This is a genomic window from Citrobacter sp. Cpo126 (assembly GCF_030332445.1).
GTDB classification, from domain to species: Bacteria; Pseudomonadota; Gammaproteobacteria; order Enterobacterales; family Enterobacteriaceae; genus Citrobacter; species Citrobacter portucalensis.
Genome location: NZ_JAOWHT010000032.1, coordinates 1 through 55,875 on the forward strand (window position 1 = coordinate 1; position 55,875 = coordinate 55,875).

General features: G+C 47.2%; 67 protein-coding genes and 2 pseudogenes (1 of these 69 only partly in view). 51 read left to right on the forward strand and 18 right to left on the reverse strand.

Features of this window, described 5'->3' with window-relative positions; all coding sequences use genetic code 11:
- Positions 1 to 139: 139 nt before the first annotated feature.
- From OGY17_RS09215 to OGY17_RS09250, 8 genes and pseudogenes are all read right to left on the reverse strand, one after another.
- Positions 140 to 1,150 carry a tyrosine-type recombinase/integrase gene (locus OGY17_RS09215; RefSeq protein ID WP_113621812.1) on the reverse strand — a complete coding sequence of 337 codons (1,011 nt, stop codon included), beginning with the start codon at positions 1,148 to 1,150 and terminating at the stop codon, positions 140 to 142.
- Entirely contained in the window at positions 1,150 to 1,377 is a 228-nt protein-coding gene (locus tag OGY17_RS09220) for a DUF4224 domain-containing protein (RefSeq protein ID WP_065944714.1), read from the reverse strand. Before OGY17_RS09220 ends, OGY17_RS09215 begins: the two co-directional genes overlap by 1 nt.
- A gap of 314 nt (positions 1,378 to 1,691) precedes the next feature.
- Complete coding sequence (locus OGY17_RS09225) at positions 1,692 to 2,081, reverse strand: chromosome partitioning protein ParB (RefSeq protein WP_208488094.1); 390 nt, start codon at positions 2,079 to 2,081, stop codon at positions 1,692 to 1,694.
- A pseudogene (locus OGY17_RS09230) lies at positions 2,078 to 2,479 on the reverse strand (DUF551 domain-containing protein); the annotation flags it as partial. The gene OGY17_RS09225 and the pseudogene OGY17_RS09230, both read right to left, overlap by 4 nt.
- Positions 2,480 to 3,363: 884 nt before the next feature.
- Positions 3,364 to 4,011 carry a hypothetical protein gene (locus OGY17_RS09235; RefSeq protein WP_286606996.1) on the reverse strand — a complete coding sequence of 216 codons (648 nt, stop codon included), beginning with the start codon at positions 4,009 to 4,011 and terminating at the stop codon, positions 3,364 to 3,366.
- Positions 3,995 to 5,032: a ParB-like helix-turn-helix domain-containing protein gene (locus tag OGY17_RS09240; RefSeq protein WP_286606998.1), complete on the reverse strand. Its 1,038-nt coding sequence runs from the start codon at positions 5,030 to 5,032 to the stop codon at positions 3,995 to 3,997. Before OGY17_RS09240 ends, OGY17_RS09235 begins: the two co-directional genes overlap by 17 nt.
- A complete protein-coding gene (locus OGY17_RS09245) occupies positions 5,025 to 5,546 on the reverse strand; it encodes a hypothetical protein (RefSeq protein WP_286607000.1) in 522 nt (173 codons plus the stop codon). The genes OGY17_RS09240 and OGY17_RS09245 overlap by 8 nt, the downstream gene beginning before the upstream one ends.
- A 1,099-nt stretch (positions 5,547 to 6,645) precedes the next feature.
- Positions 6,646 to 7,302 carry a LexA family protein gene (locus OGY17_RS09250; protein ID WP_286607003.1) on the reverse strand — a complete coding sequence of 219 codons (657 nt, stop codon included), beginning with the start codon at positions 7,300 to 7,302 and terminating at the stop codon, positions 6,646 to 6,648.
- A gap of 99 nt (positions 7,303 to 7,401) precedes the next feature.
- Here OGY17_RS09250 and OGY17_RS09255 point away from each other — a divergent pair, with 99 nt between their 5' ends.
- Together OGY17_RS09255 and OGY17_RS09260 are read left to right on the forward strand one after the other, a co-directional pair.
- On the forward strand, positions 7,402 to 7,605 hold the full coding sequence (locus tag OGY17_RS09255; protein ID WP_003833999.1) for a Cro/CI family transcriptional regulator: 204 nt from the start codon (positions 7,402 to 7,404) through the stop codon (positions 7,603 to 7,605).
- Positions 7,606 to 7,624: 19 nt separating this feature from the next.
- Entirely contained in the window at positions 7,625 to 8,089 is a 465-nt protein-coding gene (locus OGY17_RS09260) for a YmfL family putative regulatory protein (protein ID WP_143114272.1), read from the forward strand.
- 183 nt (positions 8,090 to 8,272) lie between these two features.
- On the opposite strand, the gene OGY17_RS09265 is transcribed toward OGY17_RS09260, so the two are convergent.
- The gene (locus OGY17_RS09265; protein WP_286607472.1) at positions 8,273 to 8,440 is read right to left on the reverse strand and encodes a hypothetical protein; all 168 of its coding nucleotides are present in this window, start codon (positions 8,438 to 8,440) and stop codon (positions 8,273 to 8,275) included.
- On the opposite strand from OGY17_RS09265, the gene OGY17_RS09270 reads away from it, so the two are divergent.
- The 40 genes from OGY17_RS09270 to OGY17_RS09465 all read left to right on the forward strand — a co-directional run bounded on the left by OGY17_RS09270 (position 8,384) and on the right by OGY17_RS09465 (position 39,662).
- Positions 8,384 to 8,542, forward strand: a complete 159-nt coding sequence (locus tag OGY17_RS09270; protein ID WP_286607454.1) for a DUF4222 domain-containing protein — start codon at positions 8,384 to 8,386, stop codon at positions 8,540 to 8,542. The genes OGY17_RS09265 and OGY17_RS09270 overlap by 57 nt on opposite strands.
- Positions 8,499 to 9,419, forward strand: a complete 921-nt coding sequence (locus OGY17_RS09275) for a conserved phage C-terminal domain-containing protein (protein WP_286607006.1) — start codon at positions 8,499 to 8,501, stop codon at positions 9,417 to 9,419. Before OGY17_RS09270 ends, OGY17_RS09275 begins: the two co-directional genes overlap by 44 nt.
- Before the next feature lie 2 nt (positions 9,420 to 9,421).
- Positions 9,422 to 9,865 (forward strand): hypothetical protein, encoded by a 444-nt coding sequence (locus tag OGY17_RS09280; protein WP_286607008.1) that lies wholly within the window; start codon positions 9,422 to 9,424, stop codon positions 9,863 to 9,865.
- Positions 9,865 to 10,533, forward strand: a complete 669-nt coding sequence (locus OGY17_RS09285) for an MT-A70 family methyltransferase (protein ID WP_265279729.1) — start codon at positions 9,865 to 9,867, stop codon at positions 10,531 to 10,533. The genes OGY17_RS09280 and OGY17_RS09285 overlap by 1 nt, the downstream gene beginning before the upstream one ends.
- Entirely contained in the window at positions 10,520 to 10,738 is a 219-nt protein-coding gene (locus OGY17_RS09290) for a hypothetical protein (RefSeq protein ID WP_003833987.1), read from the forward strand. Before OGY17_RS09285 ends, OGY17_RS09290 begins: the two co-directional genes overlap by 14 nt.
- A gap of 1 nt (position 10,739) precedes the next feature.
- The gene (locus OGY17_RS09295) at positions 10,740 to 11,060 is read left to right on the forward strand and encodes a LexA family protein (protein ID WP_286607012.1); all 321 of its coding nucleotides are present in this window, start codon (positions 10,740 to 10,742) and stop codon (positions 11,058 to 11,060) included.
- The gene (locus OGY17_RS09300; protein ID WP_151237309.1) at positions 11,057 to 11,446 is read left to right on the forward strand and encodes a RusA family crossover junction endodeoxyribonuclease; all 390 of its coding nucleotides are present in this window, start codon (positions 11,057 to 11,059) and stop codon (positions 11,444 to 11,446) included. The genes OGY17_RS09295 and OGY17_RS09300 overlap by 4 nt, the downstream gene beginning before the upstream one ends.
- A 25-nt stretch (positions 11,447 to 11,471) precedes the next feature.
- Positions 11,472 to 12,188, forward strand: a complete 717-nt coding sequence (locus OGY17_RS09305; protein WP_048216418.1) for a phage antirepressor KilAC domain-containing protein — start codon at positions 11,472 to 11,474, stop codon at positions 12,186 to 12,188.
- Positions 12,185 to 13,174: a DUF968 domain-containing protein gene (locus OGY17_RS09310; protein ID WP_286607015.1), complete on the forward strand. Its 990-nt coding sequence runs from the start codon at positions 12,185 to 12,187 to the stop codon at positions 13,172 to 13,174. Before OGY17_RS09305 ends, OGY17_RS09310 begins: the two co-directional genes overlap by 4 nt.
- Positions 13,175 to 13,188: 14 nt before the next feature.
- Positions 13,189 to 13,767, forward strand: a complete 579-nt coding sequence (locus OGY17_RS09315) for a DUF1133 family protein (RefSeq protein ID WP_286607016.1) — start codon at positions 13,189 to 13,191, stop codon at positions 13,765 to 13,767.
- 137 nt (positions 13,768 to 13,904) lie between these two features.
- A complete protein-coding gene (locus OGY17_RS09320) occupies positions 13,905 to 14,564 on the forward strand; it encodes a hypothetical protein (RefSeq protein WP_286607017.1) in 660 nt (219 codons plus the stop codon).
- Between the two features lie 178 nt (positions 14,565 to 14,742).
- Positions 14,743 to 14,958, forward strand: a complete 216-nt coding sequence (locus OGY17_RS09325; protein ID WP_058657550.1) for a class II holin family protein — start codon at positions 14,743 to 14,745, stop codon at positions 14,956 to 14,958.
- A complete protein-coding gene (locus tag OGY17_RS09330) occupies positions 14,958 to 15,494 on the forward strand; it encodes a lysozyme (RefSeq protein ID WP_286607018.1) in 537 nt (178 codons plus the stop codon). The genes OGY17_RS09325 and OGY17_RS09330 overlap by 1 nt, the downstream gene beginning before the upstream one ends.
- Positions 15,491 to 15,952 carry a lysis protein gene (locus tag OGY17_RS09335; protein WP_286607020.1) on the forward strand — a complete coding sequence of 154 codons (462 nt, stop codon included), beginning with the start codon at positions 15,491 to 15,493 and terminating at the stop codon, positions 15,950 to 15,952. Before OGY17_RS09330 ends, OGY17_RS09335 begins: the two co-directional genes overlap by 4 nt.
- 275 nt (positions 15,953 to 16,227) lie before the next feature.
- On the forward strand, positions 16,228 to 16,782 hold the full coding sequence (locus tag OGY17_RS09340) for a Rha family transcriptional regulator (protein WP_286607021.1): 555 nt from the start codon (positions 16,228 to 16,230) through the stop codon (positions 16,780 to 16,782).
- A 134-nt stretch (positions 16,783 to 16,916) separates the two neighbouring features.
- Positions 16,917 to 17,291, forward strand: a complete 375-nt coding sequence (locus OGY17_RS09345; protein WP_286607022.1) for a hypothetical protein — start codon at positions 16,917 to 16,919, stop codon at positions 17,289 to 17,291.
- A 135-nt stretch (positions 17,292 to 17,426) separates the two neighbouring features.
- Positions 17,427 to 18,296, forward strand: a complete 870-nt coding sequence (locus OGY17_RS09350) for a DUF6236 family protein (RefSeq protein ID WP_286607024.1) — start codon at positions 17,427 to 17,429, stop codon at positions 18,294 to 18,296.
- 183 nt (positions 18,297 to 18,479) lie between these two features.
- Positions 18,480 to 18,713, forward strand: coding sequence for a hypothetical protein (locus OGY17_RS09355; protein ID WP_096878848.1), 234 nt, complete (start codon positions 18,480 to 18,482; stop codon positions 18,711 to 18,713).
- 10 nt (positions 18,714 to 18,723) lie between these two features.
- Positions 18,724 to 20,181 (forward strand): glycosyltransferase family 2 protein, encoded by a 1,458-nt coding sequence (locus OGY17_RS09360; RefSeq protein ID WP_286607025.1) that lies wholly within the window; start codon positions 18,724 to 18,726, stop codon positions 20,179 to 20,181.
- Positions 20,163 to 20,756, forward strand: a complete 594-nt coding sequence (locus tag OGY17_RS09365; RefSeq protein ID WP_286607026.1) for a hypothetical protein — start codon at positions 20,163 to 20,165, stop codon at positions 20,754 to 20,756. Before OGY17_RS09360 ends, OGY17_RS09365 begins: the two co-directional genes overlap by 19 nt.
- A complete protein-coding gene (locus tag OGY17_RS09370; RefSeq protein WP_286607027.1) occupies positions 20,749 to 21,117 on the forward strand; it encodes an HNH endonuclease in 369 nt (122 codons plus the stop codon). The genes OGY17_RS09365 and OGY17_RS09370 overlap by 8 nt, the downstream gene beginning before the upstream one ends.
- A 134-nt stretch (positions 21,118 to 21,251) precedes the next feature.
- Positions 21,252 to 21,710, forward strand: coding sequence for a terminase small subunit (locus OGY17_RS09375; protein ID WP_286607028.1), 459 nt, complete (start codon positions 21,252 to 21,254; stop codon positions 21,708 to 21,710).
- A 3-nt stretch (positions 21,711 to 21,713) separates the two neighbouring features.
- Positions 21,714 to 23,372, forward strand: coding sequence for a terminase large subunit (locus OGY17_RS09380; protein WP_286607029.1), 1,659 nt, complete (start codon positions 21,714 to 21,716; stop codon positions 23,370 to 23,372).
- Between the two features lie 58 nt (positions 23,373 to 23,430).
- Positions 23,431 to 25,368 (forward strand): phage major capsid protein, encoded by a 1,938-nt coding sequence (locus OGY17_RS09385; protein WP_286607030.1) that lies wholly within the window; start codon positions 23,431 to 23,433, stop codon positions 25,366 to 25,368.
- A gap of 202 nt (positions 25,369 to 25,570) precedes the next feature.
- Positions 25,571 to 26,923, forward strand: a complete 1,353-nt coding sequence (locus OGY17_RS09395; RefSeq protein ID WP_286607034.1) for a phage portal protein — start codon at positions 25,571 to 25,573, stop codon at positions 26,921 to 26,923.
- Positions 26,920 to 27,804: a phage gp6-like head-tail connector protein gene (locus OGY17_RS09400; RefSeq protein ID WP_286607035.1), complete on the forward strand. Its 885-nt coding sequence runs from the start codon at positions 26,920 to 26,922 to the stop codon at positions 27,802 to 27,804. The genes OGY17_RS09395 and OGY17_RS09400 overlap by 4 nt, the downstream gene beginning before the upstream one ends.
- Complete coding sequence (locus OGY17_RS09405) at positions 27,801 to 28,127, forward strand: head-tail connector protein (RefSeq protein ID WP_099530400.1); 327 nt, start codon at positions 27,801 to 27,803, stop codon at positions 28,125 to 28,127. The genes OGY17_RS09400 and OGY17_RS09405 overlap by 4 nt, the downstream gene beginning before the upstream one ends.
- Before the next feature lie 70 nt (positions 28,128 to 28,197).
- A complete protein-coding gene (locus tag OGY17_RS09410) occupies positions 28,198 to 28,392 on the forward strand; it encodes a hypothetical protein (RefSeq protein WP_033807316.1) in 195 nt (64 codons plus the stop codon).
- 2 nt (positions 28,393 to 28,394) lie between these two features.
- Entirely contained in the window at positions 28,395 to 28,727 is a 333-nt protein-coding gene (locus OGY17_RS09415) for a phage head closure protein (protein ID WP_099530398.1), read from the forward strand.
- Positions 28,720 to 29,205, forward strand: a complete 486-nt coding sequence (locus OGY17_RS09420; RefSeq protein WP_048231623.1) for an HK97-gp10 family putative phage morphogenesis protein — start codon at positions 28,720 to 28,722, stop codon at positions 29,203 to 29,205. Before OGY17_RS09415 ends, OGY17_RS09420 begins: the two co-directional genes overlap by 8 nt.
- Positions 29,202 to 29,567: a DUF3168 domain-containing protein gene (locus OGY17_RS09425; protein ID WP_286607073.1), complete on the forward strand. Its 366-nt coding sequence runs from the start codon at positions 29,202 to 29,204 to the stop codon at positions 29,565 to 29,567. Before OGY17_RS09420 ends, OGY17_RS09425 begins: the two co-directional genes overlap by 4 nt.
- A 52-nt stretch (positions 29,568 to 29,619) precedes the next feature.
- Complete coding sequence (locus tag OGY17_RS09430; RefSeq protein ID WP_174331500.1) at positions 29,620 to 30,117, forward strand: phage tail tube protein; 498 nt, start codon at positions 29,620 to 29,622, stop codon at positions 30,115 to 30,117.
- A gap of 52 nt (positions 30,118 to 30,169) precedes the next feature.
- The gene (locus OGY17_RS09435; RefSeq protein ID WP_114675535.1) at positions 30,170 to 30,547 is read left to right on the forward strand and encodes a phage tail assembly chaperone family protein, TAC; all 378 of its coding nucleotides are present in this window, start codon (positions 30,170 to 30,172) and stop codon (positions 30,545 to 30,547) included.
- A 110-nt stretch (positions 30,548 to 30,657) separates the two neighbouring features.
- Entirely contained in the window at positions 30,658 to 30,813 is a 156-nt protein-coding gene (locus OGY17_RS23325) for a phage tail assembly protein T (protein WP_423243877.1), read from the forward strand.
- Between the two features lies 1 nt (position 30,814).
- Positions 30,815 to 33,340: a phage tail tape measure protein gene (locus tag OGY17_RS09440; protein WP_286607079.1), complete on the forward strand. Its 2,526-nt coding sequence runs from the start codon at positions 30,815 to 30,817 to the stop codon at positions 33,338 to 33,340.
- Entirely contained in the window at positions 33,340 to 33,813 is a 474-nt protein-coding gene (locus OGY17_RS09445; protein WP_032207788.1) for a hypothetical protein, read from the forward strand. Before OGY17_RS09440 ends, OGY17_RS09445 begins: the two co-directional genes overlap by 1 nt.
- The gene (locus tag OGY17_RS09450) at positions 33,810 to 34,292 is read left to right on the forward strand and encodes a DUF1833 family protein (RefSeq protein ID WP_085396128.1); all 483 of its coding nucleotides are present in this window, start codon (positions 33,810 to 33,812) and stop codon (positions 34,290 to 34,292) included. Before OGY17_RS09445 ends, OGY17_RS09450 begins: the two co-directional genes overlap by 4 nt.
- A gap of 9 nt (positions 34,293 to 34,301) precedes the next feature.
- Positions 34,302 to 34,682, forward strand: a complete 381-nt coding sequence (locus tag OGY17_RS09455; protein WP_286607085.1) for a nitrite transporter — start codon at positions 34,302 to 34,304, stop codon at positions 34,680 to 34,682.
- On the forward strand, positions 34,679 to 37,396 hold the full coding sequence (locus OGY17_RS09460; RefSeq protein WP_234102791.1) for a host specificity factor TipJ family phage tail protein: 2,718 nt from the start codon (positions 34,679 to 34,681) through the stop codon (positions 37,394 to 37,396). The genes OGY17_RS09455 and OGY17_RS09460 overlap by 4 nt, the downstream gene beginning before the upstream one ends.
- 52 nt (positions 37,397 to 37,448) lie before the next feature.
- Entirely contained in the window at positions 37,449 to 39,662 is a 2,214-nt protein-coding gene (locus OGY17_RS09465) for a tail fiber/spike domain-containing protein (protein ID WP_275367115.1), read from the forward strand.
- Between the two features lie 30 nt (positions 39,663 to 39,692).
- Here OGY17_RS09465 and OGY17_RS09470 read toward each other — a convergent pair whose 3' ends face one another.
- The 4 genes and pseudogenes from OGY17_RS09470 to OGY17_RS09485 all read right to left on the reverse strand — a co-directional run bounded on the left by OGY17_RS09470 (position 39,693) and on the right by OGY17_RS09485 (position 43,200).
- Positions 39,693 to 41,462 carry a glucosyltransferase domain-containing protein gene (locus tag OGY17_RS09470; protein WP_234102789.1) on the reverse strand — a complete coding sequence of 590 codons (1,770 nt, stop codon included), beginning with the start codon at positions 41,460 to 41,462 and terminating at the stop codon, positions 39,693 to 39,695.
- On the reverse strand, positions 41,459 to 42,379 hold the full coding sequence (locus OGY17_RS09475) for a glycosyltransferase family 2 protein (protein WP_234102788.1): 921 nt from the start codon (positions 42,377 to 42,379) through the stop codon (positions 41,459 to 41,461). Before OGY17_RS09475 ends, OGY17_RS09470 begins: the two co-directional genes overlap by 4 nt.
- A complete protein-coding gene (locus OGY17_RS09480; RefSeq protein WP_234102821.1) occupies positions 42,376 to 42,738 on the reverse strand; it encodes a GtrA family protein in 363 nt (120 codons plus the stop codon). Before OGY17_RS09480 ends, OGY17_RS09475 begins: the two co-directional genes overlap by 4 nt.
- Before the next feature lie 274 nt (positions 42,739 to 43,012).
- Positions 43,013 to 43,200 (reverse strand): annotated as a pseudogene (locus OGY17_RS09485) (DinI-like family protein).
- Positions 43,201 to 43,278: 78 nt separating this feature from the next.
- Between OGY17_RS09485 and OGY17_RS09490 the strand changes: the two are divergent.
- On the forward strand, positions 43,279 to 43,668 hold the full coding sequence (locus tag OGY17_RS09490; protein ID WP_114675541.1) for a HumD family translesion DNA polymerase: 390 nt from the start codon (positions 43,279 to 43,281) through the stop codon (positions 43,666 to 43,668).
- Positions 43,669 to 44,092: 424 nt separating this feature from the next.
- Here OGY17_RS09490 and OGY17_RS09495 read toward each other — a convergent pair whose 3' ends face one another.
- Both OGY17_RS09495 and OGY17_RS09500 read right to left on the reverse strand, forming a co-directional pair.
- Entirely contained in the window at positions 44,093 to 47,119 is a 3,027-nt protein-coding gene (locus tag OGY17_RS09495) for a C1 family peptidase (protein ID WP_234102787.1), read from the reverse strand.
- 510 nt (positions 47,120 to 47,629) lie between these two features.
- Entirely contained in the window at positions 47,630 to 47,995 is a 366-nt protein-coding gene (locus OGY17_RS09500) for a hypothetical protein (protein WP_234096257.1), read from the reverse strand.
- A 365-nt stretch (positions 47,996 to 48,360) separates the two neighbouring features.
- Between OGY17_RS09500 and OGY17_RS09505 the strand changes: the two genes are divergently transcribed.
- From OGY17_RS09505 to OGY17_RS09530, 6 genes are all read left to right on the forward strand, one after another.
- Complete coding sequence (locus tag OGY17_RS09505) at positions 48,361 to 49,050, forward strand: LolA family protein (RefSeq protein WP_234102786.1); 690 nt, start codon at positions 48,361 to 48,363, stop codon at positions 49,048 to 49,050.
- A 13-nt stretch (positions 49,051 to 49,063) separates the two neighbouring features.
- On the forward strand, positions 49,064 to 49,534 hold the full coding sequence (locus tag OGY17_RS09510; protein WP_057067954.1) for an SRPBCC family protein: 471 nt from the start codon (positions 49,064 to 49,066) through the stop codon (positions 49,532 to 49,534).
- A 208-nt stretch (positions 49,535 to 49,742) separates the two neighbouring features.
- Positions 49,743 to 50,885 (forward strand): transglutaminase-like domain-containing protein, encoded by a 1,143-nt coding sequence (locus OGY17_RS09515; protein WP_125362628.1) that lies wholly within the window; start codon positions 49,743 to 49,745, stop codon positions 50,883 to 50,885.
- Positions 50,863 to 51,219, forward strand: coding sequence for a mercuric transporter MerT family protein (locus OGY17_RS09520; RefSeq protein ID WP_003833912.1), 357 nt, complete (start codon positions 50,863 to 50,865; stop codon positions 51,217 to 51,219). Before OGY17_RS09515 ends, OGY17_RS09520 begins: the two co-directional genes overlap by 23 nt.
- The gene (locus OGY17_RS09525; RefSeq protein ID WP_003833910.1) at positions 51,216 to 51,497 is read left to right on the forward strand and encodes a heavy-metal-associated domain-containing protein; all 282 of its coding nucleotides are present in this window, start codon (positions 51,216 to 51,218) and stop codon (positions 51,495 to 51,497) included. Before OGY17_RS09520 ends, OGY17_RS09525 begins: the two co-directional genes overlap by 4 nt.
- Before the next feature lie 209 nt (positions 51,498 to 51,706).
- Positions 51,707 to 52,372 carry a YecA/YgfB family protein gene (locus OGY17_RS09530; protein ID WP_003034581.1) on the forward strand — a complete coding sequence of 222 codons (666 nt, stop codon included), beginning with the start codon at positions 51,707 to 51,709 and terminating at the stop codon, positions 52,370 to 52,372.
- 26 nt (positions 52,373 to 52,398) lie between these two features.
- Here OGY17_RS09530 and tyrP read toward each other — a convergent pair whose 3' ends face one another.
- Positions 52,399 to 53,610 carry a tyrosine transporter TyrP gene (gene tyrP, locus OGY17_RS09535; protein ID WP_032949537.1) on the reverse strand — a complete coding sequence of 404 codons (1,212 nt, stop codon included), beginning with the start codon at positions 53,608 to 53,610 and terminating at the stop codon, positions 52,399 to 52,401.
- A gap of 225 nt (positions 53,611 to 53,835) precedes the next feature.
- Here tyrP and OGY17_RS09540 point away from each other — a divergent pair, with 225 nt between their 5' ends.
- Positions 53,836 to 54,075 (forward strand): YecH family metal-binding protein, encoded by a 240-nt coding sequence (locus OGY17_RS09540; RefSeq protein WP_003034586.1) that lies wholly within the window; start codon positions 53,836 to 53,838, stop codon positions 54,073 to 54,075.
- 45 nt (positions 54,076 to 54,120) lie between these two features.
- Here the strand turns inward: OGY17_RS09540 and ftnA are convergent, their stop codons facing one another.
- Complete coding sequence (ftnA, locus tag OGY17_RS09545) at positions 54,121 to 54,618, reverse strand: non-heme ferritin (RefSeq protein WP_003034588.1); 498 nt, start codon at positions 54,616 to 54,618, stop codon at positions 54,121 to 54,123.
- A gap of 194 nt (positions 54,619 to 54,812) precedes the next feature.
- Positions 54,813 to 55,148 carry a YecR family lipoprotein gene (yecR, locus tag OGY17_RS09550; RefSeq protein ID WP_008785081.1) on the reverse strand — a complete coding sequence of 112 codons (336 nt, stop codon included), beginning with the start codon at positions 55,146 to 55,148 and terminating at the stop codon, positions 54,813 to 54,815.
- 267 nt (positions 55,149 to 55,415) lie between these two features.
- Between yecR and OGY17_RS09555 the strand changes: the two genes are divergently transcribed.
- Positions 55,416 to 55,875: the 5' portion of an RpiB/LacA/LacB family sugar-phosphate isomerase gene (locus tag OGY17_RS09555; RefSeq protein WP_003034591.1), read on the forward strand. It continues 179 nt past the right edge of the window; only the first 460 of its 639 coding nucleotides appear in the window; the start codon lies at positions 55,416 to 55,418; its stop codon lies off the right edge, out of view.

Here is a 55,875-nt window from a genome sequence, read left to right on the forward strand (position 1 = left end):
ACTCCGGGTACCATGGGAAAGAACAGAATAATCAAAGCAATAAGCAGTGTCGTGAAACCACCTACGGGTGGTTTTTTTGTTTTTGTGCTCTATATTCACCATTGTTTCGCCATTCAGCTTCGCCATAAAAAAGAGGGCATTACTGCCCCCCGACGACCGGAACAACTGAAATTCTTCGATTATATCTCGCTGTTTGCGAGGCGTTTTTATGACCTGAAATTTCCTGCTTCTCACTTAACGTACCTTCAAGATCAGAAATTCCTTTGGCTTTTAGATCATGAAAAGTGAACTGGAAATCAAGGTCTGGATATTTTTCAGCAGCAAGTTTTTTAGTCTTCATCCATTGCGCATTAAAAGCATCGCGTGTGTATCGCAGACCTGATGGCTGGTGGATGACAAAAATACTTACCATCCCGCTGTTAAGAGGAATGCTGTCAGCAAGATTAACGGCATCCTCCAGACGTTTTGTCCAGGCCTTGATCTGGCTAACTGCGGTTTTACTCTGCTGAATTAAAATTCCTTCGCTCAATAATTGACTCTTTTTGAGGTCAAGAATGTCTCCCTGGCGGGCGCAACATAGATATGCCAACTCCATTGCAACTTTTACGGGAATAGAAGCAACGCTATAAAGTGCATCATATTCCCTATCGCTAATATAACGGGTACGAGCCTGCTCTTTAAATTGCTTCACTCCCTGGCAAGGATTCATCTTCACCTTTCCTCGTTCGTATGCCCACCGAAACACCCTGGACATAAATGCTTTCTCGCGGTTTGCCTGAACTCTGCTCTTAACACCTCGTTTATCCATGTATTTTCTGATGTGCTCTGGCTTAATGTTATCCGGCTTCATTTTCCCGAAGACAACATTTACCTTTGAACCATATTTTCTGTAGTCTTTACGTGTTTCAGTTGCTAACTCGTGGAAATCACCGGAATTAAAGAACTCTTCACAAAGTGCGTTGAAGTTCGTACCAACTTTTAAATCGTTTATGAAGTTTTCGTAAGCTGCCCATACCTGCGATTTTGTTAGCTCAGGATTGCACAACCTGATGGTACGACCATCTGTGGTACGAAACTCATAAGCAGATTTTCCCCGGCGAACGCGGGGAGGCATCCAGTTATCATCAGGATTTTTGCGAGCTCTAGACATTACATATCCTTAAAGTTTGGTTCTTCTTCCTCTGGATTGCTAACTATCAACTTAAGGCCAACTGGGTTTGATACATGATCCCATGTTGTTCCTGGTCTGCCGTCCTTACGTGGGATAAAAAATACTCCACTATCCCTCAGAGCTTTACACTGTAGGGAAGGGCGACGATAACCAGTTAATTGATAGAGGTCATCTGGAGTAAGAAAACGTTGGATTTGTCCGCTCATAGATAGTTCTCCACTTAAACCGGCTGCACCCGGTTACTTCATTCTGTAAGCACACGATGAACACCCGTGACGGGTTCCATCGTTGCAATTGCGACATAATGGATATTCTTTCGAACCCTTCCCATTTAGATGATGAAGTATCTCTACTGGCACCATTACCGGCATTGGTACACGAATCACCATGCTTCTTAGTTCAGCAATTTCGTTTGCCTGTTCGAACACTCGCGCCTTACAGTATTCAGCTTCAGATTTCCACCATGCCACATCCGATTTAAGGCGGCGCAAGCGCCGCTGTTTAAGTTTGCTGGCCATATTCAACCGCCGAATATCCACTGATTATTTGCATGTGCTTGAAAACGGCATGATGTATCTGGAAGTAATAATTCTTTAACTACCTGACCATTCTCCACAAAGTAGTAATCAGAATCGGTCACGTTGTTTATGAAAAATGCCTCCCGTTCTTGTTCGCTGAGGGTACTAATTATTTTCATCACTTTTTTACCAATCGGACGATAATCAGGATCAACCCCGGCGAGCATCGCAGCAGCAAAGTTATGATGACCGTCCATAAGGATAGTGTATTGCTTGCCGCGCAAAATCACGGGATACACAGAGACAATGAAGCGCTTAAATCGTATGGCGCGTTCAGCGACCTTTGCTTTATCAAGATAGCGTTGACTGCTGATTAGCTTTCCCTTGATCACGACTTCACCTCCTGCTTAGGTTCTGCTGGCAGTGGCATCCAGTGAGTTGGTTTGCAATAAACGCCACCACCATTTGGAAGCGATGCAAACCTAAACCATCCCTCTGTTTCATTTCGTTCCATGTAGCCAACCATCTGCTCTTTCTTATCAGCGCAGTAAACCTGCACATCAACATCGCGTTCCGGCATCCGCTCGCTTACCGGAATCCAGCCATCCGGAGTTACCGGAGAGTTGCCAGCCTGTTTGAAGTTTGGCTTCGCATCCTGAACCAGCAGGATGTAGCCATTCTTTGCCGTGTCCAGTTCAGATATTTCAGTTATAGTGCCGAAATAACGATGACCGGCATCTGCGTCACAGGTGCTGACGTCTACAGATACTTCCATGCCTTCGATTCTTTTAAGCAGCTCGCCAGTATCAATTGCTGGTTTAGCAGTAGGCGTGTTCATGTGGTTATTCCATGATCCAACTTCGTCCAGTTGTTCGGAATTACCGAACGACTGAAGCATGGCTGCTCGGCACGCAAACCATGCGGATTCAGCTATTGCGCCTAGATATTTTTTTGCTGATAAAGAGTACCCGTTATGTTGATAATTCTGTTCCCATTCACGACAGAACCACGAGTAGAAATTGTCATCAGCATCAGTTGGCACTGACTTTAATTCAGGCATATCTGGACCTTTGCGAATCGCTCTGGCAAGCTCGATTGGGTCATCGTACAACCAGTCACCTGTTTGCGGATGATTAGCCTCTGCCAGTTGAGCCGCCCACTCCAGACCGTCTTTGTGGCCTTGCAGATAGTCCAGCGGCAACTTATCACGATTACTTACAGGTTCGGTACCCTGAAGCATGGCGGCGCGCAACTTACTAGGTACATCAGCCCACACGCCGGAATAATAATTAGTGCTTGGGTCTGTATGCTCTAGAAGGTCTTCTATCGCTGAAGAAGCCATGCTCAATAGGTCATCATGCACCACCGTCGCTGGCGGGGCGCTGTAGAGTGCGATATGCGTATTGCTATTACAATAAGCTTCGTGGTCATTTGATAACCCTGATGTTCCGCATGATTCATAGATACCCTTATGTACATATCCATAAGGCTCCATGCTAGAGGATGCAATCGCCCCATCAATCACCTTCACAGCATCAGCCATTGCGTAGCCGAGATTACCGCCATCACTTTGTGCTGCTGCTTTGCTGAGTATTTCGCGTATCTGGTGCAGGCGATCGAGTGATACAGGACCGTGCGCCGGGTGGTTGTTCTGCACCTGTTTGTCGAGCGCTGTCATTGGGCTGCCTCCTGGTGGGCGCGATAACGTTCAATCATCTGGTCTGTCGCTGTACAACCGCACTCAGAGCAGGTGTCAATACCTCCACAATGAGTGCAGTGGTGCGCATCGCCTTTGCGAATCTGGGCGGCGAAGTGTTTTGACTGCCATCCAGCACTGTGGTTGTATGCCTTAACGTGTTCTCCAAACATTTCCACACCCTGCGCCCGCACTTCAGCCAGGAAAGCGTCGGTGTCCGGGGTTTCGATATCTCCACGCAGTATGTTAAATGCGATTAGCATCGCGCTTTCCGGGACATCTTCAGCAGCGTAAAATTCGTCCAGAGCTGACATCATAGTTTTCAATGACGGCTTGCTTTGCTTTAGCCCCGCATTCTCCGCCGCCAGCTCCCTGCACTTGCTCTCGGCGTTAGCGAGATGTACTGCCATGTCTGTGAGTTTCAGTTCCTGATTGTGAATAGTCGCGTCTGCTGCCCGGAACTCGCGCTGGGATTCCGTTAAATTTGAGCAGGCGTTTTGAATTGAGTAGGCCAAAATGGCAGTATCACGATCATCTGATTCTTCAGCTTTAACCTGCAACTTAACCGCCAGGCTGAAGAGATCAGCAATTTGAGTTTCTGTCATACGGTTATTGATCGTTTGCATTGGTATGTACCTGCTGAAGTTTGTGTTGTTTAACGAAGTGGGCCACTGCTTTTGACTGGCTGGCGATAATTTTTCTGTCACCTAGGTCGAGCGTGACGTTCTTACCGCGATAAATTATTGCCGAGCCGATTTCCTTGCCGTCCAGCTTCACATACAGCACTTTCCCGATAATCTCTGTCGTAGGGATTGGCTGTGAAAGGCGATAGGTTTCGCGAGCTTCTGAAATGGCTTTGTGTTCGTCGATAATTTCAAGCGCTTCAGCCAGTTCCGTGCCTTGCAAGGTGAACACGCCTTCATCGCTGATCGTCGCCATGGCCATTAACTCCACAAAACGGCGAGCAGTTTTAATGTTGAGTTCAGGCGCGATAGAACTGCGCGTAACCTTTGTTTTTCCCTGGGCGGCGGCTACTGCTTTATCATGCTGGAGAACCTCACCAGCCTGTTCGCCAAACTCGCGAACGCGGTCAACAGCAACATCAACAGATACGGCACCAGATTTAACTTCCTGCTGAACGTCATAATTAGCAGTACTCAGAGTGAGCAACTTTTCAACGGTCGCTACAGACTTATTGACCAGCTTTGCAATCTCGCTGGTGGTCTGGTTGAAAGCGTTATGAAGCTCCTGAATAACGGCGGCCTGTTCAATATCGGAAAGGGGGAGTTGGTTATTACTGGTCATGATGCGAGCCAGACGCTGCACATCGTTACCGTTAAACGGCATGATATGAATGCGGTCTACTGGCTTACCAGCTTCAGCACAACGTGCATAACAACGGCGACGGCGATGACCTTCAACAACCCACACACCACCTTCATCACGTGCAATAACCTCCAGTGGAGGAACGGTGCCACCGTTCATCAGATAGTTAAACAGGTCGTCATCTGCCTGGCGGGTGCGTTCGTCGTCCTCACGCTTATTGAAACCTTCACGTACGTGGATATTTTCAAGGCTGATAAACATCCCGGTATCGGTGCGCTTGATGGTCCCGTCACGGGACATCTGTTTGAATGAGTTAGCCATTGATAGAAACCTCGCCACTTTTCTCTTCGTGACGAATGTATGCGGCATAACTTTCTGCGCGTTCCGCTGTGAGTCTGTAGCTGCACTGCATGTTTACCGAACAACCTTTTTCATCGGCAAACTTGCGGTACAGGATGGCCATCTCATCAACGGCGATCGACTTAAACTCCTTAATCACAGAGTCGGTAACAGGCGTCAGTTCACGCAGTTCTCTCTGGGCTTCAAGCATATGCATATTGGTCGGTGATTTGGTATGACGTTCAACGATGCGGTCGCACTCTTTGGCCCAACAATTAACATCGTCGCGTAAAACGGTGTTCTCGATGGCCAGTGCTTTACGCTGTTCCATTGATTCGCACAGCGCGACACCCTGAACATCGTAGCGGTTCGCCAGTTCGGTCATGATCCCGCGGTAAGCAACCGGAAGGAGAGGGGCCGCTTTACGGGCTGCATCGATCAGTTGCTCTCTGGTCATACGTGGTTGTAACTCAGTGACGTTCTGTGTGGTCGTCATGGTTAGTTTCTCCGTGTTATATGCGCCCTGCACGGCGCTGAATTTTGGTTGCACGAATCCATCGCCAAAAGGCGAATAAAAGTTTGGGTTTCGTTTCAGTAAATGCCCCATGAAGAGGCACTTAGTGAAACGGGCGACTGCAATCGCCGGTTAGTTTCTCCACTCAATTGAAAGCGCGTTCCGCTGGTTTTGGATTTAACGAACTGGCACTTAATGACAAGGGACAGAACGCGCTTTCAGTTGAGTAAAAAGGGCGGTACCAGGGACTTCAAAGGTTGGTACTGGTACCGCCAAGACTCCACACAGCTTTCTTACTTCCTGGTACCACGCTGGCTACGTGATTTGGTTTGTGGTGGCTGGCGCTGATCTCCAGCTCAGTGGCTCGGTGTTTCAATATCGTAACCGCCCGTTCCATCCGCGTTCGATCAGTCCGTATGCTCGCTTAGAACGTTTCGCCTGCTTATCTTTTCTCAACCGTTTGACGGTCAGCCCCGTCATTCACCACAACGAAGAGAGCACTGCCGGTGTCCGAATTGAACGGACCTTTTCGTTGCCCATCACCGCCATCTATATAGCGGTGGCAAGAATTGAACCTGCCATTATGCCTTGCTCGTCAATGCTCTCATCGTTGTGTGCTGACCTTACAGCCAGCGTGGCTGGAATGAAGCCGCATAACGACTTTTCACCAACTAGGCAGGATCACCCTGAAAGAGCTGCCTCTTGATTCTTTCAGGCTCCCAATCTTTCCTGGTAGTCAATGCCTTCAGTTGGGCATGCAACCTTCGGTTATCGCTCCGTCGTCAGCGCCACTGTCCAGGACATTTAAAAGGACCGTCTCCAAGTGGTAACTCTTCCAGTCCCGGTAAGAACCCTGCGAGATGCTTACCGGGACCGCCTTATGCTCCATAAAAAGATGGCTGCCACAAAGTGTGGGAAGTGACAGGCATTACAGGATACCTAGGCTTCATCAGATGAATGAACAACAAATCATCCGACATGATTAATGTAGGATAACTTACCTTTTGCTGTCAATATTAAAAGTAGGAAAACTTACATGGAGGTGTAAAAATAAGCCGACATAGAAGTCGGCTTGGTTGAGTTAGAGGTCTGTAATAACTTGTCGAACGACACCAACGATTTTGCAGTTACCATTAACTTCAAGCACTCGATAGTTTGGATTCAAAGGTACGAGATACTTGATAGGACCATCGATAACAAATTTCTTCAAGGTGGCTTCAGTTGAACCCATTATTTGAGCAACAACTATTTTACCGTTAACTTCGTATGTGCTTCCGTAATCTGGATCTACTACAACCAATGAGCCTTCAGGGATGCTAGGGGCTCCATTTGGATTAGTCATTGAGTCACCACGAACTTTCAGAGCAAATCCCTCATTACAAAGATTTGCCGTCGTGTATATCCACTCATTAACGTCATCTGCTGTAACGGATTGCCCACTTTCAGTCCACTCGCCAGCCTGTACCCACGAAAGCACGGGGATTTTTTTAATTCCGAAAACTTCAGTTGGTTTAAAACCAGATACTTCAGCTTCTGGATCACCATTACCTGAAATTAGCCAATGAGGATTACATTTAAGAACAGCAGCTAACGCCTGGAGATTTGATCCACCAGGTTCATAGTCTCCGGATTCCCATCCGGTAACAGTTACTCTATTCACACCGACCAGCTTAGCTAGTACAGCCTGAGTGAGCTTCAGTTCTTTGCGTCTAGCGCGAATGCGTTCGTTCATTTTCATGTAGGCAATCCTACCATTTTATGATGTAGGAATCCTTGACCACATAATGTAAGATATCCTACTATCAAGTTGTTCCTTATCCTTACATTTGAGGTAAAAATGAAAAAAGATGATGTGATCTCTTACTTTGGAAGCGTCGGAAATGTCGCAAAAGCTCTTGGCATTTCACATGCGTCCGTTTCCGGTTGGGGAGACGTTATTCCTAAAGGCCGCGCCTTTGAAATTCAGGCATTGACTGATGAGAAATTGAAGGTGAACCCCGCGCTGTACATAAAGCCTACCCATTCTATGGCTAAAGCATAACTACCAAAGGAAAAACAAGATGGTAGAGCAAACACTGAAAGAAGTAGTGAAAGCAATGTGTAAGGCGTACCCCGGAGGCCGTCAGGCTATGGCTGGTGCGTTAGGAATGTCAGAAACCCAGTTCAACAACAACCTGTATGAGAAAAACGGATGCCGGTTCTTTGAAGTCACCGAGTTGGAAGCGATGGAGGACATTTCCAATACGTCATTCGTTGCTGACTACTTTGCCAAGCGTCGCGGCGCACTGCTGGTGGACGTACCAAGCCTGGAAGATCTGGACCGTGTTGACTTGTTCAGCCGTGCAATGCGCACAGCAGCTGCAAGAGGGCAGGTTGATCAAATTATCCAGAATGCGCTTGAGGATGGAGTGATTGAAAAGCATGAAGCTGAAGAGATTCAGGAACATCACCGCCGTCATCTTGCAGCGCGTGAAGAAGAAATCCGCGCGATTGTGGCCTTATTCAGCCGCCGTCAAAAGAAGTGACGCCAGCGAGTGTGCAGCTCCTGGCGTCGTGGCGTGTCGTATTCAGTGGAGAAACTAACGCATGAACAGTGTAACAACACAGTACCGCAGGTCGCAACTTATTGCTCGACCTATGCCGGGTGGAAAAGGTCCGGCGCAGTTCGTGTATGGGGTAATGGTATCCGGATGCTTTGAGCCTGTCTGCTACCAGTTTGCCGATTGGGTTGTAGGTGATTTCAACGGCCAGGCGGAGAAGGTCGAATGCGAGCACTCAACAGACTGTTCAAAGACAGCTACGGCGTCCCAGTCAGGGTTATCCGGTGGGAGCCAGAAACTCAACGGGTTATATACCTGCGCGACGGATACAAGCATGAGTGCTTCAGTCCTCTCGAACAGTTTCAGCGTAAATTCAGGGAAATAGAGGGACAGAATGAGCCTGTTAATGACATCCCGGCCAATAGTAATAAATCCTGACCTTGCATACAGCATTGGCCTGAATGAGGCGATTGCTTTGCAGCAGATTAATTACTGGCTGCAAGAAACCAAATCAGGCATGGAAAGTGATGGTGTTCGCTGGATTTACAACACGACAGAACAGTGGCTGGAGCAATTCCCGTTCTGGTCTGAGTCGACCCTGAAGCGTACCTTCACCCGCCTGAAGACACTCGGCGTGCTCAAAATTGAGCAACTGAACAAGTCTCAACGCGACATGACCAACTTCTACACAATCAACTATGAAAGCGAGCTTTTAGATGAAGTCAAAGTGACCGAATCGAAGAGGTCAAAATGCGCTGTTCCATCAGGTCAAAATGACACGATGGAAGAAGTCAAAGTGACACGCTCCATCAGGTCAAAACGAACCGATGTCATCAGGTCAAAATGCACTGATGATCCTACAGAGAATACAACAGAGAGTACTACAGAGATTACAGGTAAAGACTCTTGTCCGGTTGCGGTGCAACCAGACCGAGATGTGTTGATTACTGATCAGGCTAAACAGGTTTTGGTTCACCTGAACCAGGTCACGAACTCACGCTACCAGGTTTCAACCACGTCAATGCAAAACATCCGAGCACGAATCGGCGAAGGGTTCACCGTTGATGAGTTGTCGCTGGTGGTGGATTACTGCAACGCGAAGTGGGGTGATGACCTGAAGATGTCTGATTACCTGCGACCACAGACGCTTTTCCAGCCGTCCAAGTTCCCGGGATATCTCAAGTCTGCAAATAACTGGGACAAAGCTGGCCGACCAGAACGAGTGAATGGCGAGTGGGCCCGCGAAGATGGCATCTTCAAACCCAGCTTCAAGAACACTGATTACAGCGCTATTCCACCAGGGTTCAGGGGGTAACGATGAGCATTCTGAAAACGGTCCAGATGTTTATTGCCATGAATCCCGGCTCCACGACCAGGGACATCATCGAAGGTCTGACCCAGTTCAGCCAGGACAGGCTCCAACTCGCCGTTTGCCGCCTGTATGGTTCTGGGCTGGCCACGCGTAAACGCGACGGTCGCCAATTCCGTTACTACGCAGAACCGCCAGCCGATTGCCACTTCGAGGTGTTTGAACCAACTGCTGAAGTCAGCGCCCTGATGGAAACGGCGAAAGGCCTGGAGTCGAAAGGTCTCTTTCACCGTGCTGCGACGATTTACATGGAGGCTTTCAGCGCATCAGCCATTGAATCAGAGCGAGCAGCAATACTGGCAGAACGTCAGCGCTGCCTTGGCCTGGCTAAACCAGCGGTTATTTCCGAAGACGGATGCTATCTGGCTGGCCGATTTTCGGGAGGTCGTTAATGGGCTATTCACTGATTTACGCTGATCCGCCGTGGGAATACGGAAACACCATCAGCAATGGTGCAGCGGAAAACCATTACGGCACGATGAAACTCATCGACATAAAACGCCTGCCTGTCTGGGAGCTGGCTGCGGAAGATTCCGTTCTGGCCATGTGGTTCACCGGTACACATACCCGTGAGGCGATCGAACTTGCTGAGGCATGGGGTTTTAAGGTTCGGACCATGAAGGGATTCACCTGGGTGAAGTTTAACTCACTGGCTGAGCAGCACATCAACAAAGCGCTTCAGGCTGGTGGAGTAGAGGACTTTTACGACTTCCTCGACCTGTTGAACGCTCAGACCCGAATGAACGGTGGTAACTATACCCGCGCCAATACCGAGGATCTGTTAATCGCCACCAGAGGGAAAGGTCTTGAGCGTCAGAATGCGAGCGTAAAACAGGTTATCTACAGCCCACTCAGCGAACACAGCCAGAAGCCAGCAGAAGCGCGTTACCGTCTGGAGCAATTATACGGCGATGTATCACGCATTGAGTTGTTCAGCCGCTGTTCGGCTCCCGGCTGGCATCACTGGGGAAATCAGGCAGAAAATCCTGATGTAATCATGTCACCTGGTTACGTTGGTAAGCCTGATGCGCTGCTGGAGGTGGCTTATGCAGGACGTTGAAGCACGTAACGCGCTTCGTAACATCGCCAGAAGATGCAACGAGGAAATAACCGCTAAACGCAAGGCTAACCCTGGTATGAATTGTGACGAAATAGCCAGGCCAATTTTTAACGGTGCCATGGGGATGGTTAAGCAGCTTGGCTTTACGCCATCTCATTTGTATCTCGAAGTCGGGATACTGAATAAGCGGATTAAGGAGCGCTGAAGTGAACAAACTTACCGTGAGACAAAGTGAAGTACTTGGTTCGATCGTGAACTATCAGCGCCGGTTTGGATTCCCTCCAACGATATGTGAACTGGCTGGGTTGATTGGTTGCTCATCACCGAATGCGGCAGCGGAGCATGTGAAGGCCATAGCGAAGAAGGGATATATCTCAGTTGCGCCAGGGGTTTCCAGGGGGATTACCGTTATTTCAGGAAATGATGAGACAGATGCGATATCGATCATCAAGTCACTCATTAATGGTGATAGTGATTCAAGAGAACGCGCCTTGTCATGGCTGGAAGCGAGAGGTGTCCAGCAATGAAATTAACGTTGCCATTCCCTCCGAGCGTAAACACATACTACCGAGCCCCAAACAAGGGTTCTCTGAAGGGGAAGCTCCTGATTAGTGAGCGTGGGAGAAAATACAGGAAGGCTGTTTATTCTTCTGTGTTATGGGCATATGGAGGTTTGCCAAGAGCAATCAACATTGATGTTGAAGTGAAAATTATCCTCTATCCGCCTGACAATAGACGCCGTGACTTGGACAACTACAACAAAGCTCTCTTCGATGCTCTTACCAATTCCCACGTATGGGAAGACGACCAGCAGGTAAAGCGGATGCTGATTGAATGGGGGCCAGTAGTTAAGCAGGGGGAAGTTGAAATAACGATAAGCAGATTCAAAACCCTGGCGGGTGCAGCCGCCTGATAAGTGGAGACAGAGCATGCAACAGATGAGTATAACAGTAACGTGTCCGACACATCATGCAGCGACAGTAGGGCAGCAGATCACCATGTCCAGCCGTGAGATTGCGAAGCTGGTCGACTCCCGGCACAGCAATGTCTGCGTAACGATAGAGCGCCTCATGAATTCCGGTGTGATTGGTGGGTATGCTGCATTGCAGTACACCCATCCCCAGAACGGGCAGACATACCATCACTACGAAGTGAACAAACGAGACAGCTATGTAATCGTTGCTCAATTATCGCCGGAGTTTACCGCCCGACTTGTTGACCGCTGGCAGGAACTGGAGAGAAACGGCGGAATGATTGTTCCCCGGTCACTTCCTGAGGCCCTGCGCCTTGCTGCTGATCTGGCAGAACAGAAACAGCGCCTGAGTGAAGAACTGGCAGTAGCCGCGCCGAAAGCTGAGTTCGTCGATCGTTATGTGACTGCGACTGGTTCAATGACATTCCGGCAGGTTGCCAAGCTGCTTAACGCCAAAGAGCCGGAGTTTGCGATGTTCCTGATTGAGAACGGCATCATGTACCGGCTTAACCGTGTTCTCACACCAAAGAGCAAGCATATCGAGGCTGGGCGCTTCGAGGTGAAGACAGGAACGACAAACCAGACAAATTACGCGTTTAATCAGTCCCGCTTCACCGCCAAGGGTGTTCGCTGGATTGGTGGCCTGTGGGCAGAGCATATTGCTAAGGGGCAGGTAGCGTGAGGGCATTACTGACACCTGAAGTGGCACCGATGACCGGGGTAGTGATATTTCGCCCAGGCAGTGAACTGATGCATCTGTTCAGACGTGGGCGTGTTCTTATAGAGCCACAGGCAGAGTCAATGGCTGAGTTACCGTCTGGCATGCTGCCGGAGACTGCTCAGGAGCTTCTGAACGATCCGTTAATGCGCGATGTCTTCGAAAATCAGAAGGTCATACATCGTGCTGGTGGACTGAATTCACTTGATGCCTGGCTCGAAAGAAAACTGGAATGTCAGTACCCACACAGCGAGTGGCACGATCGTAACTACACCATCACCCGGCATGCGCCTGGCTCAATCCGCACGTGCTGGGGCTGTGACTTAAAAATTCGTGATCAGTTCACTGAAGGTCTGTCGGGCATAGCCCGTGAAAACCTGGTATCCTGGCTACTGAAGGTTGTAAACGGACAATTAGGTTTCAGTGAGAACCACATTCTGACGCTGCCGGAGTTTTGCTGGTGGATGGTCAGGAACGACCTGGCTGACGAGATACCTGAAGCCGTAGCCCATAAAGCTCTTCGTCTGAAGGAAGATACTCACCTGTCGGTAACACGTGAAAGCGATATTGTTCCGGCATTACCCGCCCAACAACTGGTACAGGAGAAAGCGAAAAAGATAGTGGCGATGAAGGTAGACCCGGAGACGCCGGAATCCTTCATGCTTAAACCCAAGCGTCGCCGCTGGGTGAATGAGAAATACACGAGATGGGTTAAGGCCCAGCCGTGCGTCTGCTGTAACAAGCAAGCTGACGACCCCCACCACCTGATTGGCCACGGGCAGGGTGGAATGGGTACAAAGGCACACGACCTGTTTGTGATTCCTCTGTGCAGAGAGCATCACGACGAGTTGCATGCTGATCCTGTGGCATTTGAAGCGAAATACGGTGACCAGTTAGTCCTTGTGTTTCGGGTTATAGATCGTGCGCTTGCAATCGGCGTACTGGCGTAAGTGGAGAACGCTAAATGATTAATCCTTCTGAAGTTGGTAAATCTGGTGAAATGGTTCGTCTTCGTACTCTGGAAAGCATCTGGATACAGGGTAAGTTGCGCATGTGGGGCCGCTGGTCTTATATCGGCGGCGGTAGTGGTGGGAACATGTTTAACCAGCTACTGGCATCCGGAAAAATCACCAAAACGGCAATTAACGAAGCGCTACGCCGGATGAAGAAAGCAGGTATCAGCAAATCCGAACTGGAAGCGTTCTTCAAAGAGATCCTCGAAGGCAAAAACAAAAGCGGGCTGGCGTTCTGCACTGATGAAGAGGCGCTTAAAATTGACTCTGTGCTTAGTGCCGAGCTTCTACGCGCTGACAATAAGCGGCTGTATGACCTGATTAAAGATCGGTATGTATATCGAATGAGCAAGAAAGCCATGGCCAGAGCGCTTAATGAAAAGCACCCGGAATGGTGTTTGAGAACGTGTGAAAGCCGAATTGATGTTTGGCTCAATATTGCAGAATCGACGCTATACAGACCAATGTGTGACACATTCGATACAAATGGTGACAGGTTTTACTTGAATGATTGCGCGGGAAATGCTTAAATTGTGTTAAGCTCGGGACGTTAAACCGAACTGAGCAACAAACGTAAGAACCCGCCACTGAGCGGGTTTTTTGTTATAACCACCTGTTTTATATACTCCGACCTATTGTAATATGCAGCATTCACATAGGAGGGGTTATGGACTGGCAGGGCATTCCTTTTAAAATCATTGATACAGATTCGGTACAGAATACATTTCTTAATGTAAGTCATATCCCAGAAATTGTTTTAAAAACTGGATTTTCTTGGGATGCGCTAATTTCAGGTTTGGTTGCTGGAGCTATCCCGGCAATTGTTGCTATTGCTGCTATGCGTACTAACTCAAAAAATATACAAGCTGAGCGGATACATCAGTTAGAGTTAGCTAATAAAAATATTAATATGCAAATTACTGCAGCCTCTCGCCAGGTTTGGATAAATGATTTAAGAGAGTCCGCATCTAAATTTTTAGGAGAGTTTACAGCCGCTATAAATTCTAATAACGCACTGGCTTATGAATTTAATGAGGGAAATCAAGGTACTGATGTCTTTAATAAACACTATGACGACCATGGTAGATCTATTAATGAATTAGCTATGCTTATCGCAAAAATAACTTTACTGTTAAACCCTGATGAAGACGAATCCAAAAAAGTAATTGATGTAATTGAGAAAATAAAAAATTTCGTGAATTCTGAAAGCGATGATTATCATAATATTGATATCGATGATAGTGAATCATTAAGATATGAATTTAGAGTTAGTATCTATAAAGTGATTAAAAATGAGTGGGGAAAACTAAAAGGCACTAACAGTTAGATTTATAAATAATTGTTCTGAAATTATGTTCTTAAACATTTACTCAGTCTCTAGCTTAACGCTAGGGATTTTCATTTTCATGCTTGGGGAGTCACTCCTAACTTACCTTTTGACATAAGAACCCGCGAGCCTGATCCCTTTCTAACACACAGCACCCGCCACGCAGCGAGGTGAGAGTATGTATCGCATGGACAAACTAACGACTGGTATTTCCTATGGCGCGTCAGGAGGTAGCGCGCTGTTCTGGTTCAAGAGGCTTCTTGATGGATATACACCAGAACAGTGGGCTGCGATTGGCGTCATGGGTAGCTTGATGTTTGGCCTCCTAACCTTCCTGACGAACCTGTATTTCAAAATTAAAGAGGATCGGCGTAAGGCCGCACGAGGTGAGTAATGGCTTCAAAAGCGAAACTCAGCGCCGCCGTGCTCGGGCTGGTTCTAGCTGGTGCGCCAGCGTCGGTGATTCTCGACCAGTTTCTCGATGAGAAAGAGGGAAACAGCCTGACAGCATACCGGGATGGCGGTGGAATATGGACGATTTGCCGCGGCGCCACGATGGTCGATGGTAAGCCAGTAGTTCAGGGCATGAAGCTGTCTGCTGAAAAATGCGCCCAAGTGAACGCCATAGAACGCGACAAGGCGCTGGCGTGGGTTGAGCGAAATATCAAGGTACCGCTGACCGAACCACAGAAAGCCGGGATCGCATCTTTCTGCCCATATAACATCGGCCCCGGAAAATGTTTCCCGTCTACGTTCTATAAGCGAATAAATGCTGGCGACCGTGAAGGTGCCTGTGAAGCGATCCGTTGGTGGATTAAAGACGGCGGCCGCGATTGTCGCCTGACCAAAGGCCAGAAAAATGGGTGCTATGGTCAGGTAGAGCGGCGAGACCAGGAAAGCGCGTTGACGTGCTGGGGAATAGACCAGTGAGTCGACTAACAACCATCATCATTACTGTGGTCATCTGCATAATCGTATCGCTAGGCTGGGCCGTTAACCACTATCGCGACAACGCCACCGAATACAAGAAACAGCGTGATGAGAAAATACAGGCGCTTAATCTGGCTAACGCCACCATCACCGACATGACAACCCGGCAACGCGATGTTGCTGCACTGGATGCCAAATATACGAAGGACTTAGCAGATGCGAAAAAGCAGCTTGATGATCTGCAGCGTTGTGTTCGCACTGGCAAGTGTGGGCTGCAAGTCAACGCAAAATGTCCAGCGAACGGTCCGGCCGGCGCCAGCGGCATGGTCGATGCTTCCAGCCCCCGACTTACTGACTCCGCTGAACGGGATTATTTCACCCTCAGAGAGCGAATCATCACCGTGACTAAGCAGGTTGGTTATTTGCAGGAATACATCAAACAACAGTGCTTGAAATAAGTTGTTAATATGGTAACCAGGTGGTATTTTTTAGTTAGGTGTGAGGTTTGCGCCTAAGCTCCTTTAAATCATTCGCTGAAGAAGCGAAAATTCCGTGGCCTCGATATTGTCGGGGCTTTTTTGTATCTGCATTTCACTGTGCACCGCAGCGCACTCAAACCACGTCGAACCAAACCTTTTGAAATGAGCCTTTGAGGGAGTCAGTTAGTGCTGGCGAGCCTCGACGGGCTGATTTCCTATGCGGCAAAGGTTCATCTCAAAGTAAGGTATACGCTATGAACTACCCAACAGTTGTTAACGGCATCGATTTCCGAGACCTAATTTTTGTAGCAAACAACGATCCAGTTACCGATTCGTTTATGGTGGCGAAAGCATTCGGTAAGTTGTCGAAAAACGTAGTCCGCGATATTGAACGGACCATTGACGCTTGCCCACCAGAGTTTGATACAAAGCTCAACTTTGAGCTTTGCTATAAAAACAATGAGTTACAGAATGGAAAACCGCAGAAATTCTACCGACTCCGCAAGGATGGATTGATACTTCTTGTCATGTCTTACACCAAGAAAGAAGCCATGCGGATCAAAATTGCCTACATCAACGCTTTCAATTGGATGTATGCGATGCTTCAAGTTGGCTGGCGTCAGTTTGAAGAAGAACGAAATGCGGTAATGCTGGAGTTCATGAAGGAGAAGGATGTGGCCAGTATGTCAGGCCGTCTCCTGAATCGTTGGGGCAGGGTGAAAAAGCCCCTCCTACTTGCAAAGATTGAGAGACTCGAAAAGCAAGGACAGATCCCGCTTCCCGGATTCACCAAAGCACTCACCGAATAAAGGTTTCCATGAGCAGCCTTTTTTGTACTCATTACAAAGCTCATCTGCGGGTGGGCTTGATAATGGAAAATGTAAAGGCCGACTCTTTATGATACCTTCCCTCAGTAAAAATATGGTTTATTTAGGGGAATGTGATGAGTGAGTATCTTAGAATCGGAATTCAGCTTCTGTTTGATGGCTTTTTTACATACCGAGCAGCACAAAGGCAACAGGCATTGGAGAAAGTCCACACCTTAAATAAGGTGTTGATAGACAATAAAATTTATCTTGCTGAATGTGCCGATGGTAAGGATAGATGCAATTCCACAGAACGAAATTTATCTACCGAGTGGAGCAGGGTGGGGGATTTGATCCAGGGTGACTCACCAGAACTTGCTGCATATTGTCGTAATAAGTCGGACTACTGGACTAACCCGGAAGGTCATAGTCGTGAAAAAGTTGAAGCGCTTGGTATTACTATCGACATGCTTGAAAAGCAGATTGATAAATTGAAAGCCAGCATGCTCTAAATGAATCTCTAAACCTTAATTTGGCCGCCTTCGGGCGGTTTTTTATTACCATCATCATGTGCGTTATCACAGGCATTCGCTGAGTGCCTGTGATAGTGCTACATTAACCCCCATGCTATGTTGATGGGGGTTATCATGGAAAGAGGTGTTGTTTTTAGCGCGCGTGAAATTTTACAAACAGAGAATGGAGATGGATTTCAGTCTGGAAAGCAGATTACAGCTGAGGAACTTAACTATCTAGTGCTGTATTGGGATCGACTTGTTTCTCCGACCAACAACATTATTCATTTCTCTCTTATCAATGAAGAGGAATTGATTAAGTGCGGTATTCTCAGTAGACCACGGTTTGTACAAAATGGATTAATTGATGGTCAAGTAATGACTGAATTCCATGCTAAAACCCATGCCTTAACCTTGAATACTCTTAGACAAAGTGAAGGTGTGGTTGACTGGCGAATGCATTTCCTTAATGAACAAATTTCAATTCATCAAGAAGATTCAGAGCAGAGAGAGGTCCTCAGATTTGAATTAGCTGACCTTTTGCCTGTTCCACAAAAGGATACTCCTTTACATGAAATATTGGAGTTTAAAGAACGACGTTCAGATGAATTGATGGCATTACATGGTTATTTAGATGAACTCTATACAGAGGTTTTACGATCAGGTGATTTTAACTTGCAAAGAGCTAAGGCTATCTCTGGGTTAAGAAAATCACTTCAGGATATAAACGAACTTAATAATCAAGGGTGGAGGAGTCCTCTTAAATTCAATCTTTCATCATCATTTGAATTTGATTTCAATCAAATTTACTCAGGTGCAGTAACTACATATGCTGCAATGAAATCCCCCCATCCATTAGAGGTATTATGCGTTGGAGGTATAGTTACACTATTTGGTGGGTTCATTAAGGTTCGACCTCAAATTCAAAGCGTTTTAAAAAATGGTGATGCTAAGCTGGCTTATTTGACAAGAGCTAAAAAAGAAGGGATTGTCTTTAAAAATTAAATAATACATTTAAATTTCACAATAATTATTAGCCACTAGCATTCGCTGGTGGTTTTTTATGAGCACTGTACGTACACAACAAAGAGAGTCTTTCAGTAGTGAGCCTGGGTGATGCCGTTAGGTTGCGTTTACCTCTCGGGCGGCATTGCCATGCGACAGGATCACGTCTAAAAGGAAACGCATATGAGACTTACAGTTCTGGATGATGATCCAGGAAGAAAGATTGACCTGCGCAAAGAGCGGTACCTGGTGTTAGTTGATGGTAAAGAGATAAAACATGTTTTCACCGCTGACGATGAAAAAGGCGAAGTTATTGCAGCAGAACTTGGTCCTGACGGATTTATGGTTGTAGATAACGGAGAAGTGAAAAGGATAGCAATTCGCGGCACCGTTGAAATCAAACGCCTGGAATCCTAACGGAGTGCATATGCAAGTAACGATAGACGGTATTCAATATGCGCCTGTCAGCATTTCACGCTCCGCAATTGGAATCGCAATAACTACTCATAACAGGCCGGAAGTTCTTAAGCGTGCCATTGAGCAGCATATGAAGCATCTTCCATCTGGTGCGCTGGTGGTTGTGATAGACGATGGTTCAAATCCTGCCGCTGTTGTACCGGATAACGTGAATCTGGTTCGACATGACCAATCATGCGGTATTGTCGCTTCGAAGAACGCCAGCCTGACCGCGCTGGTGGACGCCGGGTGTGAGCATCTCTTTCTGTGGGATGATGATGCATGGCCAATCGCTGATAACTGGCATCTCCCTTACATCGAATCTCCAGAGCCGCATCTGGCTTATCAATTTCTCGATCTGGCTGGCCCACGAAAAATAAACGATATGACCGTCCTATATCGGGATGATAAGCATATCGCTTACACCGGGCAGCGCGGCGTTATGCTTTATTACCACCGCAGCGCCATTGATAAGGTTGGCGGCTTCGATCCGGTATACGGGCGTGGCATGTACGAGCATCCTGATCTGGCGCTTCGCATTCACAACGCAGGGTTATCGACCTGGGCGTTTGCGGATGTTGCGGGCTCTGAAAAGCTCATTCATTCGATGGATGAATACGAAGAGGGTGCGCGTTCAATTCCCCGACCTGAGCGTGAAGCGTTAGCAAAAGCTAATGCTGTTATTTATAGCGACAGACGCGATAACGGTTACACCGCATATGTTCCTTTCAGGAAACAGCGCAACGTGGTGATTACGGCATTGCTGACCAGCCAGAATGATCCACAACGTCAGGTAAGGATGAAAGCGTCTCCTGAGTTGGTTCAGGGATGGGCAACGTCTATTCGTGGCGCTGATGCAGTAGTACTGGCTGACGAATTGGATACAGCACCGAAAGGTGCAAACCTTTTCAAAGTGTCACCTTTGTCAATGAGTCCGTATTTCGCACGATGGCTGCATATTTATCAGTATCTGCGTGCTCATCCAGAGTATCGCCTTATCTGGTGTACTGATGGTACCGATGTCGAAATGCTTAGAGAGCCATGGGCAGAAATGCAGCCGGGTAAAATTTACGTGGGCTCAGAGCATAAGACGTATGCCGACGAATGGATGAAGTCCAATCACCACGGCAAAGCATATAGCGAGTTCATCGAGAAGCACATTGATGAACCGCTGCTCAACGCTGGACTACTTGGTGGTAGTCGTGACGATGTAATGGAGTTTGCTCACAGGATCATCAGACAGTATTACCTGATTGAAAGCCATCATTTCTGGAGGATGGAGACAGCTCGCCCCGCGCTGGTCGATATGGGTGCTTTCGGTATGGCTGCGAAGTCATTTGGCAATAGAGTCGTTACCGGCCCTAAGGTTCATACCATTTTTAAAACTGATGGTATCGGTAAGGAGTTCGCATGGTTTCGCCACAAGTAATGTTTGTGGTTATTGGTCATCATGTTCGCCGTAAACAGGCATTGATTTTGGCTGAATCTATTGGTGCAACCCTGATGATTGATACTGATGATCACGGTGCTAACTGGAATCATCGCCGCGCGCTGGAGTGGGCAGCCAATCAATCATGCCGTGTGGTAGTGCTTGAAGATGATGCTATGCCAGTTGCTGGTTTCTGCGAAAAGATTGCTGTATGGCTTGCACGTTATCCGGATGCACTGTGTTCATTTTATCTAGGCACTGGCCGTCCACCACAGTATCAACTGGAGATAGCATCAAAGCTAATAGCAGCTGATAAGGCCAGAGCTGACTTCATTACATTGCCGCGTCTTATTCATGGCGTCTGTTACAGCGTACCTCAGCAACATATCAAGAGAGTGCTGGATAAATGGAACCACAATAAAGCAGCAGACTATGCAGTCGGTGATGCTTACGGTGGCCCTGTTGTCTATCCATGCTACTCACTTGTTGACCACGCTGATGGACAGCCAGTAGAACCAGCCAGAGACAATCAGCCAAGAACAGAACGCCGCAGAGCATGGAGGTTACATGTCTAAGCTAAAGACACTACAGCCGCGCCTGAAAGCTATCGACACCCGAAGAATAAAGCCTGTCTATGGTGAGAATCGTCGAGTGAGTGGAAGCGCAAGGGTAAACCTTAAGCGTCGTATCTATGTGCGCGACGGTGGTCACTGCTGTATGTGTAATCAAGTAGTAGACCTGCATGACAGCGAGCTTGATCACCGCATAGCACTACAGTTCGGTGGTGACAACGATGAGAGCAACCTCTGGACGCTGTGCATTGATTGCCACTCAGGTAAGTCATCGCGCGAAGCATCAATGAACCAACCTGACAGTGAGGCTCTGAAGCTCTCTGTGCCGAAAGATAAATCGCAAGACGGCATCGTAATTATCTGACCAAACACCGGGGGGTATCAGTGGGTGTCAACGCCGATCGCGCTGGACACCGCGCCCCCTCTCACGCACAGAAAATTTCCCCTGAACCCGATTAGTTAACCACTGCGTTAACCCTATAAACCTATGAGGTGGACATGCTTACAGGGCAAAAAAAGAAGTTTGCTGATGCCCTGATGCGGGGCGAAAACCAGACACAATCAGCAAAATCTGCAGGCTATAGCGAAAAGACAGCGAAGATTAAAGGTAGCCAGTTAGCGAAAGACAAAGATGTTCTGACTTATATGGAGCGTGTAAGAAATCTTTCTGATGGGGTTTGCGAAGAAGTGGGTATGCCGGAAACAGGACAAGTACTGGATGTTGAAATTCCACCGCGATACGAAGACCCCATCGAAGTCATGAAGAAAATAATGAGCGACAACATAATTGTCGACCCAAAACTGAGTCTTGAAGCCGCTGCAAAGCTTGCACCATATGTTTGCCAGAAAATCGCAGAGCCCGGTAAGAAGGCCGCTAAAAATGAGGCCGCTAAAAAGGCTGTTCGTAAATTCGGAGCGATGACGCCGCCTAAACTGGTCGTAAATAACAAGGGGTAATCCATGCCTGAATGGTCTACTTCCTGCCCTGACTGGGTATCTCGACTGATTAAAGGTGAGTCAATCATTCCTCCGCCAATTTTCCCCGACCAGGCTGAGCAGGCACTTGGCATCTTCAAGGAGTTGCGAGTTTCTGATTTGCCCGGTAAGCCAACGTTTGGTGAATGCTCAGAGGAATGGGTATTCGACTTCGTTAATGCCATATTCGGTGGCTATGAGGCTGAGACAGGTAAGCAACTAATCCGCGAATATGGGCTGCTTATCTCGAAAAAGAACACAAAATCCACCATCGCTGCAGGAATTATGCTTACAGCGCTAATCCTGTGTTGGCGTGAAGATGAAGAGCACCTGATTCTCGCGCCGACTAAAGAGGTCGCTGATAACAGTTTTAAACCCGCTGCAGGAATGATACGTGCTGATGATGAGCTTTCAGATATGTTCCAGATTCAGGACCATATCCGCACCATCACACACCGGGTAACTCGTAATACGCTCAAAGTAGTGGCTGCTGACACCGATACGGTGTCAGGTAAGAAGTCAGGGCGCATTCTGGTCGATGAGCTTTGGTTGTTTGGCAAGCGAGCTAATGCCGAAGCCATGTTTATGGAAGCACTTGGTGGTCAGGTATCTCGCAACGAAGGATGGGTTATATTCCTGACTACGCAAAGTGATGAACCGCCTGCTGGTGTATTCAAAGAACGCCTTGATTACTGGCGAGCTGTGCGAGATGGGAAAATTAATGACCTCAAAACACTCGGCGTCCTGTATGAATTCCCTGACTCTATGGTGGAAAGCAAGGCTTACCTTGAACCAAAAAATTTCTACATCACCAATCCAAATATTGGACGTTCTGTAAGTGAAGAATGGATTGCCGATCAGCTTCTGAAGAACCAGAACAAAACAGACGGCACATTACAACAGTTCCTTGCGAAACATCTCAATATCGAAATTGGTCTGAACCTCCGAAGTGACCGATGGGCAGGTGTTGATTTCTGGGAACCGCAAATTAGGGCGGTAACATTCAGCGATATCCTTCAGCGAGCTGAGGTTGCTACAGTTGGGATAGATGGAGGCGGCCTTGATGACCTTCTTGGTCTTTACGTTATTGGTCGTGACAAAGAAACCCGTGAGTGGATTGGATGGGGCCATGCCTGGGCGCATGAAATAGCTGTGCGCCGCCGCAAAAGCGAAGAATCCAGGTTCAACGATTTCGTTAAGGCCGGTGACCTGACTATCGTAAAACGAGTAGGACAGGACACGGAGGAAGTCGCTGAATATGTCAGCCGTATTAATGATGCGGAACTGCTGGATAAAATTGGCATTGACCCTTCTGGTGTCGGTCAGATCCTTGATGCTCTTGTAGAAGCTGAAATACCTGAAGATTCAGTGGTTGGTGTCAGCCAGGGCTGGAGACTTGGTGGTGCGATTAAGACAACAGAGCGCAAGCTTGCAGAGGGAGTGCTTATTCATGGTGGACAGCCATTAATGGCCTGGTGTGTAGGCAACGCCAGAGTAGAGCCAAAAGGTAATGCTATCCTCATCACCAAACAGGCCAGCGGAAAGGGGAAAATTGACCCCCTTATGGCCCTGTTTAATGCCGTTTCGCTAATGGCACTTAATCCTGAAGCGAAAAAGAAAGATTACCAGGTATTTTTCATATAAATCACACATCAGTTAATGACCCGCTATGGCGGGTTTTTTCGTTTCTGGAGGACAGTAAATGAAGCTTGACCGCGCATGTACGATCATGACGGTGAAAGCGGTGGATGAGGACAAACGGATAATCACCGGGATTGCTTCCACACCATCACCTGACCGTGACGGCGACATTATGGACCCTGACGGTGCGAAGTTCGGCAGTGAAAACCCTTTCCTATGGCAGCATGACAGAACCCAACCTATTGGGAACTGTTCTGCAAAGAAAGTGAAAGAAGGGCTTCAGATCACGGCGCAGATTGTTAAGCCAACACCTGACATGCCATCGCAGCTGGTGGCAAGGCTTGAAGAAGCGTGGGCATCAATCAAATCAGGTCTTGTGAAAGGCCTGTCTATCGGCTTCAAGCCAATTAAATACGCGTATCTCGACTCTGGTGGAATCCATTTTCTTGAATGGGAGCTACTTGAAGTCTCTGCAGTAACGATCCCGGCGAATGCCGAATGTTCGATTCAAACCGTTAAATCGTTTGACCGCCAGTTACTCGCCGCGCTCGGCAATGAGAAACCGGTAGTTAAAACCATAAATTCTGCTGGCGCCTCAGCACCGAATAAATCTTCTCAAAAAGGAAAATCAACGATGAATATCGCTGAACAGATCAAAAGTTTTGAAAACAAGCGTGCAGCGCTGGCCTCTTCACTGAACGACATCATGAGCAAAGCCGCCGATGAAGGCCGTACTCTCGACGCAGAAGAAACGGAAAAGTACGACAATACATCTTCTGAAATTAAAGCAGTTGATGACCATCTTTGTCGTCTTCGCGATATGGAATCCAGTATCGCTGCATCGGCAAAACCGGTAATCAAGACAGCTAATGGTGATGTGACAGTTGTAAATCAGGCACCCGCAGTCATTCGAGTACCTCCAAAACTGGAAAAAGGTATTGCGATGGCACGCTTCACAAAAGCACTTGCTGCCGCTAAAGGTGTCCGATCTGAAGCGCTTTCAATTGCGAAAAGCAAATACCCTGAAGATACAAAGCTTCACCATGTTTTGAAGGCTGCTGTAGAGGCTGGCACAACTACTGACCCAGCGTGGGCCGGGGCATTAGTTGAATATCAGGATTTTGCGAATGACTTCGTCGATTTCCTGCGACCACAAACCATCATTGGTCAGTTTGGTGTAGGTAATATTCCTTCACTTCGCGACGTTCCTTTTAACGTTCGTATTCCGGTTCAGACTTCCGGTGGTGCAGCGCAATGGGTTGGCCAGGGTAAGGCAAAACCACTTACCAAATTTGATTTCTCAAATATCACTTTTGGTTTCTCGAAAGTTGCGGCCATTTCGGTTCTTACCGAAGAGCTTATTCGATTCTCCAATCCAAAAGCGGATATTTTGGTTCGAAACTCGCTTGCTGAATCTGTCATTGCCCGTCTGGACACTGATTTTGTAGATCCAGCGAAAGCAGAAGTTTCCGGAATTTCTCCAGCATCTATTACTAACGGTGCGACAACAATTCCAAGCACCGGCGATCCTGATGCAGATAGCACTGCGGCCTTTGAAGTTTTTATTAATGCAAACCTGCAACCTACTGGTGCTGTGTGGTTGATGTCCAGCTCAACAGCCCTGGCCATCTCCAAGCGTAAAAACGCCCTTGGGCAAAAAGAGTATCCAGACATGACAATGTTTGGTGGAACGTTTGAAGGCCTCCCAGCTATCGTTTCTCAGTATGTCGGAAATCAACTGATCCTGATGAACGCTCCAGATATCTATCTCGCTGATGAAGGCGGTGTTGCTGTTGATATGTCCACTGAAGCTTCTCTGGAAATGGAATCAGAGCCTACGGGCGATAGTGTCACACCAACGGCTGTCGAACTGGTTTCCATGTGGCAGACAAACAGCGTAGCCATCCGTGCAGAACGTTGGATTAACTGGAAACGTCGACGTACTGCAGCTGTGGCAGTGATCAGTGGCGTTAACTACTCTTCCGGGCAGACCAGCTAAACAGGAGGGCGGGGGAAACCCCGCCATTTTAGATGGCAAAAATCAGATACCTTCAGCGTACACATGACTCATTGCCAGGTGATGAGAAAAATGTGAATGACCAGTGCGCAAAGGTGCTGGTTCTGCTGAAAAAAGCGGAATACGTAACCGGCAAAAAAGCAGGGGTGCGTAAAAACAAAAAAGATAACGCGGAGAATGGCTGATGTGGAACCCTTTTAGACGGAAAGAAAAAGCACTACAGCAACCACCATCCAGCGTATGGACTCCTATTTTTTCTTTTGTCCGTGAGCCATTTGCAGGCGCATGGCAAAGAAATATGGAGGTCAGGAATGAAACGGTTCTTTCTTACTATGCAGTGTTTTCCTGTATTACATTGATAGCCAGTGACATTTCTAAGATGTCACCTGCTATTCAGTCAAAGGATTCTAACGGTATCTGGAAGGATGTTTCTGATGCCAGTTTCGACACTCTGATCGCTAAACCAAACCAGTTCCAGAACACGATTCAGTTCTTTGAAACGTGGATGAATTCTAAACTTTCACGCGGTAACACCTACGTGATGAAGGTAAAAAATAATGCCGGGAAAATTACAGAACTTCGCATTCTTGATCCGGACAAGGTCATCCCGTTGGTCGCTGATGACGGGGCTGTCTTTTACCAAATCAGTCCTGACCAGATTAGTGGTTTGCCGACACAAGTAACCGTTCCTGCACGAGAAATAATTCACGACCGCTTTAACTGTCTATTTCATCCTCTGATTGGTATTTCTCCCATCTACGCATGCGGAATAGCGGCGATGCAGGGGAAACATATCCAGGAGAGTTCAGCACACTTCTTTAAAAACGGTGGTAAGCCAAGCGGTATCATCACTGTGCCTGGCTCTCTTGATGCTGAAAAGGCTAAAGAAATTAAAGCAGCATGGGACGCAGGTTACACTGGTGAAAACGCAGGAAAAACAGGTCTTCTTTCCGGTGGCGCAGCATATCAGGCACTGACTATGTCAGCTGTTGATGCTGATACTGTTGAACAACAGAAACTCTCTGATCTCGCTATCTGTTCCGCCTTTCATGTTCCTGCTTATAAGGCTGGCGTAGGAGAAATACCCAGCTCTGACAACGTTGAAGCACTTGAGCAACAATATTACTCACAGTGCTTGCAGGTGCTGATTGAGTCTATCGAGTCACTCCTGAAAGAAGCTTTCGAGCTTGGTGTAAAAAAGCGGGTTGAGCTTGATATCGGCGCACTATTACGCATGGACAGCGAACGCAGGATGAAAGCGTTGGGTGATGGCGTCAAAAACACCATTCTTACACCAAACGAAGCCCGCAAAAGTGAAAACCTTCCTCCTGTTGAAGGTGGTGATTCTCTCTTCCTGCAGCAGCAAAACTTCAGCCTGGCAGCACTGGCCAAACGCGATGCATCAGATGACCCGTTCGGAAAAGGACAGCAACAGATGCAGCCATCGCCAGAGCCAGTAGACGAAAGTGGAAAGGCGTTAAGCGAAACAGAACTTTTCGCGGCGAAATCAATGCTCAGAGGATTATTAACAAAATGAATGAACGTGAATTATCCCTGATTAAAGCGCTTGGCGAAGAGTTTGGATTAGCCATTCAAAAAATGGCAGATAACTTTCAGCAAGCGCTGGAGAAAACAGCTGGTAATCTGGAGAAGCAACTGGAAGAGGTTCGTCAGTCAATTCCAGAACCCCAGTCAGTAGAACTACCAGATGTATCCAAAATGGTTGCTGATGCTGTAAGTGAAATTGAATTACCGAAGGCACCAGAACTACCAGACTTGAACCAGATTATCGCCGATGCTGCCGAAAGCGCGGTGAAGCAGGCTTTTGAATCAATCCCAGTGCCCAAGGATGGTAAAAGCGTCACGGTTGATGATCTTCGTCCACTTGTCGAAGAGGTAGTTAATGCGCTAATTCCTGAGCCGGTTGATGTTGAAAAGCTCGCTCAGGATTTGTTGTCAAAGATTCCTGTTCCTGAACCTGGTTCCAATGGTCGTGACGCTCTTGCAATAGAGCTTGAACCATTCATTGACGAGAAGAAAAGCTATCCGCGCGGTACTTATGCGACTCACAAAGGTGGCCTTTGGCGTTCCCATGAAAAGACGCACGGCATGCGGGGCTGGGAATGTATTGTTGACGGCGTGTCGGGCGTTGATGTCAAACAAGAGAACCAGCGAACCTTCACAATTTCTCTCGAAAGAGCAAGCGGTACTTTTGAAGTTAAGTCTTTTGATATCCCGGTAACTATCTATCGTGATGTATTTAAATCTGGTACCGAATATCAGCCTGGCGATACAGTCACATGGGGTGGTTCCATGTGGCATTGCAACGAAACTACAACCGATAAGCCTGGTGAACCAGGTTCTAAGGGATGGACGCTTGCTGTCAAGAAGGGACGTGACCTGAGGGATAAGCAATGATTGAACTGGTGACGCTCGAAGAGGCTAAGTTGCATCTCCGTATTGACGACAATTACGGAGATTCAGACCTTACCTTAAAAATTCAGGGCGGCAGCGCAGCAATACTCTCCTACATTCAGGGAAGTCGAGCGTTAGTCGTTGATGAATCAGGAAAGCTTATTGATGGTGAACCGCTTACTCGCGTTCAGACGGCCCTGCTGGTTCTTCTTGGCTATCTTGACCGTAACCGCGGCGGCGAAGAAGAAGAAAAGTTGAAACAGGGGGAACTTCCTTTTTCTGTATCAATGCTGATTTACGACCTCCGTAAGCCGACAATTATTTAAGGGGCAGGTATGGCATGCGCAGGATGTGCCAGACGGCGCGAGTGGGTTAAAAAGTGGACGAGGATTGCCTATGAACGAGCAGCAGGTAAACGAACTAACGGCGGCACTGAAAGCGCTGGCAACGTCTCAACTGAAACAGGCAGAAGCGATAAACCGTCTGGCTCAGGCTGATGAAACACTGATATCTCTGATTGCAAAAACACTCGTTGATGAAATTGACGATGAGTTGCCACCGCAAACCTATCTTGATGGCAAGCCGAGGTAATTGTGGAATTTGCAAAATTGCGCCACCGCGTCACCATTCAGCGGAGAACCGCTATCCAGTCACCTACTACTGGTGCAATGGAATACACCTGGAATGACCTTGCAGATGTGTGGGGTAGCGTGGTTGCCTCTTCGGTCAGGGATTTCATTACAGCCCAGGCATCAAACGTAAAAGTAACGGCCAGAATCACTATCCGATACCGGGAAGATATCCAGGAGAAAGACCGTATTCTTTTCCGTGGCAAAATCTACAGCATTGAGGGGATTCTTCCTGACCCTGATAGTGGACTTGAATATCTCACGCTTCCGTGCTCAGAGGGGGTTAAGGATGGCTGACAGCATTGAGTTTAAACTTGAAGGTGTAGATTCCCTGCTTGGTAAGTTAGAAGCCATTACCACGGAAACTAAGCGCAAAACAGGGCGCTCCGCACTGAGGAAGGCGGGAAACGTTATCGTAACTCAGATAAAGAGAAACGCAGAGCGGCTCGACGATCCTCACACCGCACGTAGCATTGCTGATAACGCTGCGTTGCGCTGGAATGGTCGTATGTTTAAACAAACCGGTGATCTTGCCTTCAGGATAGGCATTCTTCAGGGCGCCGTACTAAAAAAGCACCCAAGCACTGCGAAAGATGCCCCCACTCCTCACTGGCGTCTTCTTGAGTTTGGCACTGAAAAGATGGCAGCAAAACCGCTCGTTCGTGCTGCTGCAAATTCCAGGCTGATAGAGGTTTTCAACACCTTCTCTGTTAACTACGAAGCGGGGATTGACCGAGCTATCAAACGAGCGCAGAAGAAAGGAGAGACGGCATGATTGCTCCTATTTTTCCTGTTTGCGCGTCGAGTCCTGAAGTCACTGCCTTACTCGGAAGCAATCCGGTAAGAATTTACCCTTTCAGCATTCAGGACGATAACGTTGTTTATCCATACGCCGTCTGGCAGAACATAAGCGGCTCTCCTGAAAATTTTCTCAATCAACGACCAGATGCGGACATGTATTCGCTTCAGGTTGATATCTATGCTGATACCCCTGATGAGACCATTGCTGTAGCTAAAGCCATGCGCAACGCTATTGAGGTAAAAGCCAATATAGTCAGGTGGGGAAACCAGACGCGAGACCCTGAGACGCTCAGGTATCGCTATTCCTTCGATGTTGACTGGATAGTCAGCAGATAACAAACCTACCACAACCGGCCTTGAGCCGGTTTTTTTATACCCGGAGATAATTATGTCAGTAGTGACTCAAGGCACTCAGATGTACGTTCTGAATAACGGCGTGGTTAGTGAAGTTGAATGTATTACTTCATTCTCACCAGGTAGTAGCCCAGCAGATCAAATTGAAGATACCTGTCTGAGCGAAACCAATACTCGTTCTTATAAAAAAGGGCTGCGCACCCCGGGTCAGGCAACCGTTGCTCTTAACGCCGACCCGGCAAACGCCAGTCACGTAATGCTGAGCAACCTGGCTGAATCAAGCGACCAGACCAACCTGACCTTCGCTATAGGCTGGGCCGATGGTACTGCAGATCCTACAGCTGCAACAGCCGGTGACCCTGATGCAGTTGATGGTCTGTCTCTTCCAGATACCCGTACCTGGTATGTATTCCAGGGTTATGTATCAGATTTCCCGTTTGATTTTCAGGCCAATACGGTAGTTCAGACTTCCGCGACTATTCAGCGTTCCGGCCAGGGCGTCTGGGTTCCTAAAGCACAGCCAACCAGCTAAACGTAATAATCTGCCAACTAGCGGGGGCAACCCCGCAATAAGAGAGTAATAAATGAAACTGACTCTGGATTCATTAAAACAGGCTGGTGCATTCACTGGGAGACCTGTTGAGAAGGAGATTACCTGGAAGCAGGGTGATAAGGAAATTACCGCTACCGTTTATATCCGACCTATGGGTTATCACGACGCAGTATCTACTGTTCTGTCAGCCGCGGGAAAGATTGATGGTGTTGCCGGACGTATCGCATCATCCATTTGTGATGAGAACGGGAATCCTGTTTTTACTGTTGCTGACATTACTGGTGAAGCAGACCCTGAGCGCGGTGCGCTCGACGGAAACCTTACCGTCGCTCTACTTGTCGCTATTCAGCAGGTTAACGACCTGGGAAAGACGAACTCAGCGCAGAAGACGAATTCTGGTGTGAATTAGTTCTCAACGGGATCGGCGGTCGCACCATTGCTGAAGCAAAAGAACGCGTTAGCGTTACAGAGTATCGCGACTGGGTTCTTTACCGTCAAAAGTACGGTAGCCTTAACGGAATGATGCGTACTGAGTGGGCCGCTGGCCTTATTTCTTCTGTGCTGGCTAACGTCAACCGTGGAAAAGATTCCCCCTCCTTCAAAGTAACAGACTTCACACCACACATTAACGAGCCTTCCATTACACTGGAGCAGGCTATGCAGGAGTGGACATAGCATGGCTGGTAAATCCCTTGGAACGCTGACCATTGATCTTGTGGCCAAGGTTGGTGGATTTGTATCTGGTTTAAGCCAGGCTGAACGGGCATCTCAAAAATGGCGCAAACAGGTTCAGGCCGATGCAAAAGCAGCCGCAGTAGCATTTACTGGTTTTGCAACCGCAGCAAGTGCAGCAGCTATCGGTGTCGGAGTAGCCGGTTACAACCTGCTAAAAACAACCTCAAAGCAGATTACCGAAACCGACCGTTGGGCTAAGTCGCTCAATATGTCTACACAATCTTTGCTTGCCTGGCAGTATGCAGCTGAAAAAGCTGGCGTATCCGGCGACCAGATGGCCGATATCTTCAAGGACATTGGCGATAAAATTGGCGATGCTGTACTGAATAAATCTGGTGAGGCGGTAGATGCTCTGAATGCACTCGGATTATCGGCTAAGAAATTAGCCAGTGAATCACCAGATAAGCAGTTGCTGGCTATCAGCAATGCGCTCGGAAAGATTAAAACAAACGCTGAAAAGACCACAATCCTTGAAAGTCTTGGTAACGACCTTTCCAAGCTTCTCCCATTGCTTGATCAGGGAGGAGAAAAACTTCGTCAGTACATGGACGCGGCAAAACAGTTTGGCGTTGCCCCTGACGATGCTGATATCGAAAAACTGGTAAAAGTAAACTCCCTGTTTGAGGACATGGAGACACAGGTAAACGGTGTAAAAATTGAGATTGCCACCGGCCTGGCCAATGTTGACCTGTCAGGGTTACAGAACGCGATTACTGACATGGGGGATGTATTCAAAGATCCTCAGGTTATTCAGGGTTTGACAGACCTGGTTGGTGGTGTTGTTGATCTCGCGACCTGGCTTGTTAAAGTTGGTGCTGAAGCAGGGAAGCTAATTGACCTGTACAAAGGCGGTAAGGCTGTAGGTGACAACGCATCTGTAACTGATATAGAGCGCCGCCTCAACAATCTTAAAGCTGATGTAGAAGATCAGGGGTTCCTTGCCAGCTTTAACCGAATTGGTATGGACGTTGACGGGAAAAAAGCTGAAATAGCGCAATTAGAACGCCGACTGTCCATCATGAAAGCCGGTAATAATCTTCCTCTCAGTCAGGCCACTGTAGGTGCGCCTTCTTCTTCCAGCAAAAATTATTCCTTAGGCTCAGGAGAAACTAACGGGAAAGCATCTCCAGATTCCGGGGCCAGAAAACTGGAGTCAGCTTTTAAGTCTCTGGAAATGAGCTATCAGCGTCAGATAGCGCTGATTGACACAACTGGCAAAAAGAATCAGCAGGTAACCGAGCTTGAGAAGCTGCGTTTTGATTTTACATCTGGGAAATTAACAGGAATTAATGCAGCTCAGAAAGAGCGACTTGAGCAACTTGCTACTGAGATAGATCGCCTCAACTCACTTAAAAAAGCCAACGAAGAAAATCTGAAACTTGTCGAATTTACCGCTAATTTACGTAAGCAAAATCAGAATGACCAGGCAGCTAATGATTCTGATTTTATCGGCGCAGGTATGGGAGACAAGACTCGCCAGCGCATGAAGGAATTGCTGGATATCCAGCGTAGTTTTCTCGACAGGCAGCAAGATCTACAGAAACAGTACCAAAGTGGTGATATAAGCAAATCGCTTTATGACCAGGAAACGGCAGCGTTACAGCAGGCGCTTGATGACCGTCTTGATATTCAGGAGGACTACTACAAAAAGTCTGATGCTCAGATGGGCGACTGGCAAAGCGGGATAATGGACGCGTTGAATGATTATGCTGATAAATCAGCTGATTATTACCAGACTGCTGCAGATGCGATGACTTCTATTCTTGGTGGAGCAACCTCGGTTATTTCTGACAACCTTAATGACCTTGTGCACGGTGCAGAAGATTTAGGTGATTTCTTCAGTAATATTTTCTCTGGTCTTGGTGAAACAATCATTAAAACCCTTTCTGATATGGCGGCGCAATGGCTGGTATATCAGGCAGTGCAATTGCTGGTAGGTAAATCCACTCAGGCAAGCGCAGCGGCATCAATGCTGGCAAACGCACAGGCATCATCTTTGCAGGCTCAAATCGCAGCATACGCATCGACAGCGGCAATTCCTATCGTTGGTCCCGCGCTTGCACCTGCAGCGATGGCAACAGCTGCGGCAGTAACTGCCCCACTTGTTGCAGCAGTTGGTACTTCTGCCCTGACAGGTATGGCGCACAATGGTATTGATAGCGTCCCGGAAACAGGAACATGGTTGCTCCAGAAAGGTGAGCGAGTTGTGACCTCTCAGACGTCAGCAAAGCTTGATGAAACACTGGACAGAGTAAATCAACAATCAACCAGCGGAGCAAGCTTCTCTCCCGTTATTAACATGAATGTTAACGGTGATCCGTCTGATACTCAGATCTCCATGATGAAGCAAGCCACGGCAGAGGGGGCAAAACTTGGATATCAACAGGCAGCCAGCGACCTTGCCAGTGGGAAAGGTGACATTTCGAAGGCAATGATGCGCTGGAACACTAACAGGAGAACTGGTTAATGGCTAAAACGACCAGCATTAACTATCCGAATGATTACCTTCCTGTTCCATTGCAGGAAGGGTTCGGGTTAAAGCCAGTTAGCCCATTACTGAGAACCGAACTCACATCCGGCAGGGCGAGGCAGAGGCGATTATATACTTCAACGCCAACTCAGGCCTCGGTTGCATGGCTGCTTACGGACCCGGAAGCTCAACTATTTGAGGTATGGTTCAGGGACACCATTAAGGATGGCGCTGACTGGTTTAACATGCCTCTTCGATCTCCGTTAGGCGTTGTCGATGTTTATGTCTGTCGTTTCGTGGATATCTATGAGGGGCCGACAATTGAAGGCGGAAACTACTGGCGCTACACGGCCACGTTGGAATTGTGGGAAAGGCCTGTTCTGGCTCCTGGCTGGGCTGATTTTCCTGATTACATTATCAACAGCAGCATCATTGATATTGCGCTTAACAGGGAGTGGCCTGAGCCATGACGATTCTAAATAGGCTGTATGCCTCATCCGGGGAAGAGGTGATCATCGAAACCCTGCAAATAAATATCGGTACTGGTGTTTATTATCTTTGTAAAGGCTTCGATGACATCACCGCAACAACCGAAAGTGGCGAGGTGGTAACCTTTCAGGCCGCGGCTATCGACATTGCCCTTCCAGCAAGAAACAGCGATGGTACACAAGATTTGCAGTTTGCCATTGATAACATAGACGGGATTACTTCCACCGCCATACGCAATGCTCTGGATAACCTTTCAGAGGCATCGCTGACCTATCGTAACTATGTCTCCACGGACCTCAGTGCTCCGGCATCTGTGCCGTACACGCTGGCAATTAAAAGCGGGTCGTGGACATCCACGCAGGCGCAGATTACTGCCGGATATATGAACGTTCTTGATACCGCATGGCCGCGCCACCGATACACCCTCCCGTATTACCCCGGCCTTCGTTACATGAGTTAAGGAGCAACAATGTTCAATACTGATAAATACCTTTCTGTCATATGGCAGAAGGGCGGTCGCACTTATCCTGAACTTGACTGCTTCGGCATAGTGAACGAGGTACGAAAAGACCTTAGGCTGCCACTGTGGCCAGATTTTGCAGGTATAACAAAAGACGACGGAGGTTTAAACCGAGAGGCCAGAAAGCTCATGCTTTCATTGGAAAAATGCGAGCCGTGTATTGGTGCCGGTGCCGCCTGTTATTCCGGGTCAACCGTTACTCATGTTGGTGTAGTTGTTGAAATTAACGGCCATCTGCATGTCGCAGAGTGCAACCCAGGAGTGAACGTTACCTTCCTTCCTGTCTCGCGTTTCAAACGTCGTTTTGTCAAAGTGGAGTTCTGGAAGTGACTATCAGAATTTATCCTTCACGGCTGCCTGGCGAGCCACTCGAAACTCATGAACATGGCGCAGTAACTATCCATCAGTGGCTTGTGAAGAACGTTCAGGGTTATAAGCCTGATATGAAGCACCCGATCACTGTTGATGTTGATGGAGAGAACATACCGCCTCAGGCATGGTTTGAATTTGCTATCAAATCAGACAGTGATGTCAGAATTTACCCTGTCCCTTATGGCGCTGTAGCTCTTGCCTGGATTGCCGTTGCTGTATCAGTTGCATCAGTCGCGTATGCTCTTTTCTTTGCTCCTGGTGTTGGTGACCTTGGCGGTTATTCATCAGGAACGGGAAACCCTCTTGATGTAAATCCTGCTAAAGCGAATAACGCAAAATTGGGCGACCCGATACGTGAGTTATTTGGCCGAAGCCGTATTTATCCTGACTATGCAGTGCAGCCTGTAACAAGATTCTCAGTTGATGACCCAACGGTAATGACAGTTGAAATGTTCGTTGTTATGGGGAGAGGGCGTTTTTCATTTGGGGATGGCGATATTCGTGTAGGGTCAACCCCTATTGCCTCTCTTGGCGATGGGTTTAACTACACAGTGTATCAACCCGGGCAAAACGTTAGTGGAGATCAACGATCAGAAAACTGGTTCAATTCCACAGAGGTTGGGGGAACCGCATCTGGTTCTGGTCTTGATATGGCGCAAACCGCGCCAGACACGGAAGATGTTGTTGCTAATTCGCTAACCGTTTCCGGACCGACAATAACATTTAATGGGCTGAGCACGGATGATGGAGATGAAACAACAAATGACCTTCCAGATACCTGGACTGTTGGTGCAATTGTTGAGTTAATTGTTCCTGATTCCTATGTGGTAACTAATGATGGTGCTTACAGCAGAATTACCAGTGACACGCTTGAGGAAATAGCTCCTTATATTGGGATGCCTGTAACTCTCTGGTACAACAGCATTGATTACCAACTATTCATTGCTGATTTTATACCTCACTCTGAACCAGTCGGCGAAGATGTGATTACCGCATCAATAACCCTCGCTTACGATAGCGCTACCGGGACTCCGTTCACCGGGATTCCTGAGGGTTATGTCAGGCTATCTGTTTCCCATTCCGGAAGCGAATATAAGATTCTTGAGATAGATGGTAGTTCTGTAACTCTGGAGCGGGTTATTGATGGCAGCGTTGATCCGTCATGGCCTGGATTTTCACCGCGCACAGTTCTTGATTTTGAAGCCAACGGTTTAAATGAGAACGATAGTTGGATGGGACCTTTTCTGGCGTGCCCAGAAAATGAAGTTGTTGATATGTTCGAAGTAAACTTCTTCTTCCCAAACGGAATTTGTGGGTATAACAAAAAAGGGAACAAACAATACCGTGAGGTGAAGTGGGAGATTCAGTACCGGCCATATGGTTCAGGCGTCGGGTGGATAAGTAAAACCGGATCGTACTACCTGCAGAATATCAATGGACTGGGATTCACCGAACGAGTCACGCTGGATGCGCCTGCGCTGGTAGAGGTCAGAGCTCGCCGCACGAACGAGCAGGGTCAGGATAACAGTCGTGATAATATGTACTGGCAGTCATTACGAGGACGTTTGTTGTCTCGGCCGACATCTTATTCTGGCGTCACCACAATGGCTGTTAACGTGGAAACGGGCGGTAAACTTGCAGCGCAGTCAGATCGCCGCGTAAATGTTGTCGCCACACGAATTTATGATTCTGGTGTGTCAAGGAGCATTTCTGGGGCTCTGTATCATATAGGTAATGAGTTAGGGCTTGCGATGGACCATGAAGCTATTGACTCACTAGAAACTTCTTACTGGACCCCTGGCAGTGAATTCTTTGACTATGCCACCACGGATTCTGTTTCTGCGCTGGAGATGCTTCAGAAGGTGACAAATGCAGGGAAAAGCTACTTCCTTCTTACCGATGGTCTGGCATCTGTAGCAAGGGAAGGTGTGAAAACGTGGACGGGAATAATCAGCCCACAGGAGATGACTGATCAGCTTCAGACTGCTTTCGTTGCTCCGTCAGAAGATGACTATGATGGTGTGGATGTTACGTATATCAACGGCACTACATGGGCTGAAGAGACGGTGCAGTGCAGAACATCAGATAACCCTACTCCGGTAAAGACTGAGGACTATACGCTTGATGGTGTTCTTGATCAGGACCGCGCTTATCAGATAGGTATGCGAAGACTGATGAAGTATCGACAGCAACGTCTTACTCACACGACTACAACGGAAATGGATGCTCTCTGCTATAACGTTGGTGACAGGATTATCTTTACTGATGATATTCCAGGCAGCAAAACAATAAGCACGTTGATTGAGGCTATGAGCACTAGTAACAGTGTAACGACTGTAACGGTATCTGAACCTCTCGACTGGTCATTTACAAACCCAAGAGCCCTGATTCGCTATCAGGATGGTTCGGCTTCCGGTTTGCTCGTTGCCACCAGAATTGGAGATAATGAATTATCGGTGCCTGAACAACCAGAGTTCAGTAATATCACGCTTAACAACCCTACAATAGAACCACCACGTTTAATATTCTGCGAATCTTCACGTGTAGGATATAGCGGTATCATTTCAGAGATAGCGCCTCAATCTGATGGGACATGCCAGGTAACTGCAAAAGAATATCGCGACTCCTTCTATCAGTACGACAATGCCGTTTATCCCGGCGATGTAGCTTAATCTAAATAATTAAAGATACCCGCCTCGGCGGGTTTTTTCTTATGAGGCTCATATGACGACTTATAACACCGGCAATCCGCTGGGGTCTGCTGCTGCAAAAGATTTATATGATAACGCACAAAATTTAGATCACTTATCCTTAGACAAGGAAAATGAATATTTTCCTGACAGATTAGGTAATCCGAGGATTACATGGCATGGGATGGAGGAACAATTTAAACGTTCTCTTGCTGATGTTGGCTGGATTCTGGTCGAGTCCTTCCAGATCGGCGCATCAATCACACTGATTAACCAGGCTTTAAAGGATGAAAGCAGTGGGGAGTATTATCGTTGGGATGGCGCACTACCTAAGTCTGTTCCTGCTGGTTCAACTCCAGCATCAACTGGCGGTATAGGCAAAGGAGCCTGGGTTGCGGTTGGTGCTTCTGCTTTTGGGAAAAGCATTGCAATAGTTGAATCAGTAAAAGATCTAATGGCTCTCAGTGATAAATCAGCTAATAATGTTCGGCAGGTTACTGGCTATGTCCCGGGTACTGATTTTGGTGGTGGTCAGTTCTACTGGGACGCAAGCAAACCAAAATTACAGCATAACGGTATCACCATATTCAGCCCTACGGTTCCGTGGGATGGTTCGTATGCTGGGTTAGCGTCGTTCCTGGCCGGGACTGGAGAAAGCAACCCGAGCGGTAATGGGTGCTGGGTTAGAAATATTTCTGTATTCGACGCAATTCACACAGTATGGGCTGGTCACGATGTGACTGGAATTCAATCATCAAACACTTCAGTAGAATCAGCAATAAGATTAGCATCGGCTTTAAATCGTGGATGTAGAGTTTCAGCTGGTATACTAAAGCCGACTTTTGATAAGTCTATTGCATATAAAGATAAGTACCTAGTTACACGCCAGACGGCATTCTTCTTGGAGTCACTAAACGTTAATATATTCGCTGATAACGATGTTGAAATCGATATCACATCGAGTACTTCCTCAGAAAGAACCATTTTTGGATTAAAGTCATGTAATGGTGAAGTATCAGGTATTAACTGGAATAGTGATTTTGTTGACTATTCAATATCATCAACAGATACAACATTCAAACCTCAAGAGGACTGGATGGGATTTGTTTTGGAGGGATGCAGCGTTACCATACGAAACCATAACGTAAATGCTCCAAGGATGTTTATAAATTCAGATGCTTTAAATGGCATTGCAAATAAATACGTATCTGTAAAAAATAATAATTACAAATACAATGTTAATTATTGTGTTATTACTCGCAACTGTGATTATTCAGAATTTATAAACAATGAAACATGGTATTCAGGAAGGAGTTGGCATACTTACGGAGAAGACTATGCTGTGTCAGAAGGAAGTAGAAGATCTTATGCACACGGAAATCGATTCTACAAGCCAATATCGATCCAATCAAGAATAACCCCAGCAGGTGAGAATGTAACTATCACAGATAACTATTATGAAGGCGATGGTATATTTATTGAAATATTTGCAGCAAATAATGTTATATGTAAGGGGAATACAAGTAAAATAGGAGTTGGAATCAATGGTAGAGCCTCGTCACACTACCTTTTAATAACAAATGAGATCGGCGGCGATTGGGGTGTGAATGAGGGGCTAAGTAATATAATAATAACCGATAACATTATGATTGGTGGCGGTATATCAGTTCAAGGATACAATGAAGGGACTCAATTAAAGAGAGGGCTTATAGTAACAAATAATATAATGCAGGACACAAAAGCACCAAGACTTACCGCTTCAAGTTGGATCTCGCCTCTATTTGAAGGAAATACTTGCTCATTTGCAAATGGGTTTGGCGATGTTGGTATCGGAGGTCAGCATCCTCGTGTGATGAATAATATTCTTGATGGCGGATATATTTCATTGAGCCCTGGATATACCGTGTTATCACCTATTTTTGAAAGCAACCAGTTCAGAAATACAAATAATTATCCAATGGATACGGTATTTAGTATGAATAATTTCTCTGGGGGCATCTTTAGAAATAATGATATCAAAGCTTCATCATTCACTAAATGGTTTCCTTCAGAGCCATCTGTTGATAAGGTAGGATTCAGATTTGTTGATAGTGGATTTAGCACAGCTCCATCAAATATATATGGATCCAAGTGTGTTATATCCCCTGGAGATTGGGTCGTTAGCGATGGCACTGTGACATATGGGAACCCAGTAGCTTGGGTTGGTTCCACATCAAATACATTTCTGCAAATTAATTCTGCTACCTGAACTACGCGCCTCTTTCGAGGCGCGTAGTATTTAGTTTGTATACTGAGACCTTCTTTCCATAGATTTAGTATTGTAAATTCCAAATTCAATTGATTTTAGATCTTTTAGATTGATTGCCTCATCCCATTTATTAACGACGCATGAGGAATTTTCTTTTCGAATTAATGATAAGCTAAGGAAGTTTTTATTTAAAACATCACCATTATTCATGTGGAGCAGTAAGTAATACCACTCATTACGGCGCAATTCAGGATGTGAAGTGTTATTTATACATGCATAAAAGTAATTTTCACTAACATGCACATTACTTAAAGCACCTCCTGGTAACGTCATACTATCTGATTTTTTGTTTACTTCATCATAAATTGTGTGTTCGAAAGAAACAACCGGCATACCATTTATATTGAATAAAGAGAACATATTATCAGCATAGACAGGGGATGCTTTAATAATGTCTTTTCTTAGTTCTTCGGCCATCTTTTGATTAGGATATTGAACCATATCCAGACCATTATGCATAAGAATAAATCTTCCACCATCAAACTTATCAATAAAATATGTTGGGGAAATTATTTTTATTACTGGAAATGAAAGAATATTTATTGAGGTTACAGGCGAGTGTCTAGATTGACCAATAATCATTATGTTTCCAGATTCAGCCATGTGATTATTGTTTATAGCTGATATTATTCTCTGTGAAATATCATTCTGATAAGAGGTGTCTGCTCTTACTGAGTTCATGACAGATGACATTACAGTAAATAAATAGAAGGATAAAATTACAGTACAATAAGTACAATACTTATTATTGTATTTCAATATTGAAGGCATTAATGTGATGAACATTAATGCCGCACCAAGTCCTATGTATATTCTGGAATAGAATACTGGGTTCTCTCCAAAAATAGCAATTCCAGGTATAGACAAAGTAACAGCAATCGAGCCGATAAGAACCGCGAATAAGACCGACAATTTTTTGTTTTTAAATGTGTATGCGATTAAACAAGCTAAAAACGCAATGGCGACAGGAGTTATCGCAATAATCATCCCTGAGCTGAATGTCAGCTTTAAGTTGTAAAGAGATGAATTGATGTTTTGTAATAATACTCCAATCCCTGCGCTAGAAAATTCTATCATTTTGTTGAATGATTTAAAATAATCATTAATTGAAAAAGCATTCAAAATAATATGTGAATAAAATAGATAAGAAATTATTAATTGAGAAACCCTTTCGAAACAAATTAATATAGCATCTCTAATTGATTTATTGGTGGTATTTAATACCAATTCTATGCCTGCCAACGCAATGAAAACGCTTATTGCCGCTTGATATAATCCGAATGATGTAATTAGCGCAGCAGTTCCAATTATATATGCATTCCATTTTTTTAACGTTAGACTATAAGGGACTACGCAAAGTGTTAAAGCAATCACCATGAATGATGAATCATATCTGAATAAAAGATTTGATATGAAAAGGGGATTCATAATTAACATGGCGTAAGATAATATAAAACCAATACTGAACTTAAATCCGTTTGTTCTAGCGTATAAAAATCCAACATAAGAATAAAAGGCGACTCCAAGCAGTAATGGTATTGGATAAATATCTGGCAGAGTCTGACCAAAGGTCAATACGAAATAAAATAAATTCGCAAATGGTCTACCATCTGTATCCCATGACATGTATCCTAAATATGCTCTATAAAGATCGTCGTAATAATATAAATTACCAATTAATAGTGGTATTAGATACATGATAATGAACGAAAAAATAAACCAAAATTCTTTGTTTTTCATTTTTTTGATCCTTTTAAAATATATCTAGGTCTTTGTTTTGATTCTGTATAAATGCGACCTATGTATTCACCTAGAACTCCGATGCCGATGAGTTGCACACCACCAAGAAATAAAATGGAGACTAGCAGTGATGGATATCCAGGGACTGGATTACCGAACAAAATTTTATCAAATACCATCCAAACACCATACACAAAAGATAACGCAGCTACACTGAGTCCGATATATGTCCACACTCTAAGAGGAAAAGTAGAAAAACTTGTAATTCCTTCTAGGGCAAGATTCCAAAGTTTCCAGCCGTTAAATTTAGAATCACCAGCCACACGCTCAGCTCTGGAATACTCTACTACATCAGTTTTTCCACCGACCCATGATAAAATCCCTTTCATAAAAAGGTTTCTTTCAGGCATTTGCTTTATGTTTTCAACAATGCCGCGTGACATAAGACGAAAATCACCTACATTTTCTTCGATCTTTGGGTTGCTGATTTTATTATGCAGCTTATAGAACCATTCAGCGGATTTACGTTTAAGCCGACTATCAGTCGAACGATCAGATCTCTTTGCTAATACCATATCTGCGCCATCCTGCCACTTTTCAATTAAGCGCGGAATAACATCAATCGGATCCTGAAGGTCAACATCAATAGGTATTACAGCATCTCCTGTTGCATAATCAAGGCCCGCAAAAAGAGCTGGCTCCTTACCAAAGTTACGGGTGAATGACAATGGCATTACAAGCGGGTCAGATACCGCTAGTGCATTAATCAATGATTCAGTTGAATCTTTGCTTCCATCGTTGATGAAGACTATCTCAACATCATATGGTTTCAGCTCTTCAAATTCCCGAACGGTTTTATAAAAAATTGGTATGGTGGCTTCTTCATTGAAGACCGGAACAACCAACGAGATTTTCATTTTGTATCCCTAAAGATAATGAATTTTGAATAGATAAATCCTGCTACCAGGCTGAATCCAGAGAATGCAATCAGGGTGATTAGTGCTGGAGCGTGAAGGAGGTCTGAAATGTAACCGGTAAGAGCTGCCATAGCCCCCATAAAGATGACAAAAGCAACGTATCGGCCTGTTGTTGCTTTGGATTTAAATGTCCATTTGGCATTAACAAAAAAGCTGAACGTAACCGCAACACAGAAAGCGAGTAGGTTAGATATCGCCTGATTCATGCCCATCAAGCTGAACAGAGCTCCGAAGGATAACCAGTGAATGGCGGTATTCAGGACTCCAACGGAAACATAACGACTAAATAGCTTTAACATTATATAAATCAGTGAATTCTTAGAGGCAGAAAGTCTATCATCTGAAAACGGATCGATCGACATATGATGCCAGATGGTGAGACAAAAACGGGACACACAAAGCGTTGCATCGGTTTGCAAGGCTTTGCATGTTTTTCGAGGGTGGGACATGACTGGGGCATGAAACAGTAACTTCTCTAAGGTGAACTTAGGCGGCTGTTGCTTTAGGCGACTCTTACCATCTGTTATCTAATGCCCACTTGGACGATCATTGTCAGTTATGAAAAATACATGGTCATATGATGTTTTTCTCATGCTTTCTGGCGTCAGTATTGATGGCTGCAGTGTCATCATCGGTTTACCCCGAACATCAGCATCGGGTAAGATCCGGTGAACCCTCTTCGTTAACTCGCCCAGAATGATATCTTTTGCATCGGGCAGACCATCAAAATTCCTTTTGTCATAAACGAGTTCCACGAACATTGCTTATTGCCTCTTTACTGGATGGATATACAGTATTTATACTGTGTTTTTATCCGGTATTCAAGAGAGGGCGTAAACATGGGCTTTCCTTCACCTGCGGCAGATTATGTTGAAACACGAATCTCCCTCGATCAGCAGTTAATCAGCCAGCCAGCAGCGACTTATTTCATGCGGGCATCACGTTCACATTTCAGGGAAGGAATAATTCAGGGTGCGCTGCTTGTGGTAGATGCGTCCCTTACTGCCTGCGATGGCTCGTTGTTGATATGTGCGATAGACGGGGAATTCAGGATCAAGCGATATCGAACCCACCCTCAGCCCCACCTGATAAATCTGGAGAACGGAAGAAGGGAGGCGCTACCAGTAGATGATGACGGCTACAGTTCTGCACCCGCTATATTCGGGGTGATCACTTACATCATTAATGACGCCAGGAACGCGGAGTTTGATGACTGCCCGGTGATGTGAATAGCTTAAATTGTGCGAGGATTTTAACCTCATTTACCCATCACGTTAGAACGATGTTGAGAGCAAAAAAAGTTTCACCATTGTACCTTCTTGATGATTATAAGCTATTGATTAAGTTGATCTTAAAATCATGTGTTATTGGCGAAAAAATGGGGTAACTTGTTGATAGTGCTTGATAACACGCGTGATTTAAAATCCCTCGGCGTTCGTGCTGTGTGGGTTCAAGTCCCACTCCGGGTACCATGGGAAAGAACAGAATAATCAAAGCAATAAGCAGTGTCGTGAAACCACCTACGGGTGGTTTTTTTGTGCCTGACGTTTACCTGTCACATCAGCCGCCCCTGGCACCCGTATTCCTGTATATCAATGATTATCTTAATGTTGTTAGTTTCAATGTGCGCGTAACTCAGAGAGCGAGCGCTAGTTAAAAGCCTCTCAGATCGTCAACGGACATGTTCAGTGCGTCTACATCAACAATACGTTGCAACGTCAGTTCGAGAACATTGGTATTGTTGTCGAAACTGCCGTGTGAAGGATCAATCCAGACGTTCGGACCTGTGGGCACCTTGTTCATATCAATCACATTCGTACGTGCGCTTTTATCTAACCCAGCCTCACTAGCAGCACGGCGCCAATTGCGAAGTGCTTCGCCTGTGCTCGACGAACCGTCCCAGCCGCTGTAGTTTTTGTCGCGTACGTTGTCCATTCCCAGTAGTGGTGTACGCTGATCGCCGTCCAGGGCATTTGAAACGAAGTACAGCAACGACTTACGATAAATTTTCGCTACATTGTCGTCCCTCTCATTGCGATCGGAGAGAATGTGCAGATACATACGTTTCATTAAAGAAGCATGCGGTGCATAGTGGCGGTTGGCAAATTGCACCGTGCATGCGGGTGCATAGAGATGCACTGATTTAAGTTGCTCGCCCAGACCGCGTGCCGACAACAGGTCGACGAAATAGCCGAGGATGATACTGCCTGCCGAGTGGCCGATGATATGGATCTCAAGTGCGTTGCCCCAGCTCGCAGCTAGCGTTTGTAGTGCTGTCACCAGCAGGTCGCCTGCGCGGCCTGAGACACAGCTAAACTCTGCATTTTCCTTCATCTCGCTCCAGATAGGTTTGGCAAATGGCCTACCTATTGTTTGCTCAAGCAGCATGTCGGATCCATCGGTTAACGCCTCACGAATGCCTCCTGCTCGTGGCGGTTCTCGATGGAAGTGGTCGGAAAAGATGTCACCAATGGATTCCAGAATCCCCGTTTTCCACACAAGGAATAATGGGTAGCAGTCGTTGCCGATGAAGTAGCGGCCCATCGCTCGCGCCCGTTCAATAGAACCGGCCTCGTCGTTGAGTCCTCCGTGTGCATAGATCACCAGACGCTTGGTTTCGGTGGTATGTGTCCGGAACCAGCGATCGGGTAATACACACCCTTGATACATCAATGTGCGCGTCATTTCGTCTTGTGTAAGGTAGCGAGTCACGCGTCCATTGTTGCCTATTACGATACTGTGTTCGTAAGCGGTTGCTTCATCCCACCACTGCTCTTTATTGGCTGTTCCTGCCAACGTGGCGTAAGACGGTTTGCCAATGGTGAGTTGCCCTTGCATCACACCCGGTACGCCCAACGCAGCGACCCAGGCATCCATCGCATTGGTCAGCCAGTCGGCATAACTCAACACCGCAAAACCACCACAACCCCAGCTATTTCCCCATGAGTTTTGGATAATAAAGCCATCGCGGTTGAATCCCACCAGAGCAAAGGCATGTCCATCGGTTTTTGAGGGTTTGCCATTGAAGGCGATAATGGAAAGCGAGGTATGCCCCGTGATTGTTTTTTTCACTTCCGGAACAGCCTGCCAGCCCTCGTGCGTGAAGGCGGAAACGTAGATCGCACCAACTTCATGGATCGCGGCTTGCATGTCGGTGATACTTTTGATGTCTATGCGATAGTAGACACCCAGTGTCGTATTCGCTGATCGTTCGGCATAGCCATACTTTGGCGGCACATCTTCCTGCGCCTGATAGGGCCAGTCAGACTCCAGACACACGCCGTGGTGAAACCAGCCCTTGAGCGCGCCACGGCAGCTTGAGCCCTCGTAATCCTCACCTGCGTATTCGTCGTATCGCCGGGCAAAATTGTAAAGCATGCGGGGGCTCACTGAATCGAGCGTCGATGGATAACCGGCTTTACGCCAGCGGAGATAATTCACGACGCATGCGAGGCCAAAGCCCGTGCAGGCTCCTTCCTGGCCCTGATCGAGGATCAATTTTGCCTTCGTGTAAACTGTCAACCGTGTTGCAATGTCCTCATCGCTTGGGAACAGGTCGGGCAAGCTTACCGGGGGCGGTGTATAGGTTCGATCGCGCAGATCGACCGGATCCTTTGAAGCATTGAGCACGAGCCCCGAGTCGAGTACGGATAAGGGAATTGCCGCTGTGGCGCTCTTTTGCTTACCCGCTTTTGAAGGCTCGCTACTTGTCATCGTCTTCCCGGCTTTTCCGGTGTTTAGCATGGCGGTTGGTGTGGCTGCGGCAAGCGTGAACACGCTTTTGAAACGATCCAATCCGTGGGAGCCGCCATTCACCAGTCGACGTGCCTTCCTGTAGTCCGGTGGAGTGGCTGCGAGTGCGGTCGTTAACTCTTTTTTGCGATCGGCGAGGAACATAGCCAATAATACGGCTGCCACTTCAGGTGCATTGGCGAGGTCAGGGAAAGCGGCAATGTCCGCGCCGATGCGGGGAGCGTATTCTTCGTAATTCGCGCGCCCGGTGAGTTGCACGAAACCACGACCACGAAATCTGGCACCATCTCCCGGTTTAGTATTGCCAAGATCTTTACCTATTTTTGTACCTGCGTCGTAGGCGCTGAATGCCGGTAAACCTGGTATTGTGTTGAACTGAGAAGGGTATTCGGCAATCGGCACGAAACCTTCTGTCTCCGCGCGTATGGTACCTAGCGCAGCGAGAACCAACGGGAACGCCGTGAGCCCCTCACTGGCCAGTGCTGCCGCAACATACGGCAGATATCGCAATACGTTGGATGGTTTGGTGGCTGGGAATAACTTCTGCACATCGTCTGCGCGCAGACCGATGGTGGGGAGAGTTATCAAACCTTGCAGGCTCTGGCAGTAGGGACCAACAATGCCATCGGCAAGGACACCAATATTCGACTGCCAGTGACGTACTGCTGCCACGAGTGCCTCATCGAACTGGTTATTTTTCGTCTGTAGATCGAACATTTTTGCATCCGGCCCCAATGTAGCAGCCAGACACTTGCGGAGTTGAACAACTTCCGGGCCGGATGAGCCCTGCAACAGCAATTTAACCATGACTTTCCCCTCGAAAGGCGAGTGCTTTACGTTGATATCAACGTCCAGGAACAGGGTGTTGATATGGACAGGAGTGCAGCGCATCACTTTCAGCCAAATGGCGTTAAATGATGCCTTCAATCGACGCTGGTCCAGACTTCAAGAACGCCCGGTGAAACTCTGGCGGTATAACCATCGACAAAGGCAACACCCAGCTTATTGAAACCTTCCTATTTTAAGTGACGATTTTCCAGGGTTGTTGAACGTCTATTACCCCCTGTCGTGTGAGAGCTCCGGCGAATTGAACAAATACTTTATTGCGCGGATCCGGAGGAGACGCGTTATGACTATCGCTTATTTTTATTATTTTGATATCTAAAAAACGTCTGAAAGGTAAGTGTGCTGTATGGTTTATTGTTTTAATATCAGCCGTATTTATTATGGATTAACCTGACGTTGTATTTAGATGTTGGTGTTTACTGATTATTTGAAAATATAAAAAGTGATGTGACTATGTCCATGCCGATAAGCACATAACATTAAAGTCTATCGCGCAGGTGCGGTCGCCAATACGGCCCCTGGTATTGGCGGTAATTGCATCGAATGTGCGAAAGCGACCCAGTTGGCACAAACGCGACCACTACATTACTGTTATCTGCGAATAGGGGTGTTTGTCATGAATCCACCGCGGGCAGGATTATTCATAAATCCATTACGTGCAGGGTTGCCGATGAAGCCATCGCGGGCAGGATTTCCGCTGCGCATTCCAACGTTATCAATGATGATGGGATCAACAATGATAAATTGAGGACCAAAGGGATGGATTTTCCTGTTTTGCGCGTTGAGCGTAAAACCAATGTCTCCCCCGAAGCTGTTTAAACCATTACCAGCAATCACGGCAATCCGTAATTCATGCTCTCTGTCGCCCTGGTGCTGCAGGGCGCTGGCTGCGGCGTAAGGGGAGTTCATCAGCAGTAGAACAAAGGCGATGGATAACGACGCCCATAGCCGTCTCATGATTAACCCTCATTTTAAGTATGGTTACTAAAGTATAGCTTTTTGCTGGAGTGGAATTCGTTTGGGGGATATAAAAAAGCACTATGCTGACTGATGAGATTGAATGAAGGTTCCAGTTTGCTGGCCTCTAAAGGTAGGAGACGATTGCTAGCATAAGCTTTTAAGCAAAGCGAAAAGGCGACTAATCCGATAGGCTATAATTTACGCTTGTGTGTGCACCACTACAGGTTTACGCAAACTGCCGAATTTAATGGAATATCCTCTCGAAGCGCAACTGCGAAGGACTGTATAAATAAGAACTATAATAAAAACAGCCAACAGGTGATTACTTCTGTTGGCAGACAGTGCTGGTTCAGGGGGCTGCTATGAACATTTCATCTTTTCCGATAGTCATGTTCGCAGCATTGCTTACCCTTAGTGGTGCAGCATATTCGGTGGAAAAAAAGGATATCTTTTCGCAGAATGCCAGGGCTACGGATCCCATCGCATTTTCTCAACAGTCATTTAATAACCTGACGTCTTATCAGGTTATGATGCGCTCATCGTCGCCATCCGATGAAAGCAAAATTATTCGCTATAGCTTTCAAAAGCCTGGGTATGTGCGGATGGATTTTACCCAACCGCATTCAGGTGCGGCGCTTATCTTTAATCCTGTCAGCGGTAAAGTGACGTTATGGCCATTTGGTGCGGGTACGTTGCCCATTTTGCACCTGTCACCTACTAATTCATTGATCCAGGATGAGCGCGGTCATCGGGTGGATCGCTCTGATATCGGCGTGTTGTTGGGCAATATTCGTCATCTGCAACGCGAAGGGATAACAACCACAGTTGGTAAGGAAAACCTTGCAGGACGGGCGACGACGCGCGTATCTGTGGTTGGGCCAGGAACAATGGCGGTTGATGGTGTTCACCGCTATGACGTCTGGCTGGATAATTATCACGGACTCCCTGCCAAAGTGATCAGCTATGCGCCAGATGGGCAGCGATTAGAAACCGTGCTTCTGGATGCTATGGTCATTAACATCCGTTTTCCCGCCAATTTCTTCTCGCCTTGAGGGAGTCTGTATTATGGCTAACTATCGGTTTTCCACCGTCTGGCGGGTTGAGGCTTCAATTCAGGAGGTATGGGATGTTTTTTCTCATCCCGATCAGTGGCCAGAATGGTGGGAAAGTCTGGAACGCATTGTTGAGATTAAAAAAGGTGATACACAGGGCATTGGGGCGCTGCATCGTTATACCTGGAAAGGAGCGCTTCCTTATCGCTTAACCTTTGACATCAACGTGTTGAATATTCTGCCCTGCTCGCTGCTTGAGGGGCAAGCCAGCGGGGCGGTTGAAGGGCGAGGCGTGTGGTCTTTTTCTGCCAATGGCACAGAGACTATCGTCAGATATGACTGGAATGTTCGCACCACGATTCGCTGGATGAATTACCTGGCTCCGCTGGCGGCACCTGTTTTTCGCTGGAATCACGATATGGTTATGCGCGAAGGGGCCAGAGGGTTAGCCCGTAAGCTGGCAACGAATGTTTATATATTCTGAACTCGCTCTCACGGCTGTACTTTTTGCCTGCCTATGGCTTACTATCTGTCGCGCAGTTTCTTATTTCATTCACAGTTAACAGGTCTGTTATTGATGAATAACCTCCATCGGCTCACCTTTTTATGTCAGCGTCTGTCTGCTGTGATGATCGCATACGGTTTTTACCTTCTTAGCCGTAGCCCAACTCTTACAACATGGACAGACAGCAATGCAACGTCGACAATTTCTCAAAAATAGCGTTCTCCTTTCCGCCGCCGGTTTAGTCGGTCCTGCGGTTATTAGCCAGACGGTTCACGCCGCTGAGCCATCCGTTGCACCAGTCGCGCGTCGGCGCTTTGTGTTATCCCAGACGTATAAACTTAACCCTCCTAAGGGGTCGAGCGGCGTGGTAAAACTGTGGATCCCGCTTCCGGTAGATACCGCGTTTCAACAAATGACGGCGCTTGCCTTTAGCGGAAACTATAAGCAGGCGTACGTTACCACTAATAATACTTATGGCGCGAAAACGCTGTTTGCCACCTGGCCTGACTCGCAGGCCGAACTGTTGATTAACGTTGATATCGACATTGAAACCGCCGACTGGGAGCCGCTGAAGCAGGACGCGCTGAAAACCTGGCAAGCGCCGGAGCAGATTATTTATCCGCTGGATGTAAAACCGTACCTGCTGCCGACGACACATACCCCAGTTGATGGGCTTGTTCTGGAAACTGCGCGTAAAATCACCGGTAATGAGCAGGATCCGCTGAAAAAAGCGCGCCTGATTTACGAATGGGTGAGTAGCCATATGGAGCGCGATAACGACGTCATTGGCTGCGGCACGGGGGATGTGGCGGAGATCTTAAAAAGCGGTAAGCTCAAAGGAAAATGCACCGACATGAGCTCCGTTTTTGTGGCTCTGGCGCGGGCCAGCGGCATTCCGGCGCGCGAACTGTTTGGCATCCGTCTGGGCAAAGCCAATAAGCTCGAACGTTACTCGAAAAGCGCTTTTGGCAAAGCAGACAGTGCAGGCGTCGCCGATGTGAGCGGCGGACAACATTGCCGCGCCGAATTCTATCTGGCCGGTTACGGCTGGTTACCGTGCGATCCTGCTGATGTGACCAAAATGCGTCTGGCAGAGAAAAAGTCGCATCAGGACGCCGATGTCCAGGCGGTAAACACTTACCTGTTTGGTAACTGGGAAATGAACTGGGTTGGATTTAACTACGGGCGTGATTTCGAGCTGTACCCAGCAACGGAACAGGGAGCCATGAACAACTTTGGCTATCCTTACGCTGAAGTCGATGGTGACCCGATCAATTTCTATGATCCTAAAGCGTTCTCCTACAGCTATGTCGCCACAGAACAACGCTAAAGGGGCGGGGCTCACCCTGTTGACGGCCGCTGCGGCTGCTGTCACCGCGGGCTTATGCTGCGTTGGACCGCTGCTCTATCTGTTGTTTGGTATTTCGGCGGCGAGCTTTGCTGTTTTCACCCAGTTTGAGTTTTTGCGAATTCCCCTGATGCTGGTGTCATTGGGCTTATTACTGCGCGTCTTCTGGCGGCTCTATTTTTCCAGGCGGCTGTGGTGCTCCGGATGGTTAACGTTGAAGCAAGCGCGCGTTCTCTACTGGTGCGCGCTGGCGTTGATTTTGCCGGTGCTATTTTATCCAACGCTCGTTGCCTGGTTTTATGAGGTATTTGAATGAAAATCTTCACATTAGTTGCATGCTTGTTGCTGCCGCTGTGGGCTCAGGCGGCCAATCAAAAAGTGGTGCTGGATATACAAAATATGACCTGCTCGCTGTGCGTTATTTCGGTCAATCAGGCGCTACGTGAAACCGATGGTGTGATTAAAGCAAAATCCTCCCTAAAAACCCGACAAGCAGAAGCGATTGTGCCAGAAGGTTTCCCAACCGATACGTTACTTAACGCGGTAGCGAAAACGGGCTATACCGCAACGCTCAACCGTATTGAACAACAGTAAACCACCTACGGGTGGTTTTATTGTGTTTTCCCGGTATGATGCCCGGCGGCTTAGTGTTCTCTTTTGTGCGTTAACTTCCGGAATTCCCCTCGTTTCCTGTTAACCTGAACAGGCGGCAGCTATATGCCGCATATGCCCATTTTTATCTGTTATCCCTCCAGCCATGTAGGATGATCACAGGCAAGATTTTTTGACTAAGGAAAAGCGTTATGAAAACGGGACCATTAAACGAGAGCGAACTGGAATGGCTGGATGATGTACTGACTAAGTACAATACAGACAAGGCTATTCTGGATGTGTCAGAACTGGATGGTTTGCTGACGGCGGTGCTGAGTTCACCGTATGAAATTGAACCAGAGCAGTGGCTGGTCGCGATTTGGGGCGGCGCGCAGTATGTCCCTCGCTGGTCCTCCGAAAAAGAAATGACGCGTTTCATGAACCTGGCGTTTCAACATATGGCGGATACGGCCGATCGTCTGGATGAATATCCTGAGCAGTTTGAGCCGCTGTTTGGTTTGCGTGAAATTGACGAGCATGAACTGACCATCGTTGAAGAGTGGTGCTTTGGTTATATGCGCGGCGTCGCACTGTCAGACTGGTCCGCGTTACCGGACACGTTAAAACCAGCACTTGAAGCTATTGCGCTGCACGGCACGGAAGAGAACTTTGCGGTGGTTGAGAAACTAACGCCGGAAGCGTTTGAAGAGAGCGTCGATGCCATCCGCCTGGCTGCGCTGGACCTGCATGCTTACTGGATGGCGCATCCTCAGGAAACGCCGGTCAAAGTACCGGTGAAAGTGGATGCCAAAGTAGGACGCAATGACCCTTGTCCGTGTGGCAGCGGCAAGAAATATAAGCAGTGCTGTTTGCATTAACAGAAAGGGGCGAAAGCCCCTTTGTTTTAACCCACTTCTGGTAGTAATCCTGCTGCAATAGAAAACTGTACTGCTATCACCACAATGCCGCACAAAAATACCAGTGCCAGCGCCGGAGCACCGCCTGCTACGCGGTAGTTGGCCTGCGGATTATGTTTTCTGCTCTGCCAGGCCAGCATCGAGGGAATGAGCAGCGCCAGCACCGCCAGGGCAACGCCCGCATACCCTAATGCCATGACAAAACCACGCGGATAGAACAGCGCGAATGCCAGCGGCGGCAGGAAGGTCACCACGCCGGTTTGCATTCTTCCCGCTACAGTATTGCGGCGCTGGAAGAGGTCGGCCAGGTAGTCAAATAATCCCAATGCAACGCCGAGGAAAGAGGTTGCCAGTGCGAGGTCAGCAAACAGATGCACCGCCAGTTCGACGTGCGGCGAAGCCACGACTTCACGCAATGCCTGCAATAAGCCGTTTAAGCCTGCGTGATTGGCTAAAAGCCCCATGAATGTTGTCGAGTTAATGCTACCAAGCGTCGCCAGTTGCCAGAAGATATAGGCGACCAGAGGAATAGCGCTACCCGTAATAAACACCCAACGCAGTTTACGGATGTTACCGTTCATATAGCTGACGATACTGGGAACACTGCCGTGAAAACCGAACGAGGTGAAGATGACCGGGATTGCGGAGAGCGCCAGCCCCTGTTGCAGCGGCAGCGTAAGCAGGTTCACTTTATGAATATGCGGCATTAACAGAGCCAGCATCGCCACCAGGAAGATTATCTTGGCACTGAATAGCAGACGGTTGAACAGATCGACCAGCGAGGTCCCCACGCAAACCACGCCACCGGCAACAAAGGTGAACAGCAGTACGCCTGTTGTCGGGGAAATATTTGTTCCGGTCCAGTCGCTGATGCTGGAAGCCAGCAGTTCACCTGCACCACTGATGTACGCCGCCGTCAGGGCATACATCAAAAACATCATGCTAAAGCCCGTTACCCATTGTCCGTAACGACCAAGATAACGTTTTGCCAGTGTACCCAGCCCGGTGTCTGCCGGGACATGTTGATACACTTCAAGCAGCAACAGCGCGGTGTAGCACATCAACGCCCAAAGACTGACTAACAATACCAGCGTGACGCTAAACCCCACGCCTGCCGCAGCCAGCGGCATTGCCAACATACCGGCACCAATCGTGGTTCCCGCCACGATAAAAATACTACCCAGGGTTCTGTTTTTCACGCTTTCCTCTGTCCCAGAGATAATCAATGGTTATATCTGCGGCGCAGATTAAGGCAAAACGCTATTTTCGTCAAATCACCGTTACAATGACTGTACATTAATGTTTACGATGTTTTGACCATTAAGATGTATAACAAATAACATTTATCTGCAGATAAACCTGCGTTAGCGCAAAGCGACGATGTGCGGTTCACATTAGGCTACGGACTTTATTAAGGAGGTAATATGGAATCTATTCACGGTCACGAAGTGCTTAACATGATGATTGAATCTGGTGAGCAGTATTCAAATGCCAGCCTTGAAGCGGCGATTACGGCACGTTTCGGCGAGCAGGCGCGTTTTCACACTTGTTCTGCGGCGGATATGACGGCAGGCGAGTTGGTGGCGTTTTTAGCGGCGAAGGGAAAGTTTATTGCAAAAGAAGACGGCTTCTCTACGCACGAAAGCAAGATCTGCCGTCACTGATTTCAAGGGGTAATGATGGCGGGCTGCCATCATTGCCCTAAAATATTAATTCTGTGTATCAAGCGTAGCCAGTTCTTTGTCGATGAAATAAAGACCTTCGCCACTTTTTCCTGCCAGCGACAGCTTATCAATAACAGATTTAAATAATTTCTCTTCTTCATGCTGCTCGGCAACATACCATTGCAGGAAATTAAAGGTTGGATAATCCTGGTGGGTCATTGCCGCGTGTGCCAGCTCATTAATTTTCTGGGTGATTAGCTGCTCGTGTTCGTAAGTAACACGGAACAGTTCATCCAGAGAAGCATATTCAGCAAAGGGTGAAGAAACGGTATTAATACGCGGCAAGCTGCCGGTATCGGTCAGGTAGTCGAACAGACGCTGCATGTGCGTCATCTCTTCCTGGGCGTGACGGCGCAAAAACGCGGCAGCACCTTCGAAGCTGTGATAGCTGCACCACGCGCTCATCTGTTGGTAGAGCAGAGATGAATATAATTCAAGATTCATTTGCTCATTCAGTTGGTCGATCATTTCTGTTTTCAGCATGGTTCTGCTCCACAAACGTTATTAAATATTGACGTGGCGCCACTATAATTTGTTATTTAATTATTTGCAAAAGGTAAAATAATAAATTTATTTATTAAAAATGCGAATGGGAATAAAACGCATTAACGATATTAAACGGAGGATATAAATAATAAAGTGGTAAAAGACCAGCAAAAATGAGCTGGTCGGAAATATTAATAATTGAAAGAAGGTGATTGGGGCACCGCGACACCATGACACTGCCAGGCGAGTGTAATTTTGGTATTTAAGCACAGAGAGCCTGCATACACGCTACAGGTTGACACCGGCTGGCCAAACGCTTCTGCGCTGGCATAGCCCAGGCGCTGACACTCTTTGGTGGCTGTCCCTTGGGTAACGTAGTCATCGGTACGTGCTGTTTGTAACATGGCCTGATTATAAGTCAGGCGAACCACACCAGTGATGGCGCTGGCTTCGCTGACCTGTGCCTGTTTTGTAATTGTGCATCCTGTCAGCATGAGCGGCAAAAGTGCCAGGATAAAAGTCTTCATGAGATCGCTCTGAAAGTTCGAAGATACACTATCATGGCATACAGAGACTCTCATCAATGGCTTGAATAGCCCGAAGATCACCTGCGATTAATCACAACGAGGTCATTTGTTTGAGGTGATTCTGAACTGTTCAGACAGGAATGTGAGCGCAACTTTGTTTTTTAAAACTAAATTTCATTAAATTTGAAAGTGCGATTGCAAAATAGTAATGTGGCTGAATGTTATGACTTTCAGCGGGCTACCGCAGCGCATTCAGGAGAGTACAGAATGAAAATTGCATTGATGATGGAAAACAGCCAGGCAAGCAAAAACGCCATCATCCATAACGAGCTTAAGGCCGTTGCGGATGAGAAAGGTTTTCCGGTCTATAACGTTGGGATGAGCGACGAAAATGATCATCATCTGACCTACATCCATTTAGGCATTATGGCCAGCATCCTGCTTAATTCCAAAGCTGTAGACTTTGTTGTTACAGGTTGCGGTACGGGCCAGGGGGCAATGATGTCACTGAATATCCATCCGGGTGTGGTGTGTGGTTATTGCCTTGATCCTGCAGATGCGTTCTTGTTCTCTCAGATCAACAACGGCAACGCGCTTTCTCTGGCATTCGCCAAAGGTTTTGGCTGGGGTGCTGAGCTGAATGTGCGCTATATGTTTGAAAAAGCGTTCACCGGGCGTAACGGTGAAGGCTACCCACCGGAGCGTAAAGAGCCGCAGGTGCGTAACG

Coding starts and splice junctions, on each gene's coding strand:
- OGY17_RS09215 (WP_113621812.1), bottom strand. CDS start 1,150: ATGTCTAGAGCTCGCAAAAATCCTGATGATAACTGGATGCCTCCCCGC.
- OGY17_RS09220 (WP_065944714.1), bottom strand. CDS start 1,377: ATGAGCGGACAAATCCAACGTTTTCTTACTCCAGATGACCTCTATCAA.
- OGY17_RS09235 (WP_286606996.1), bottom strand. CDS start 4,011: ATGCAAACGATCAATAACCGTATGACAGAAACTCAAATTGCTGATCTC.
- OGY17_RS09240 (WP_286606998.1), bottom strand. CDS start 5,032: ATGGCTAACTCATTCAAACAGATGTCCCGTGACGGGACCATCAAGCGC.
- OGY17_RS09245 (WP_286607000.1), bottom strand. CDS start 5,546: ATGACGACCACACAGAACGTCACTGAGTTACAACCACGTATGACCAGA.
- OGY17_RS09250 (WP_286607003.1), bottom strand. CDS start 7,302: ATGAAAATGAACGAACGCATTCGCGCTAGACGCAAAGAACTGAAGCTC.
- OGY17_RS09255 (WP_003833999.1), top strand. CDS start 7,402: ATGAAAAAAGATGATGTGATCTCTTACTTTGGAAGCGTCGGAAATGTC.
- OGY17_RS09260 (WP_143114272.1), top strand. CDS start 7,625: ATGGTAGAGCAAACACTGAAAGAAGTAGTGAAAGCAATGTGTAAGGCG.
- OGY17_RS09265 (WP_286607472.1), bottom strand. CDS start 8,440: ATGCTTGTATCCGTCGCGCAGGTATATAACCCGTTGAGTTTCTGGCTC.
- OGY17_RS09275 (WP_286607006.1), top strand. CDS start 8,499: ATGAGCCTGTTAATGACATCCCGGCCAATAGTAATAAATCCTGACCTT.
- OGY17_RS09280 (WP_286607008.1), top strand. CDS start 9,422: ATGAGCATTCTGAAAACGGTCCAGATGTTTATTGCCATGAATCCCGGC.
- OGY17_RS09285 (WP_265279729.1), top strand. CDS start 9,865: ATGGGCTATTCACTGATTTACGCTGATCCGCCGTGGGAATACGGAAAC.
- OGY17_RS09290 (WP_003833987.1), top strand. CDS start 10,520: ATGCAGGACGTTGAAGCACGTAACGCGCTTCGTAACATCGCCAGAAGA.
- OGY17_RS09300 (WP_151237309.1), top strand. CDS start 11,057: ATGAAATTAACGTTGCCATTCCCTCCGAGCGTAAACACATACTACCGA.
- OGY17_RS09305 (WP_048216418.1), top strand. CDS start 11,472: ATGAGTATAACAGTAACGTGTCCGACACATCATGCAGCGACAGTAGGG.
- OGY17_RS09315 (WP_286607016.1), top strand. CDS start 13,189: ATGATTAATCCTTCTGAAGTTGGTAAATCTGGTGAAATGGTTCGTCTT.
- OGY17_RS09320 (WP_286607017.1), top strand. CDS start 13,905: ATGGACTGGCAGGGCATTCCTTTTAAAATCATTGATACAGATTCGGTA.
- OGY17_RS09325 (WP_058657550.1), top strand. CDS start 14,743: ATGTATCGCATGGACAAACTAACGACTGGTATTTCCTATGGCGCGTCA.
- OGY17_RS09330 (WP_286607018.1), top strand. CDS start 14,958: ATGGCTTCAAAAGCGAAACTCAGCGCCGCCGTGCTCGGGCTGGTTCTA.
- OGY17_RS09340 (WP_286607021.1), top strand. CDS start 16,228: ATGAACTACCCAACAGTTGTTAACGGCATCGATTTCCGAGACCTAATT.
- OGY17_RS09345 (WP_286607022.1), top strand. CDS start 16,917: ATGAGTGAGTATCTTAGAATCGGAATTCAGCTTCTGTTTGATGGCTTT.
- OGY17_RS09350 (WP_286607024.1), top strand. CDS start 17,427: ATGGAAAGAGGTGTTGTTTTTAGCGCGCGTGAAATTTTACAAACAGAG.
- OGY17_RS09355 (WP_096878848.1), top strand. CDS start 18,480: ATGAGACTTACAGTTCTGGATGATGATCCAGGAAGAAAGATTGACCTG.
- OGY17_RS09360 (WP_286607025.1), top strand. CDS start 18,724: ATGCAAGTAACGATAGACGGTATTCAATATGCGCCTGTCAGCATTTCA.
- OGY17_RS09365 (WP_286607026.1), top strand. CDS start 20,163: ATGGTTTCGCCACAAGTAATGTTTGTGGTTATTGGTCATCATGTTCGC.
- OGY17_RS09370 (WP_286607027.1), top strand. CDS start 20,749: ATGTCTAAGCTAAAGACACTACAGCCGCGCCTGAAAGCTATCGACACC.
- OGY17_RS09375 (WP_286607028.1), top strand. CDS start 21,252: ATGCTTACAGGGCAAAAAAAGAAGTTTGCTGATGCCCTGATGCGGGGC.
- OGY17_RS09380 (WP_286607029.1), top strand. CDS start 21,714: ATGCCTGAATGGTCTACTTCCTGCCCTGACTGGGTATCTCGACTGATT.
- OGY17_RS09385 (WP_286607030.1), top strand. CDS start 23,431: ATGAAGCTTGACCGCGCATGTACGATCATGACGGTGAAAGCGGTGGAT.
- OGY17_RS09395 (WP_286607034.1), top strand. CDS start 25,571: ATGTGGAACCCTTTTAGACGGAAAGAAAAAGCACTACAGCAACCACCA.
- OGY17_RS09400 (WP_286607035.1), top strand. CDS start 26,920: ATGAATGAACGTGAATTATCCCTGATTAAAGCGCTTGGCGAAGAGTTT.
- OGY17_RS09405 (WP_099530400.1), top strand. CDS start 27,801: ATGATTGAACTGGTGACGCTCGAAGAGGCTAAGTTGCATCTCCGTATT.
- OGY17_RS09410 (WP_033807316.1), top strand. CDS start 28,198: ATGAACGAGCAGCAGGTAAACGAACTAACGGCGGCACTGAAAGCGCTG.
- OGY17_RS09420 (WP_048231623.1), top strand. CDS start 28,720: ATGGCTGACAGCATTGAGTTTAAACTTGAAGGTGTAGATTCCCTGCTT.
- OGY17_RS09425 (WP_286607073.1), top strand. CDS start 29,202: ATGATTGCTCCTATTTTTCCTGTTTGCGCGTCGAGTCCTGAAGTCACT.
- OGY17_RS09430 (WP_174331500.1), top strand. CDS start 29,620: ATGTCAGTAGTGACTCAAGGCACTCAGATGTACGTTCTGAATAACGGC.
- OGY17_RS09435 (WP_114675535.1), top strand. CDS start 30,170: ATGAAACTGACTCTGGATTCATTAAAACAGGCTGGTGCATTCACTGGG.
- OGY17_RS23325 (WP_423243877.1), top strand. CDS start 30,658: ATGATGCGTACTGAGTGGGCCGCTGGCCTTATTTCTTCTGTGCTGGCT.
- OGY17_RS09440 (WP_286607079.1), top strand. CDS start 30,815: ATGGCTGGTAAATCCCTTGGAACGCTGACCATTGATCTTGTGGCCAAG.
- OGY17_RS09445 (WP_032207788.1), top strand. CDS start 33,340: ATGGCTAAAACGACCAGCATTAACTATCCGAATGATTACCTTCCTGTT.
- OGY17_RS09450 (WP_085396128.1), top strand. CDS start 33,810: ATGACGATTCTAAATAGGCTGTATGCCTCATCCGGGGAAGAGGTGATC.
- OGY17_RS09455 (WP_286607085.1), top strand. CDS start 34,302: ATGTTCAATACTGATAAATACCTTTCTGTCATATGGCAGAAGGGCGGT.
- OGY17_RS09465 (WP_275367115.1), top strand. CDS start 37,449: ATGACGACTTATAACACCGGCAATCCGCTGGGGTCTGCTGCTGCAAAA.
- OGY17_RS09470 (WP_234102789.1), bottom strand. CDS start 41,462: ATGAAAAACAAAGAATTTTGGTTTATTTTTTCGTTCATTATCATGTAT.
- OGY17_RS09475 (WP_234102788.1), bottom strand. CDS start 42,379: ATGAAAATCTCGTTGGTTGTTCCGGTCTTCAATGAAGAAGCCACCATA.
- OGY17_RS09480 (WP_234102821.1), bottom strand. CDS start 42,738: ATGTTAAAGCTATTTAGTCGTTATGTTTCCGTTGGAGTCCTGAATACC.
- OGY17_RS09490 (WP_114675541.1), top strand. CDS start 43,279: ATGGGCTTTCCTTCACCTGCGGCAGATTATGTTGAAACACGAATCTCC.
- OGY17_RS09500 (WP_234096257.1), bottom strand. CDS start 47,995: ATGAGACGGCTATGGGCGTCGTTATCCATCGCCTTTGTTCTACTGCTG.
- OGY17_RS09505 (WP_234102786.1), top strand. CDS start 48,361: ATGAACATTTCATCTTTTCCGATAGTCATGTTCGCAGCATTGCTTACC.
- OGY17_RS09510 (WP_057067954.1), top strand. CDS start 49,064: ATGGCTAACTATCGGTTTTCCACCGTCTGGCGGGTTGAGGCTTCAATT.
- OGY17_RS09515 (WP_125362628.1), top strand. CDS start 49,743: ATGCAACGTCGACAATTTCTCAAAAATAGCGTTCTCCTTTCCGCCGCC.
- OGY17_RS09520 (WP_003833912.1), top strand. CDS start 50,863: ATGTCGCCACAGAACAACGCTAAAGGGGCGGGGCTCACCCTGTTGACG.
- OGY17_RS09525 (WP_003833910.1), top strand. CDS start 51,216: ATGAAAATCTTCACATTAGTTGCATGCTTGTTGCTGCCGCTGTGGGCT.
- OGY17_RS09530 (WP_003034581.1), top strand. CDS start 51,707: ATGAAAACGGGACCATTAAACGAGAGCGAACTGGAATGGCTGGATGAT.
- OGY17_RS09540 (WP_003034586.1), top strand. CDS start 53,836: ATGGAATCTATTCACGGTCACGAAGTGCTTAACATGATGATTGAATCT.
- ftnA (WP_003034588.1), bottom strand. CDS start 54,618: ATGCTGAAAACAGAAATGATCGACCAACTGAATGAGCAAATGAATCTT.
- yecR (WP_008785081.1), bottom strand. CDS start 55,148: ATGAAGACTTTTATCCTGGCACTTTTGCCGCTCATGCTGACAGGATGC.